Source organism: Nigerium sp. (assembly GCF_039811905.1).
GTDB lineage: Bacteria > Actinomycetota > Actinomycetes > Propionibacteriales > Propionibacteriaceae > Propioniciclava.
Window position 1 is genome coordinate 1 of sequence record NZ_JBDHZL010000007.1, and the last position, 57178, is coordinate 57178.

At 70.8% G+C, this 57178-nt stretch carries 50 protein-coding genes and 1 tRNA gene (1 of these 51 cut by a window edge); 18 read left to right on the forward strand and 33 right to left on the reverse strand.

The annotated features are described in order from the left end of the window. Together WMJ97_RS02940 and rarD are read right to left on the reverse strand one after the other, a co-directional pair. The coding region (locus tag WMJ97_RS02940; protein WP_347347467.1) for a YihY/virulence factor BrkB family protein at positions 1 to 1188 on the reverse strand (1188 nt) is incomplete at its 3' end. A gap of 36 nt (positions 1189 to 1224) precedes the next feature. Beyond that, positions 1225 to 2124 carry an EamA family transporter RarD gene (gene rarD, locus WMJ97_RS02945; RefSeq protein ID WP_347347468.1) on the reverse strand — a complete coding sequence of 300 codons (900 nt, stop codon included), beginning with the start codon at positions 2122 to 2124 and terminating at the stop codon, positions 1225 to 1227. A 93-nt stretch (positions 2125 to 2217) separates the two neighbouring features. Here rarD and dcd point away from each other — a divergent pair, with 93 nt between their 5' ends. Beyond that, positions 2218 to 2790, forward strand: coding sequence for a dCTP deaminase (gene dcd / locus WMJ97_RS02950; RefSeq protein WP_347347469.1), 573 nt, complete (start codon positions 2218 to 2220; stop codon positions 2788 to 2790). 7 nt (positions 2791 to 2797) lie between these two features. On the opposite strand, the gene WMJ97_RS02955 is transcribed toward dcd, so the two are convergent. Beyond that, complete coding sequence (locus WMJ97_RS02955) at positions 2798 to 3448, reverse strand: WHG domain-containing protein (RefSeq protein WP_347347470.1); 651 nt, start codon at positions 3446 to 3448, stop codon at positions 2798 to 2800. 115 nt (positions 3449 to 3563) lie between these two features. Between WMJ97_RS02955 and WMJ97_RS02960 the strand changes: the two genes are divergently transcribed. After that, positions 3564 to 4160, forward strand: coding sequence for a hypothetical protein (locus WMJ97_RS02960; protein ID WP_347347471.1), 597 nt, complete (start codon positions 3564 to 3566; stop codon positions 4158 to 4160). Between the two features lie 44 nt (positions 4161 to 4204). Here WMJ97_RS02960 and WMJ97_RS02965 read toward each other — a convergent pair whose 3' ends face one another. Next, entirely contained in the window at positions 4205 to 5122 is a 918-nt protein-coding gene (locus WMJ97_RS02965; protein ID WP_347347472.1) for an aminoglycoside phosphotransferase family protein, read from the reverse strand. Between the two features lie 118 nt (positions 5123 to 5240). Here WMJ97_RS02965 and WMJ97_RS02970 point away from each other — a divergent pair, with 118 nt between their 5' ends. The 5 genes from WMJ97_RS02970 (at position 5241) to WMJ97_RS02990 (ending at position 10235) form a co-directional block, all read left to right on the forward strand. After that, a complete protein-coding gene (locus tag WMJ97_RS02970) occupies positions 5241 to 6098 on the forward strand; it encodes a site-specific DNA-methyltransferase (protein ID WP_347347473.1) in 858 nt (285 codons plus the stop codon). Positions 6099 to 6106: 8 nt separating this feature from the next. Continuing rightward, positions 6107 to 6748: a hypothetical protein gene (locus WMJ97_RS02975; RefSeq protein ID WP_347347474.1), complete on the forward strand. Its 642-nt coding sequence runs from the start codon at positions 6107 to 6109 to the stop codon at positions 6746 to 6748. A gap of 75 nt (positions 6749 to 6823) precedes the next feature. Then, positions 6824 to 7699: a hypothetical protein gene (locus WMJ97_RS02980; RefSeq protein WP_347347475.1), complete on the forward strand. Its 876-nt coding sequence runs from the start codon at positions 6824 to 6826 to the stop codon at positions 7697 to 7699. Between the two features lie 153 nt (positions 7700 to 7852). Further along, complete coding sequence (gene pgi / locus WMJ97_RS02985) at positions 7853 to 9520, forward strand: glucose-6-phosphate isomerase (RefSeq protein ID WP_347347476.1); 1668 nt, start codon at positions 7853 to 7855, stop codon at positions 9518 to 9520. Positions 9521 to 9557: 37 nt separating this feature from the next. Further along, complete coding sequence (locus tag WMJ97_RS02990) at positions 9558 to 10235, forward strand: ElyC/SanA/YdcF family protein (RefSeq protein ID WP_347347477.1); 678 nt, start codon at positions 9558 to 9560, stop codon at positions 10233 to 10235. Positions 10236 to 10300: 65 nt separating this feature from the next. On the opposite strand, the gene WMJ97_RS02995 is transcribed toward WMJ97_RS02990, so the two are convergent. Continuing rightward, on the reverse strand, positions 10301 to 11122 hold the full coding sequence (locus tag WMJ97_RS02995) for an aldo/keto reductase (protein ID WP_347347478.1): 822 nt from the start codon (positions 11120 to 11122) through the stop codon (positions 10301 to 10303). 100 nt (positions 11123 to 11222) lie between these two features. Between WMJ97_RS02995 and argS the strand changes: the two genes are divergently transcribed. Both argS and galE read left to right on the forward strand, forming a co-directional pair. Further along, entirely contained in the window at positions 11223 to 12860 is a 1638-nt protein-coding gene (gene argS / locus WMJ97_RS03000) for an arginine--tRNA ligase (RefSeq protein WP_347347479.1), read from the forward strand. Positions 12861 to 12973: 113 nt separating this feature from the next. Next, positions 12974 to 13942, forward strand: a complete 969-nt coding sequence (gene galE / locus WMJ97_RS03005) for a UDP-glucose 4-epimerase GalE (protein WP_347347480.1) — start codon at positions 12974 to 12976, stop codon at positions 13940 to 13942. 139 nt (positions 13943 to 14081) lie between these two features. On the opposite strand, the gene WMJ97_RS03010 is transcribed toward galE, so the two are convergent. The 5 genes from WMJ97_RS03010 to WMJ97_RS03030 all read right to left on the reverse strand — a co-directional run bounded on the left by WMJ97_RS03010 (position 14082) and on the right by WMJ97_RS03030 (position 20514). Next, positions 14082 to 15854 (reverse strand): PH domain-containing protein, encoded by a 1773-nt coding sequence (locus WMJ97_RS03010; protein ID WP_347347481.1) that lies wholly within the window; start codon positions 15852 to 15854, stop codon positions 14082 to 14084. Then, complete coding sequence (locus WMJ97_RS03015; RefSeq protein ID WP_347347482.1) at positions 15851 to 16354, reverse strand: PH domain-containing protein; 504 nt, start codon at positions 16352 to 16354, stop codon at positions 15851 to 15853. The genes WMJ97_RS03010 and WMJ97_RS03015 overlap by 4 nt, the downstream gene beginning before the upstream one ends. Positions 16355 to 16476: 122 nt before the next feature. Further along, positions 16477 to 17142 carry a DUF1707 domain-containing protein gene (locus tag WMJ97_RS03020; RefSeq protein WP_347347483.1) on the reverse strand — a complete coding sequence of 222 codons (666 nt, stop codon included), beginning with the start codon at positions 17140 to 17142 and terminating at the stop codon, positions 16477 to 16479. Positions 17143 to 17166: 24 nt separating this feature from the next. Beyond that, on the reverse strand, positions 17167 to 18486 hold the full coding sequence (locus tag WMJ97_RS03025; protein ID WP_347347484.1) for a transaldolase: 1320 nt from the start codon (positions 18484 to 18486) through the stop codon (positions 17167 to 17169). A 183-nt stretch (positions 18487 to 18669) separates the two neighbouring features. Continuing rightward, the gene (locus tag WMJ97_RS03030; protein ID WP_347347485.1) at positions 18670 to 20514 is read right to left on the reverse strand and encodes a GAF domain-containing protein; all 1845 of its coding nucleotides are present in this window, start codon (positions 20512 to 20514) and stop codon (positions 18670 to 18672) included. Between the two features lie 272 nt (positions 20515 to 20786). Between WMJ97_RS03030 and WMJ97_RS03035 the strand changes: the two genes are divergently transcribed. Further along, positions 20787 to 20860 (forward strand) — tRNA-Gly (locus tag WMJ97_RS03035). A gap of 70 nt (positions 20861 to 20930) precedes the next feature. Here the strand turns inward: WMJ97_RS03035 and WMJ97_RS03040 are convergent. After that, positions 20931 to 21572 (reverse strand): hypothetical protein, encoded by a 642-nt coding sequence (locus WMJ97_RS03040; RefSeq protein WP_347347486.1) that lies wholly within the window; start codon positions 21570 to 21572, stop codon positions 20931 to 20933. A gap of 99 nt (positions 21573 to 21671) precedes the next feature. On the opposite strand from WMJ97_RS03040, the gene WMJ97_RS03045 reads away from it, so the two are divergent. After that, complete coding sequence (locus tag WMJ97_RS03045) at positions 21672 to 22322, forward strand: HAD-IA family hydrolase (RefSeq protein WP_347347487.1); 651 nt, start codon at positions 21672 to 21674, stop codon at positions 22320 to 22322. A 1-nt stretch (position 22323) separates the two neighbouring features. Here WMJ97_RS03045 and WMJ97_RS03050 read toward each other — a convergent pair whose 3' ends face one another. From WMJ97_RS03050 to rfbB, 5 genes are all read right to left on the reverse strand, one after another. Further along, complete coding sequence (locus WMJ97_RS03050; protein WP_347347488.1) at positions 22324 to 23829, reverse strand: acetyl-CoA hydrolase/transferase family protein; 1506 nt, start codon at positions 23827 to 23829, stop codon at positions 22324 to 22326. A gap of 144 nt (positions 23830 to 23973) precedes the next feature. Continuing rightward, positions 23974 to 24837: a D-hexose-6-phosphate mutarotase gene (locus WMJ97_RS03055; RefSeq protein ID WP_347347489.1), complete on the reverse strand. Its 864-nt coding sequence runs from the start codon at positions 24835 to 24837 to the stop codon at positions 23974 to 23976. Between the two features lie 123 nt (positions 24838 to 24960). Continuing rightward, entirely contained in the window at positions 24961 to 26157 is a 1197-nt protein-coding gene (locus WMJ97_RS03060; protein ID WP_347347490.1) for a DUF1015 domain-containing protein, read from the reverse strand. Positions 26158 to 26358: 201 nt separating this feature from the next. Further along, positions 26359 to 27780, reverse strand: coding sequence for a bifunctional dTDP-4-dehydrorhamnose 3,5-epimerase family protein/NAD(P)-dependent oxidoreductase (locus WMJ97_RS03065; RefSeq protein ID WP_347347491.1), 1422 nt, complete (start codon positions 27778 to 27780; stop codon positions 26359 to 26361). A gap of 19 nt (positions 27781 to 27799) precedes the next feature. Then, positions 27800 to 28798, reverse strand: a complete 999-nt coding sequence (rfbB, locus tag WMJ97_RS03070; RefSeq protein ID WP_347347492.1) for a dTDP-glucose 4,6-dehydratase — start codon at positions 28796 to 28798, stop codon at positions 27800 to 27802. Positions 28799 to 28899: 101 nt separating this feature from the next. Between rfbB and rfbA the strand changes: the two genes are divergently transcribed. Then, positions 28900 to 29769 carry a glucose-1-phosphate thymidylyltransferase RfbA gene (gene rfbA / locus WMJ97_RS03075; RefSeq protein ID WP_347347493.1) on the forward strand — a complete coding sequence of 290 codons (870 nt, stop codon included), beginning with the start codon at positions 28900 to 28902 and terminating at the stop codon, positions 29767 to 29769. A 117-nt stretch (positions 29770 to 29886) separates the two neighbouring features. Here the strand turns inward: rfbA and WMJ97_RS03080 are convergent, their stop codons facing one another. Next, complete coding sequence (locus WMJ97_RS03080) at positions 29887 to 31353, reverse strand: sugar transferase (RefSeq protein WP_347347494.1); 1467 nt, start codon at positions 31351 to 31353, stop codon at positions 29887 to 29889. A 599-nt stretch (positions 31354 to 31952) separates the two neighbouring features. Here WMJ97_RS03080 and WMJ97_RS03085 point away from each other — a divergent pair. Beyond that, a complete protein-coding gene (locus tag WMJ97_RS03085) occupies positions 31953 to 32618 on the forward strand; it encodes a class E sortase (protein WP_347347495.1) in 666 nt (221 codons plus the stop codon). A 2-nt stretch (positions 32619 to 32620) separates the two neighbouring features. On the opposite strand, the gene WMJ97_RS03090 is transcribed toward WMJ97_RS03085, so the two are convergent. From WMJ97_RS03090 to acpS, 6 genes are all read right to left on the reverse strand, one after another. Then, positions 32621 to 33931 carry a UDP-glucose/GDP-mannose dehydrogenase family protein gene (locus WMJ97_RS03090; RefSeq protein ID WP_347347496.1) on the reverse strand — a complete coding sequence of 437 codons (1311 nt, stop codon included), beginning with the start codon at positions 33929 to 33931 and terminating at the stop codon, positions 32621 to 32623. A 35-nt stretch (positions 33932 to 33966) separates the two neighbouring features. After that, positions 33967 to 35463: a glycoside-pentoside-hexuronide (GPH):cation symporter gene (locus WMJ97_RS03095; protein WP_347347497.1), complete on the reverse strand. Its 1497-nt coding sequence runs from the start codon at positions 35461 to 35463 to the stop codon at positions 33967 to 33969. Next, positions 35460 to 36740, reverse strand: coding sequence for a family 1 glycosylhydrolase (locus WMJ97_RS03100; protein ID WP_347347498.1), 1281 nt, complete (start codon positions 36738 to 36740; stop codon positions 35460 to 35462). The genes WMJ97_RS03095 and WMJ97_RS03100 overlap by 4 nt, the downstream gene beginning before the upstream one ends. Positions 36741 to 36852: 112 nt before the next feature. Then, entirely contained in the window at positions 36853 to 37755 is a 903-nt protein-coding gene (locus tag WMJ97_RS03105; protein ID WP_347347499.1) for a hypothetical protein, read from the reverse strand. Then, positions 37755 to 38000 (reverse strand): acyl carrier protein, encoded by a 246-nt coding sequence (locus WMJ97_RS03110; RefSeq protein ID WP_347347500.1) that lies wholly within the window; start codon positions 37998 to 38000, stop codon positions 37755 to 37757. The genes WMJ97_RS03105 and WMJ97_RS03110 overlap by 1 nt, the downstream gene beginning before the upstream one ends. Positions 38001 to 38064: 64 nt before the next feature. Next, the gene (gene acpS / locus WMJ97_RS03115) at positions 38065 to 38448 is read right to left on the reverse strand and encodes a holo-ACP synthase (protein ID WP_347347501.1); all 384 of its coding nucleotides are present in this window, start codon (positions 38446 to 38448) and stop codon (positions 38065 to 38067) included. A gap of 136 nt (positions 38449 to 38584) precedes the next feature. Between acpS and WMJ97_RS03120 the strand changes: the two genes are divergently transcribed. Beyond that, the gene (locus WMJ97_RS03120) at positions 38585 to 40249 is read left to right on the forward strand and encodes a hypothetical protein (RefSeq protein ID WP_347347502.1); all 1665 of its coding nucleotides are present in this window, start codon (positions 38585 to 38587) and stop codon (positions 40247 to 40249) included. Between the two features lie 25 nt (positions 40250 to 40274). Here WMJ97_RS03120 and WMJ97_RS03125 read toward each other — a convergent pair whose 3' ends face one another. The 6 genes from WMJ97_RS03125 to WMJ97_RS03150 all read right to left on the reverse strand — a co-directional run bounded on the left by WMJ97_RS03125 (position 40275) and on the right by WMJ97_RS03150 (position 47485). Next, the gene (locus WMJ97_RS03125; protein WP_347347503.1) at positions 40275 to 41327 is read right to left on the reverse strand and encodes a glycosyltransferase; all 1053 of its coding nucleotides are present in this window, start codon (positions 41325 to 41327) and stop codon (positions 40275 to 40277) included. Next, complete coding sequence (locus WMJ97_RS03130) at positions 41324 to 43150, reverse strand: PIG-L family deacetylase (protein WP_347347504.1); 1827 nt, start codon at positions 43148 to 43150, stop codon at positions 41324 to 41326. The genes WMJ97_RS03125 and WMJ97_RS03130 overlap by 4 nt, the downstream gene beginning before the upstream one ends. 21 nt (positions 43151 to 43171) lie before the next feature. Next, complete coding sequence (locus WMJ97_RS03135; protein WP_347347505.1) at positions 43172 to 43903, reverse strand: glycosyltransferase; 732 nt, start codon at positions 43901 to 43903, stop codon at positions 43172 to 43174. An 87-nt stretch (positions 43904 to 43990) separates the two neighbouring features. Then, entirely contained in the window at positions 43991 to 45469 is a 1479-nt protein-coding gene (locus WMJ97_RS03140) for an oligosaccharide flippase family protein (RefSeq protein ID WP_347347506.1), read from the reverse strand. After that, positions 45456 to 46811 (reverse strand): O-antigen ligase family protein, encoded by a 1356-nt coding sequence (locus tag WMJ97_RS03145; RefSeq protein WP_347347507.1) that lies wholly within the window; start codon positions 46809 to 46811, stop codon positions 45456 to 45458. Before WMJ97_RS03145 ends, WMJ97_RS03140 begins: the two co-directional genes overlap by 14 nt. Next, the gene (locus tag WMJ97_RS03150) at positions 46808 to 47485 is read right to left on the reverse strand and encodes a hypothetical protein (RefSeq protein ID WP_347347508.1); all 678 of its coding nucleotides are present in this window, start codon (positions 47483 to 47485) and stop codon (positions 46808 to 46810) included. Before WMJ97_RS03150 ends, WMJ97_RS03145 begins: the two co-directional genes overlap by 4 nt. 128 nt (positions 47486 to 47613) lie before the next feature. On the opposite strand from WMJ97_RS03150, the gene WMJ97_RS03155 reads away from it, so the two are divergent. Next, a complete protein-coding gene (locus WMJ97_RS03155) occupies positions 47614 to 48279 on the forward strand; it encodes a hypothetical protein (RefSeq protein ID WP_347347509.1) in 666 nt (221 codons plus the stop codon). Between the two features lie 9 nt (positions 48280 to 48288). Further along, on the forward strand, positions 48289 to 49179 hold the full coding sequence (locus WMJ97_RS03160) for a glycosyltransferase (RefSeq protein WP_347347510.1): 891 nt from the start codon (positions 48289 to 48291) through the stop codon (positions 49177 to 49179). Positions 49180 to 49239: 60 nt separating this feature from the next. Here the strand turns inward: WMJ97_RS03160 and WMJ97_RS03165 are convergent, their stop codons facing one another. Beyond that, positions 49240 to 50061: an SDR family oxidoreductase gene (locus tag WMJ97_RS03165; RefSeq protein ID WP_347347511.1), complete on the reverse strand. Its 822-nt coding sequence runs from the start codon at positions 50059 to 50061 to the stop codon at positions 49240 to 49242. A 92-nt stretch (positions 50062 to 50153) separates the two neighbouring features. Between WMJ97_RS03165 and WMJ97_RS03170 the strand changes: the two genes are divergently transcribed. Beyond that, positions 50154 to 50804: a TetR family transcriptional regulator gene (locus WMJ97_RS03170; protein ID WP_347347512.1), complete on the forward strand. Its 651-nt coding sequence runs from the start codon at positions 50154 to 50156 to the stop codon at positions 50802 to 50804. 112 nt (positions 50805 to 50916) lie between these two features. On the opposite strand, the gene WMJ97_RS03175 is transcribed toward WMJ97_RS03170, so the two are convergent. Further along, entirely contained in the window at positions 50917 to 52239 is a 1323-nt protein-coding gene (locus WMJ97_RS03175; RefSeq protein WP_347347513.1) for a hypothetical protein, read from the reverse strand. A gap of 68 nt (positions 52240 to 52307) precedes the next feature. Continuing rightward, positions 52308 to 54101 carry a glycosyltransferase family 2 protein gene (locus WMJ97_RS03180; RefSeq protein ID WP_347347514.1) on the reverse strand — a complete coding sequence of 598 codons (1794 nt, stop codon included), beginning with the start codon at positions 54099 to 54101 and terminating at the stop codon, positions 52308 to 52310. A gap of 184 nt (positions 54102 to 54285) precedes the next feature. Between WMJ97_RS03180 and ppdK the strand changes: the two genes are divergently transcribed. Further along, a complete protein-coding gene (gene ppdK / locus WMJ97_RS03185) occupies positions 54286 to 56943 on the forward strand; it encodes a pyruvate, phosphate dikinase (protein ID WP_347347515.1) in 2658 nt (885 codons plus the stop codon). A gap of 72 nt (positions 56944 to 57015) precedes the next feature. Here ppdK and WMJ97_RS03190 read toward each other — a convergent pair whose 3' ends face one another. Further along, a protein-coding gene (locus WMJ97_RS03190) for a sugar phosphate isomerase/epimerase (protein ID WP_347347516.1) crosses the window boundary here: on the reverse strand, positions 57016 to 57178 show its end. Its footprint extends 644 nt past the window's final position; 163 of the gene's 807 nt are visible here — the last part of the coding sequence; its start codon lies beyond the right edge, outside the window; it ends in the stop codon at positions 57016 to 57018.

The following is a 57178-nucleotide window of genomic DNA, read 5'->3' on the forward strand; positions in this document are numbered from 1 at the left end:
GCTAGTCGAGGTGTCCGGTGTGGGGCCGTTCCGGCGCGGCCCGCGGAACCGGATCCGGTCGGCCTTCTCGACGAAGCGCTGCTGCGTCCGCGCGGTCGCGAGGATCACGCGGTCGTCGCGGGGCGGCAGCAGGATGCGGTCGGCGGCGTCCAGGCCCGCCTGCAGCTCGCGGACGCGCTCGAGCTCGGCGTCCACCCGCGCGCCGAAGAGAAGAGCCAGGTTCACGATCCACACGCCGAGCAGCAGGACGATCACGGACCCGATGACGCCGTAGTACGCGTTGAAGCGCCCGAATCGGTTCACCCACTCGGAGAACGCGACGACGGCCCCCGCCATCACGGCGAGGGCGAGCACCGAGCCCACCGTGATCCAGCGGAAGTGCGGCTGCCGCACGTTCGGCGTCGCATAGTACATGAGCGACGTGAACACGATCGCCGCGATGCCCAGGATCGGCCACTTGATCCAGCGCCAGAGCTCCTGGGTCTCCGCGCCGAGGCCGACGGCGTCCCCGACTACGCGGGCGATGTCGCCCGAGAGCAGCACCGTGAGCATGGCCAGCGCCGCGAAGACGAGCGTGATGACCGTCAGCAGCAGGTTGTACGGGATGATCTTCCACAGCGGGCGTCCCTCGGCGACGCCGTAGATCTTGTTCATCGCCCGGCCGAACCCGGCCACGTACCCGCCCGCCGACCAGACCGCGATCGCCAGCGAGAACGCGAGCACCCAGCCGGCGCCCGCGGTCGTCGCCAGGTTGCGGATCGGGTCGCCGACGAGCTCGACGACGGACGCCGGGGCGTGCGCGCCGAGGAAGTTCACGATCCAGTTCGTGGCGGCCCGGCCTTGCCCGACGACGCCCAAGGCCGACACCATCGCGAGCAGCCCGGGGAACAACGACAGGATCGCCGAATAGGTGAGGGCGCCCGCGGCGTCGATGTCGACGTCGGTGAGCATCGACCACCAGGCCCGCCGGAACACGTAGCGCCACGACCGGCCTCGGATCTCGACGACCCGCTGCGGCTTGCGCGGATCGTCGGGCTCGGGGGCCTCGTCGGCGTTGGCGATGGTGGCCGCCTGCTCGTCGTCGACCGGGACGGTCTCGTCGCCGACCCAGACCGTGTGCTCGCCGCTCGGGGGCGCGTCGTTCTCCGGGATGTTCCCGGCCTGGCTAGGGCGCTCGTCCGCGCTCATCCGCACCTCCGCGGGTGGGTGGTCCTGAGGCGCATGCTACTTGCTTCGGCGCCCGGCGAGGGTGAATCGCAGGTACGCGGCCGACCCGAGCCAGACCAGCACGAGCCCCGCCCAGTACGACGGCGTCACGCGCTGCCCGAAGACCGTGATGCCCAGCAGGAACTGGCACGTCGGCGCGATGTACTGCAGCATGCCCACGATGCCGAGCGGCAGCCGCCGGGCGGCGACGGCGAACAGCCACAGCGGCGTCGCGGTGAGGACGCCGGAGAGCGCGAGCAGCCAGGGCGACGCGGGCGTCGCCGTGAAATGGGACGCCCCGGTGGCCGCCAGGACGCCGAGGTAGCCGGCCGCGGCCGGCGCGAGCACGAGCGACTCGGCGAAGAGGCCCTCCAGCGCCGGCAGCGTGAGCCGCTTCTTGACGGCCCCGTACAGGCCGAAGCTGAAGGCGAGCACCAGCGAGATCCACAGCGTCCGCCAGTTGCCGGCCGCGATGACGACGACGCCGGCCAGGGCGAGGAGCCCGCCGACGAGGGCGCCGCGTCCGACTCGTTCGCCGAACAGCAGGACGCCCAGCGCCACGTTCACCAGCGGGTTGATGAAGTACCCGAGGGACGCCTCCACCACGTAGCCGGATAGCACCGCGACGATGTAGGTCAGCCAGTTGATCGCGACGAAGACCGCGGCGGCGACCAGGGCGAGCCCGCGGCGTCCGGCGAAGGCGGCGCGCAGCCAGCCCCACGGGTGGCGTAGCGCCAGCAGCAGGACGGTGACGAACACCAGGCTCCACACGATGCGGTGGGCCAGGATCTCCAGCGGCAGCGCCGGGCGCAGCATCGCGAAGAACACCGGGAACACGCCCCACAGCAGGTACGCGACCGCCCCCGCGAGGAGCCCGGCGCCCTGCTCGGGATGGGCGGGCTCGGGCTGGGGCGGCATGGGGCCCACTCAATCACAACCGCGCGGGCCGTCCCGAACCGCCCGGACGGCCGCGAACCGCGTGGGCAGGCGTCCGGCCGCTAGGCTCGCGGTGTGCTGCTCAGTGACCGCGACATCCGCGCCGCCCTGGACGCCGGCCGCATCGCCCTCGACCCGTTCGACCCCGCGCTGGTGCAGCCGTCGAGCGTGGACGTCCGGCTGGACCGGTTCTTCCGGCTGTTCGACAACCACAAGTACCCCCACATCGACCCGGCGGAGGAGCAGCCGGAGCTCACGCGCCTCGTCGAGGTGGACGCCGACGACGCCTTCGTGCTGCACCCGGGCGAGTTCGTGCTCGCCAGCACCGTGGAGCAGGTGACGCTCGGCACCGACATCGCGGCGCGCGTCGAGGGCAAGTCGTCGCTGGGACGCCTCGGGCTGCTCACCCACGCCACCGCCGGCTTCGTCGACCCGGGGTTCACCGGGCACGTGACGTTGGAGCTCTCGAACGTCGCGACGCTGCCCATCAAGCTGTGGCCGGGCATGAAGATCGGGCAGCTCTGCTTCTTCCAGTTGTCCTCGCCGGCCGAGTTCCCCTACGGGTCGGGCGAGCGAGGCTCCCACTACCAGGGGCAGCGGGGGCCCACGGCGTCCCGGAGCTTCGAGAACTTCCGCCGCGGCGTGTGAGCCGCGCTCAGGCCGCCAGCGCGCGGGCGCCCGCGAGGCCGCGGAGGAACATCTCCTGGATGCGGCGGAACTGCTCGCCGGCGTCGGTCAGCAGGGGCGTGCCGGAGATCTCCAGGGTCACGAACCCGTGGACGGACGACCACAGGGCCAGGCACAGGTCGTCGAGATCGATGTCGGAGCGCAGGAGCCCGTCGCGCTGAAGCGCCTCGGCGACCGCGGCGAGCGAGCGCGGACGCCGCGTCGCGGCCGCGTCGGCGCCGCCCTCGTCGTCGCAGGCCTCGGGGGAGCCGCCCTCCGGAAGCACCTCGGACCGCGCGCCCGTCATCGCGGCGCCGAACATCACCTGATACAGCGCCGGGTGGGCGAGGGCCCAGTCGCGGTACGCCTCCCCGAGCACGAAGAGCGTCTCCATCGTGGGGTGGTCGGTGACCACCGCGTGCTGTGCCGCCTCGAAGCTCGCGTACGCCGACTCGATGACGGCGGCGATGAGCTGGGGCTTGCCCCCGAAGATGGAGTAGATCGCGTTGGTCGACGTGCCCTGGGACGCGGCGAGCTCGCGCAGCGACAACTCCTGTGGCCCCTGCGAGGCCAGCCGCACGGCGGCGGTGTCGACGAGGCGGTCGCGGAGGTCATCCGGATAGACTTTGGGTCTGGGCACGGGCGCGACTGTAGCCGACCTCCGCGACAGAGCGAACTTTGGGTGTCGCGGTTGCCTTCACATTCACTCGCCCCGCGGCGGCCGGTGAACAAGCGTGCAAGGAGAGGCTTTCGGGATGGTGGATTTTCGGCGCCGACGCGCGGGCGGAGGCGTCCTGCTCGGGGCGCTTCTCCTGGCGACCGGCTGCACCCCGGCGGCGCCGCTCACCCCGAGCGCGAGCCCGACGGCCTCGCCCACCGCGGCGTCGGCGACGCCGGCGGCTCCGCTGGACGTCCGGTCGGCGGAGGAGGCTGCCTTCTCGATTCCGTCCGGACGCATCTGGTGCGTCGTGACCGCCACGGACGCCTCCTGCCTCATCCCCCGCGGCTACACCGGGCCGGCGCCGAAGCTGTCCGAGCCGTGCCCATCGTGGGAGTCGGAGGGGGATCTTCGCCCCAACACCCTGACGCTGACCGCGTCGGCGAAGCCGGCGTGGGTCTGCATGGACGACCAGGTCGCCCGCCCCATGAAAGACGACCCCGCGAGCGGGTGGCAGCGCGGCTACGGCACGTGGGGGCGCGTCGACGGCCAACTCGTCGCCGTCCTCCCCTCGGGCAAGACCCTCAAACACGGGGCGTTCACCTGCACCAACGAGGGCCCGGCGGTCCGGTGCGCCCACGCGGATTCGGGCCACGCGTTCACGCTGTCCCCGGGCGCGGCGACCTTGACGTAGCCGCCCGGCGGGCGGCCCGAGAATCGCGGACGCCGGCGGCGTCCTCAGGCGGTCAGCAGCGCGGACGCGTGAACCGGCTCGGCGAGCGTCTCCCGGAGGGCGTGCTCCCCACAGCGGCGCAGGCCCGGCTCGTCGGACTCCAGGGCGAAGATCAGGCCGAGGTGGATGGCCCACGCGCGGGCGCGATCCCAGGTGGCGGTGTCGAAGCGGCCGTACAGGTTCGTCCGGTCGACGAACACCCGCCGGGCGGGCGCATCGAACGTCAGCCAGGCCGTGGCGAGGTCGCACGCCGGGTCACCGGCGGTCAGGTCGCCCCAGTCGATGACGCCCGCGAGACGTCCGTCGTCGTCGAGGATCATGTTGTACGGGTGCGGGTCACCGTGCAGCCAGACGTCGGGGGAGTCCCACTCGGGGGCGTGCCGCCAGGCGTCCCAGCGCTCGGTGAGCGCGGCACGCGGGCCGTCCTCGAGGCGCGTGAGGCGCTCGCGGACGCGCTGGTCGAGCTCGGGCCGGTCGATCGACATGCCCCGCACCGGGTTCTCGGGGGCGCCGAGCGGCGCGGGCGTGTGCAGCGAGGAGAAGAAGTCGGCGAGCGGTTCGGCGGCCTCGGCGCGCTGCTCGACGGGCAGTTCGCCCGCCGGCGTCCCCGGGACGAACGCCACGATCGCCCACGGCCACGGGTACCCCTGCCCGGGGGCGCCCTCGAAGGCCGGCACCGGCGTCGCGCCCCACAGGTGCGGCGCGATGGTCGGCAGCCAGCGAAGCTCGTTGCGGATCAGGTCGACGGCCAGGCGGCGCCGCGGCATCCGGATCAGCAGCGAATCCCCTAGCCGGAAGTGCACATTGTCCCACCCGCCGCGAAACGGCGTCAGGGGCAGGTCCGCCAGACCAGGCGACTGGGCGCGCAGCAGCGCGCGCACCAGGTCGAGGTCGATGGGGAGATCTGCAGGAGGCGTGGGCACCCATCTATTGCAACCCCGAGGTCACGATTCGGCCAAAAGCGTTGCCCCGGGTTGCCGGTGACACGCGTGTCGCGGTTGACTGCGCGCGATCAGCGGGGCGGTGGGCCAGAATGGCCGGGTGAGCGGCCCCGACGATCTCCCCCCGGACGCCGGCGAGGTCGTCCTGGGCGACAACCTCGACGTGCTGGCGGGCTTCCCGGACGGCTCGTTTCAGCTCGTCTACATCGACCCGCCGTTCAACACGGGGGCGCGCCGGACGCGCCGCGCGATGAGCGTCCGCGCCGACCCCGACGGCGACCGCACGGGCTTCGCCGGGCGCCGCTACCGCACCGAGCCCGGCGAGACCCGCGCCTACGCCGACACGTTCGCCGACTATCGCTCGTTCATCGAGCCCCGCCTGCGCGAGGCGCGCCGGCTGCTCACCGCGTCCGGGACGCTCTACGTCCACATCGACCAGCGCGAGTCGCACTACTGCAAGGTGCTGCTCGACGAGATCTTCGGCCGGGACGCCTTCCTCAACGAGATCATCTGGGCCTACGACTTCGGCGGACGCGCCCGCGACCGCTGGCCGGCCAAGCACGACACGATCCTGGTGTACGTCAGGACGCCCGGCGCCCACTTCTTCGACCAGGACGCGATCGACCGCATCCCGTACCTCGCGCCCGGCCTCGTCGGCCCCGAGAAGGCGGCCCGCGGCAAGCTGCCCACCGACGTCTGGTGGCAGACGATCGTCGGCACGAACAGCCGCGAGAAGACCGGCTACCCGACGCAGAAACCCGAGGCGATCCTGCGGCGGATCGTGCAGGCGTCCAGCCGGCCGGGGGACCGCGTCCTCGACTTCTTCGCCGGCTCCGGCACGACGGGCGCCGTCGCGCGGGCGCTCGGGCGCAGGTTCGTCCTCGTGGACGACAACCCGGACGCCGTCGCGGTCATCAGGCGACGCCTCGGCGAGGACGGCGTGGCCTACCTGCCATGATGGGCAGCATGGCGACACGCTCCGACGAACTCTCCGAGGCGCTCGGCGGGCAGAGGCTGTTCGTCGAGGTGCCCGACGCCCTGGCGGACTGGATCCCCGCGTGCGAGGTCGTCGTCCAGGAGCGCCTCGCCGCGTTCGCGCTCGGCGCCGCGCGCCTGGAGGATCTGCCCACCGCGCTGGCCTTCTTCGGACGCCGTGCCCGCGTCGGCGTCCACGGAGCGTCGACCCCCCAGCAGGTCGCGGACGCCTTCGGCGCCGGCGCCCACTTCGTCACGTCCCCGGTGTGCACGCCCGACCTGCTGGACGCCGCGGGCGGGCGTCCGCTCGTCGTGGGCGCCCTCACGCCCACCGAGGTGGCGATCGCGGCCGGACAGGGGGCGATGGCCGTGCAGATCATCCCAGCCGACGTGATGTCCACCGCCTACTCGCGCGCGCTGCTGCCCCTGTGCCCCGACGTCCCGATCGTCGCGACCGGGCGTCTCGAGCGCTTCCAGGCCGAGATGTGGCTGGACGCGGGGGCGGCCGCCGTCGGGCTCGTCGAGACCGCCGTCAAGGCTGAGACTTCTCAGGGGATTTTCCCAGATGTTCAGGATCTCGACGAGGCCAGGCGCCGCTGCCAAGCGTATGCAGATCTGGCGATGCTCAACTAATCAATTTGTTACCTGAGAGATTCTTAGTTAGATTGGTCCGCGGACCGCATCACCACACTCGCTGGAGAATCCCTCATGAACGACGCCCTCGACCCTCAGGCTGCCGAAAACGTGGCCCCCGACCACGAAGACGCGCAGGCCGCCGGGGTGGCCCCGAAGCGCTCGAAGCTCCGCTCCATCATCGCGCCGGTCGCGGTCGCGCTCGCCCTGACGGGCGGCGCGGGGGCGTTCCTCGTCGTGCCGCAGGGCACGCAGAACCTGGACGCCGTCGCCCCCGTCGAGCAGCGCGCGGCCAGCCTCTCCCGCGACGTCGAGCGGACGCCGCTGCCCGCCGCCTCGAAGCCCGCCACGTCCGTTAGCCCGGCCGTCGTCGCCGACTGGTCGAAGGCGTCCGTGAAGGTGTCGCCGAAGCCCAAGCCCACTGCGGAGGCCACCGCCGTCGCCAAGAAGTCCGCGCCGGCCAAGCAGGCGGCGTCCACGAAGAAGGCCACGGCCAAGAAGGCCACGGCGAAGAAGGCCGCCACGAAGACCTCCGCGAAGAAGGCCGCCACGACGAAGGCGGCCGTCTCGTACGCCGCGCCGAAGAAGTCCACGGTCGGCTCGTCGGCGGGCCGCGCGCTCGGGCTGACGCCGTTCGCGTCCACGGTGTACGCGGACGTGCGCTCGAACTTCTCCGGCATCAAGTCCGCGGGCGGGTACCGCTCGACGAGCCGGTCCGTGCACCAGTACGGCCGCGCGATGGACCTCATGCTCACTCCCGGCAAGCAGTCGGCGCTCGGCTGGGCGATCGCCCGCTACGCGGCCGCGAACGCCGGCCGGTTCAAGATCGACCACATCATCTTCGAGCAGAAGATCTGGACGCCGTACCGCCCGTACTGGCGCCCGATGGAGGACCGCGGCAGCATCACGCAGAACCACTACGACCACGTGCACATCGCGACGAAGGCCTGAGGGCCTCGCGGCGGGCGTCCCGCCCAGCCGCACCGCATCGCGCGCGACGGCCGCGTCCCGGTAGGGGCGCGGCCGCCGCGCGTCGGCGTCCGGGGGGATGAACGTTCAGCGACGGGCTCCCCGGGGCCGGACCGGCGCCGTTAGGCTGCCGGTATGACTCTTGATGTGACGACCACCCAGGCATGGGCGAAGCTCGGTGAGCTCGCCAAGACCTTCGAACCGGACTTGCGCGGCTGGTTCGCCGACGATCCCGACCGCGTCGCCTCGCTCACCCGCACGGCCGCGGATCTGCATGTCGACCTCAGCAAGAACCTCGTCGACGACGAGGTGCTGGCCGCCCTCATCGAGCTCGCCGACGAGGTCGGCCTCGCCGAGCGCCGGGAGGCGATGTTCTCCGGCGAGCGCATCAACGTCACCGAGAACCGGTCGGTGCTGCACACCGCGCTGCGGCGTCCCAAGACCGACACCCTCGTGGTCGACGGGCAAGACGTCATCGCCGACGTGCACGCGACGCTCGACAAGGTCTACGCGTTCGCCGACAAGGTGCGGTCGGGCGCGTGGACAGGCGTGACGGGCAAGCCCATCACCACCGTCATCAACATCGGCATCGGCGGCTCCGACCTGGGCCCGGTCATGGTCTACGAGGCGCTGAAGCCGTACGTGAAGCCGGGGCTGGAGTGCCGGTTCGTCTCCAATATCGACCCGACCGACGTCGTCGAGAAGACCGCCGGGGTCGACCCCGAGACCACGCTGTTCATCGTGGCGTCCAAGACGTTCACCACGCTCGAGACGCTCACGAACGCGCGCATGGCGCGCGCCTGGCTGCTGGACGCCCTCGAGCAGGCCGGCGCGATCGACGGGTCGGACGCGCAGAAGTCCGACGCGATCGCCAAGCACTTCGTTGCGGTGTCGACGGCGCTGGACAAGGTGGCCGACTTCGGCATCGACCCCGAGAACGCGTTCGGCTTCTGGGACTGGGTCGGCGGCCGCTACTCCGTCGACTCGGCGGTCGGCACGTCGGTGGCGGTCGCGATCGGCCCCGAGAGCTTCTCCGACTTCCTGGCGGGCTTCCACGCGATCGACCAGCACTTCGCCGAGGCCGAGTGGGCGCAGAACGTGCCCGCGCTGATGGGCCTGCTGAACGTGTGGTACCGCAACTTCCTGGGGGCGACCTCGCACGCCGTCCTGCCGTACGCGCAGTACCTGCACCGCTTCGCGGCGTACCTGCAGCAGCTCACGATGGAGAGCAACGGCAAGGGCGTGAAGGCCGACGGCAGCCCGGTCGACACCGACACGGGCGAGGTGTTCTGGGGCGAGCCGGGCACGAACGGCCAGCACGCGTTCTACCAGCTCATTCATCAGGGCACCCAGTTGATCCCGGCCGACTTCATCGCGGTGGCCACGCCGGCGCACCCGATCAAGGACGGTGGGCAGGACGTCCACGAGCTGTTCCTCGCGAACTTCTTCGCCCAGACGAAGGCGCTGGCCTTCGGCAAGACGGCCGACGAGGTGCGCGCCGAGGGCGTCGACGAGAAGCTGGTGAGCGCCAAGGTGTTCAAGGGCAACCGGCCGACGACGTCGATCATGGCCCCCGAGTTGTCGCCCAAGGTCGTGGGCGAGCTGATCGCGCTGTATGAGCACATCACGTTCACCCAGGGCGTCGTGTGGGGCATCGACAGCTTCGACCAGTGGGGCGTCGAGCTCGGGAAGGTGCTGGCGAAGCAGATCGTCCCGGCGATCGGCGGCGACCAGGCGGCCCTCGACGGGCAGGACGCCTCGACCAAGGCCCTCATCGAGTACTACCGGGCTCACCGCTCCTGACCGGGCGGGGGTCGTGGGCGTCCTCTAGGATGGGCGCGTGAACGAACCGAACGCGCGGCGCCGACCGGGGCACCGCGCGTTCGGCGTTGTCGTGGGCGTGTTGGTGGCCGGGGCCCTCGCGGTGGGCGCGCCGAGCGTGTTCGGCTGGTGGGCGTCCCGGGGTCGCGTGGTGCCGGTAGCGGACGCCCCGGCGCGCGACGTCGCCGTCATCCTGGGGGCCGAGGTGTACCCGTCGGGGACGCCGTCGCCCTACCTGCGCGCGCGGCTCGACCTGGGCGCGGAGCTGTTCCGCAGCGGGCGGGCGCGCGTCCTGATCGTCTCGGGCGACAATGCGCCCGACCATAACCGCGAGACCGCGTCGATGCGGGCCTACCTGGAGGCGGCGGGGGTGCCGGCGGCCAAGATCGTCGAAGACGAGGCGGGGCTGGATACGTACGACACGTGCGTCCGGGCGCGGGACGTCTTCGGCGTCCACGAGTTGCTGCTCGTCAGCCAGGAGTACCACCTGGCCAGGGCCGTCGCGACGTGCCGGGCCGTCGGGGTGGACGCCGTGGGCGTCTCCGACACGTCGGTGCAGGGCATCTCGAACTTCTGGGCCTACGGAACCGCGCGCGAGTACGCGGCGAACGTGAAGATGGCCTTCGACGTGGTGAGCCGGCGCGCGCCTCGGCAGGAGCCGCCGTCCGACGCCGTCCGCGAGGCGCTGCGCGCCTGAGCCAGGAAAGCGAGGACGCCGCGGGCACGAGCCCGCGGCGTCCTTCGTTGGTCGTCGAGCGCCGGTCAGGCGCCGAAGATGCGCGGATCGGGGCCGAGCCGGTTCTTGCGGTTCAGCTTGATCATCTGCTTCATCTGACCCTCGGTGAGCTCGAAGTCCCAGATGTCGAAGTTCTCCTCGATGCGGGCGGGCGTCACCGACTTCGGGAACACGATCACCCCGCGCTGGATGTGCCAGCGCAGGATCACCTGGGCCGGCGTCTTGCCGACCGACTCGGCGATCTCGAGGACGGTGTCGTTCTCGAGATCCTCACCGCGGCCGAGCGGCGACCACACCTCGGTCTGGATGCCGTGCGCCTGGTTGATCTGGCGCAGATCGAAGCGCTGGAAAGTCGGGTGCGACTCGATCTGGTTGACCGCCGGCACGACGCCGGTCTCCTCGATGACGCGGAGCAGGTGATCCTCGTTGAAGTTGGAGACCCCGATCGAGGTGGCCTTGCCCGCATCGCGCAGCTCGATGAGCGAGCGCCAGGCGTCGACGTAGGCGTCCTGGCTGGGCACCGGCCAGTGGATCAGGTACAAGTCGACGTGATCGACGCCGAGCCGGGCCAGCGACTCCTCCAGGGCGGCCGGCGCGTCGCGGTGACGGTCGTTCCACAGCTTCGTGGTGAGGAAGACCTCCTCCCGCGGCACCCCCGACTCGGCGATCGCCTGGCCCACCTGCTCTTCGTTGCCGTAGATGGCGGCCGTGTCGATGTGCCGGTAGCCGACCTTCAGGGCGTGGGCGACGGCGTCCACGCATTCCTCGGGCTTGGCCTGCCACACGCCCAGCCCGAATTGGGGGATCGTGTGGCCATCGTTCAGTGTGATCTCGGGGACATCGGTCATCGCAAGCCTCTTCGTTCTCCTCGTTGGGACGCACGGCGTCAGGTCATCACGGTCTCACCCTGAACCTTAGTGCCCGTGGCCTCGTGAAAGAATGCTGCCCATGTTGTCTCTGCTCTCGGTCCTGACCAACCGTGTCCAGGACGCCGCCGGCATCGATCCTGAGATGCGTCCGGCGACGAAGCCCCAGTTCGGCCACTTCCAATCCAACGTGGCCCTCCGGCTGGCCAAGAGCGAGGGACGCCCCCCGCGCGAAGTCGCGCAGGGGCTGGTCGAGCGCATCCAGGTGGACGATCTGTGCGAGCCCCTCGAGATCGCGGGGCCGGGGTTCATCAACTTCCGGATCCGGCCCGAGGTGCTGGGCAGCGTGGCCACCGAGCTGCTGGACGACCCGCGGACGGGCATCGAGGCGTCCGAGACGCCCGAGACCGTCGTGATCGACTACTCCGCGCCCAACGTGGCGAAGCCGATGCACGTCGGCAACCTGCGCTCCACGATCATCGGCGACTGCTTCAAGCGCATCCTGACGGCCCAGGGTCACACCGTGATCGCGCAGAACCACATCGGCGACTGGGGCACCCAGTTCGGCATGCTCGTGGAGCAGATCATCTTCGAGGACGCCGACACCTCCGCCATGACGCTCGACGATTCGGTGGCGCTGTACCGGCGCGCGCAGGCGCACTTCCGCGCCGACGAGCAGTTCGCGGACGCCTCCCGGCGCCGCGTCGTCGCGCTGCAGGCCGGCGACCCCGAGACGCTGCGCATCTGGCGCGACCTCATCGAGGTGAGCAAGAAGGGGTTCAACGAGGCGTACGCGCGGTTGGGCGTCCTGCTGACCGACGACGACCTGGCGGGGGAGTCGACGTACAACGACGCGCTGGCGGGCGTCGTGGCCGACCTCGAGTCGCGGGGCATCGCGGTCGTCGACAACGGGGCGCTGTGCGTGTTCACGCCGGGGTCGTCGACGCCGATGATCGTCCGGAAGTCCGACGGCGGCTACGGGTACGCGACGACCGACCTCGCGGCGATCCGGCACCGGGTCGACGACCTGCACGCCGGGCGGATCATCTACGTCGTCGGGTCGCCGCAGGCGTTCCACTTCGAGCAGGTGTTCGCGGTGGCGCGGATGGCGGGGTATCTGCCCGACGGCGTCCGGGCGGAGCATGTGGGGTTCGGGTCGGTCCTCGGCAAGGACGGCCACATGCTGCGCACCCGCGAGGGCGGCACCGTCACGCTGACGTCGCTGCTGGACGCCGCCGAGGAGGTGGCCGCGCGTCCGGTCGCGATGGCCGCGGTGAAGTACGCGGACCTGTCGAACTCCCTGCACAAGGACTACGTGTTCGACGTCGAGCGCATGACGGCGACGACCGGCAACACGGGCCCGTATCTGCAGTACGCGCATGCGCGCGCGAGCCGCATCCTGCGGAACGCGGACGACCAGGGCATCGCGTGGACGCCGCAGGTGAGCGTCCTGGATGAGCCGGCCGAGCAGGCGCTCGCGCTGCTGCTGTCGCGGTTCGGCGAGACGGTCGCCGAGGTGGGGGAGGTGCTGCAGCCCCACAAGCTGTGCGGCTACCTGCACGACCTGGCGACGGCGATGAGCGTGTTCTACGAGCAGTGCCCGGTGCTGAAGGCCGAGGGGGACGTCCGGTCGTCCCGGCTCGCGCTGTGCGCGACGACGAAGAAAGTGCTCGCCGCGGGGCTGTACCTGCTCGGCATCGAGGCGCCCGAGTCCATGTGAGCGGGCGGGGGTGTGGGCGTTTCTACCTGACGTTCTCCACCCTCTGAGGTGGAGAACGTCAGGTAGAAACGTCACACGGGCGCGGGGTGGCGTCCGCGCATTAGGATCGCCCCATGACGACGTGGCTGGTGACGGGCGGAGCGGGGTACATCGGGGCGCACGTGGTGCGGGCCTTTCAGGCGGAGGGCATCACGCCGGTGGTGATCGACGATCTGTCGTCCGGGCACCGGGAGTTCGTCCCCGAGGGCGTGGAGTTCGTCGAGGGCAGCATCCTCGACACCGATCTCGTCGCCGAGACGCTGACGCGCACCGGCTGCGCGGGCGTCATGCACATCGCCGGGTTCAAGTACGCGGGCGTGTCGGTGGAGCGTCCGCTGCACACGTACGCGCAGAACGTGACCGGCACGGTGTCGGTGTTGGACGCCATGGCCCGGGCCGGCGTGGACGCGTACGTGTTCAGCTCGTCGGCGTCCGTGTACGGGACGCCGGACGTCGACATCGTCACCGAGGATCAGCCGCTGCACCCCGAGTCGCCCTACGGCGAGACGAAGCTCATCGGCGAGTGGCTCGCCGCGGACGCCGTGCGCGCGCGTCCGGCGCTGCGGGCGGTGTGCCTGCGGTACTTCAACGTCGTCGGCTCGGGGACGGACGAGGTGTACGACTCGAGCCCGCACAACCTGTTCCCCCTGGTGATCGAGGCGTTGCTCGCGGGGAAGACCCCGCACATCAACGGCGACGATTATGCGACGCCCGACGGCACGTGCGTGCGCGACTACGTCCACGTCGCCGACCTGGCGATCTCGCACGTCGCCGCGGCGAAGGCGCTGGCGGACGGCCGGGAGCTGCTGTCCGCGTACAACCTCGGCTCGGGCGACGGGCTGTCGGTGGCGCAGATCATGGACGCCATGGCCCGGATGACCGGCCACGACTTCGTCCCGACGGTCGGGCCGCGGCGTCCGGGGGACCCGGCGCGGATCGTCGCCGACGGCACCGCGGCCGCCCGCGACCTCGACTGGACCATGCGGTGGACCGTCGACGAGATGGTGAAGTCCGCCTGGTCGGCGAGGGTCGCGCACTCCTAACCCTTGCCGCAGGCGGCCCACCGACGTTTCACCGGCGCTCATCCCACCTCGACGACGTTTCCCGACCTTGCGCGTGCAGCAGCACGCGCAAGGTCGGTTTTGGTCTGCGAGGTGAGGTTCATGGGGCGCCCCGATGCTGCTAGGGCTGCCCCGGCGCCCGACGCTCGTCGTCGGTGTCGACCGCCGGCAGCGGGGCCTCTGCAGGCTCGTGTGCCGGCGTGGGTCCGGCGGGTAGCTGGGCTGGGCCCGGCGCGGCGGCGTCAATCGAGGGTGAGCCCGATGCTGCACGGTCGGGGACGAACAACTCACTCGTCCGCGCGTGCTTGGCGCGCGCCATCTCGTCGAAGACGAGCGCGCGGGCGCGGTCGGCGTCCAGATGGCCGACGACGTTGCCGCCGAGCAGCTCGGTCGTGTCGAACGTGACTGACGCCAGCCCCCAGCGCCGGTCCAGCGGCCCCTGGTGCAGGTGCGCAGACTGGAGCCGCGCGTGCGGGACAATCGTCTCCCGACGCGAGAACCAGCCGCCGCGCGTCACGACGACCTCGTCGTTCTGCGCGTAGCCCATCCAGCGGTACGTCAGCGGATCGAGCCAGCGTGCGCGCGGGGCGGGGCCGGAGAAGCGCAGCCCGCGCAGATCGAGCCCCGGCCAGACGGAGTGCACGGCGATGTCGACCTGCCGGGCGTCCCCGATCGGCAGCAGCAGCGTGCTCGTGTTGCCTTCGCCGTCGATCGCGAGACCGAGGACGGCCACGTCCACCTTGTACCGCTTCAGCCATCGCCACAGGATCGGCTGGCTGATCTTGATCGACTGCACTCGGTGCACCGGGATCGTCTGGCTGCGCAGCGACGTCAGCCCCCGGGTGATCCGCAGGCCGGAATGCGTGTCGGCCAGCGTGTAGTTGAACTGGTTCACGACCCGCGACATCAGGAACCCGCCGATGGCCAGCAGCATCGGGATGAACCCGCCCCCGACCAGCACCGGCTCATCGATCCACACGCCGATCACCACGGGCACGACGAGCGCGAGCACGAGCAGCCACAGCTCCACCGACAGCAGGGCCCCGACGAGCAGTTCGCCGGGGTTCAGCCTGATCAGGACGCGGTCCTCCGCGCTCAGATCGCTCCAGCGGGACGCCGCGGCGCGCCCGGGCGCACCGGCGGCAGTCGGCGGGTGAGGGCTCGCCGCAGGAGCGCCCGGGTGGATCGGGACCGCGGAGAGATCGGGGCCCGGGACGCTGTGTCCCCCCGGCTGACCGGGCGTGCCCTGCGGCTCCGGCTGGGCCAGGACGCCGGACGCCTCCTGCGTGCCCGGCCCTTCCTGCGTGCCCGGCGCCGGAGTGCCCGGCCCCCCGGACGCCCGCGACGCTCGCGCCCTCTCCAGGAGGAACCCACGGATCTCGTCGGCCCGCCTCCGCGTCAGGAACGACAGCTTCGTGCTCGCGTCCGCCCCGACGTCCACGGTCAGCTCGGCCAGCCCGAGCAGCCGGGCCGCGAACGGCTGAGTGAGGTCGACGGACTGGATGCGGCTGAACGCGATCCGCTTGCTCTCGGTGAACGCCCCCGTGTTCTCGATGCGCAGTTCGCGGTCGTCGATGACGAACTTGGTTGTCCACCAGCGCCAGTAGCCGGCCAACAGGCCGAGCCCCACGCCGGCGAACACGATGAGCCAGCCGAACGGGATCTGCCCGAGGTGGCTGAGATCGCGGAGGCGTCCGCTGTTGCCGGGCAGCAGCTCCTGCACCACGAACCAGGCGATCGCGACCACGCCGATCCACAGGTGCACCAACGGGCTGGCGGGATGCGCGCGCTCGGACACCACGACCCGCGCGGGCGGGCCCGACGTGGGCCCACCGGACGCCGGCCGCTCATCAGGCCGCTCAGCCGGACGCTCGGGCTGGGAATGCTCGCTCACAGGCCCGACCCCGGGGCGTCCGAGAGGTCGATGAGGCGGTCGCGAAGCGCGACCGCGGCGTCCGACGGAAGGCCGGGAATCTTCGCGTCCGACTGCGGGCTCGCGGTGACCAACTCGACCGTGGCGAGGCCGAACGCCTTCAGCAGCGGCCCGGACGACACCTTCACCATCTGCAACCGCCCGATCGGCACGACGATCAACTCGCGCCACAGCAAACCCTTACGGACGCACAGGTCGGACTCCCGCTCCGCGTACCCCCACGACTCGACCCACCGCCGCGCCCGGCTCAGCCGCCACCCCAGCCAGATCAGGCCGACCCCCGCGAACGCCGCGGTGAGCCAGACGAGGTGGAAGATCAGCCACGACCCGACCGCCAGCACCCCGAAGAAGAGCACGCTGGACACGAGCGAGCCGAGCCGCACCACGGCGATGTAGCGAGGCGACAGGCGTTGCCAGGCGGACGAGGGAGGCGCGAACGGAGCGTCGGTCGACAGGGCCATGGGCCCACCCTAGGCGACGCCTCTGACACTGAGGGACCACCCCAAGTCCAGACCCCCGGCTATCCTTCGTCGACCGAACCGCCCGATCGTCCACTCCCGACCCAACCGCCCGGACGCCGCCGTCAGTCGTCGGCGCTCGCGGCCGGCCTGCCGCCCTTGACGGTGAGGCCGCCGAACGCGACGAACCCCCGGACGACCACCGTCGGCGCCCCCGGATCGGGGGGCGGCAGCCGCTTGGTGTCCGAGCCGCCGAAGACGGCGATCGTCTGGTTGTCGACGTCGACGCCCTCCGGAACCTTCACGTCGATGCCCCCGAACATGCAGAAGACGTCGATCTCGCAGACGTTCGACTCGAAGACGGCCTCGCGCAGGTCGATGGTGTTGCCGCCGAACATGACGAAGTCGGAGATCCGGCGCCGGGCCCGGCGCAGGCGCCGGTCGCCCCCGCCGAAGACGGCGAAGAGGGTCTCGCTGCTGCTGTTCGCGCCGCGGGTGTCGATCGTCCACGCCCGCCCCGGACGCCGCTCCGCCGCCCGGGGCGCCTGCGGCCGTTCGGGCAGCGGGCCGAGGTCGGCGGTCAGCGGCTCGAGCTCGCCGAGCGTGCGGGCACGCATGGCCTCGTCGAGCCGGGTGTCGTGTTCGTCGCGCGTGAGGCGTCCCTCGGAGAACGCGGCGCCGAGCGCATCCGCGACGCGCTCGCGATCGGCGTCCGAGGCGCGGATCAGCCCGCGAGGCGTCCCCTCGCGCCGGGCCGGGTACGGCTCGAAGGGCTGCTGGTCGTTGGTCATGGCACTACGGTACGGCCTCGCGCGTCACCCCTGGCCCCGGGCGGCCCCCAGCAGGCGGCGCTGGTGGCTCACCACGTGGCTCGAGGACGCGAACTGCGCCAGGGACGCCGGCTCGGCCGTCACCACGACCCGGCCCACCAGGTCGGCGAACTCGGGCTCGGCCAGCATGAGGTCAAGGTCGGGGTAGAGGGCGTCGCCGTCGAGCGAGCCGACGATCAGGCGGGTCTCCGGCAGGTTCGCCTGCCGCAACGCGCGCAGGTTGTGCCGGACGCCGTCCAGCCCGCGATCGCCCTCGGAGTGGAACCTCCGGTAGCGCACGAGGCGCTCCGCGGTCGCGCGGACGTCCGCGAGGTCGCAGCCGGCGTCCCCGGACGCCAGGTGGTCGTGGGCGAGCAGGTACGCGCGCAGCTCGACCAGCGGCTCCTCCTGGCGCGTCGCCTCGTACCGGGCCAGCAGCTGGGCCAGCCGCGTCGTCTGGGCGAACCGCCCGCCGACAAGGCAGGTGACGAAGGACGGACGCGCCTGCAGGGCCAGCTGCGCCTGGTGCGGCTCGAACATGAGCGTGAAGTTCACCCGGAACCCCTGCTCGCGCAGCTTCAGCGCGAGGTGGTGGCCGGCGAAGGCGTCCTCGGGGGACGCCTCGGACCAGCGCCGGTCGAGGCGTCCGTCGCCGGAGAGCAACTGGGTCGCGTTCGACGCGTTCACCGGGCCGGTGGGCGGGACCGTGATGACGACCCGCCAGCGGGAGAGGATCTCCCGGTACTTCTCGGCCTCGTCGAGGATCCTCGCGAAGTCGGGATCGAACGGATTCTCCAGCGCGACGCAGACGTCGGCCCCCGGGCCGAGGACGCGGCCGATCTCGGACAGGACCTCGTCTCGGGTGCGGAACTCGCCCCCGCCGTTCGCCGCCGCGTCGTTCAGGAATCCGTCGACGAGGCCCAGGTCGCACGTGAGATTCGCCAGCAGCGGCGCGACGGGCTTCAGGGCGCGGGGGTTCGCGGTGTCCGCCGAGAACAGCAGCTTCGTGGGCCGCGGCTCGCTGTCGGCGCCGAAAGCGATGTCGCGCACCAAGTCGGCCAGCACGACCTCGTCCCCGGTGCGGCGCAATTCCACCCGGAACCCCGGCGGCGTGTGACCCGGCTGGGTGGGGAAGTAGGTGACGACGTCGACGAACTCGCGCGTCACGCCGAGTCGCGTGGCGGTCGCCAGGTCCTCCTGGGCCGCGCGGCCGACCCTCAGGCCGGCGATGCGCTGCACGTGTTCCTCCTCGCCGCGGACGGGTGGGAGCCCCAGGCTCTGCACGGTGGTGAGCGGGCTGCCCAGCTCGAAGGCGGGCGAGGACATGATGGACGCTCCTTGGTGAGGGTGCCGGTGTTCGGCCAGGGTGCGGCCGACCCTGACGAGCCTAGGAATCGGCGAACGCCCCCACCATGGGGAAAAACCCGCCCCCTGGTCTGGGGGGCGGGTGGGGGGAGGGGAAGCGCTCCTGCCTGCGGGTTGAGTCCGGCGGGGACGCGTAGCTCCTGGTCAGCCCGGCGGTGCGGGGCTGCGCCGGGCGACGAGCTCGGTGCGGCTGCGGGCGTTGTCCTTGCGGAGCACCGCGCTGACATGCTTTTCCACGGTCTTGACCGAGATGCCCAGCCGGCGGGCGATCTGCTTGTCGGCCAGGCCTTCTTCCACGAGCCCGCGCACCTGCGCCTCGCGGGGGGTGAGGCGCAGGTGCAGCTCGTCCTCGGCGAAACCCCCGAGGGATTCCAGCACCGATCCGCCCATGACGGCCTCGCCCTGGGCGGCAGCGACGACCGCGCGCCCGAGGGAGCGCGCGTCGGCGTCCTTCTCGAGCAGCCCCCGGACGCCGTCGGCCGCCCATGCGCGCAGCTCGGCGTCCGTGGTGGACCCGTCGAGCATCCCGACGACGGCGACGGAGGCGTCGGCGTCCTTCACCGTCGCGACCAGGCTCTTCGCGCCCAGCCCCGGCAGCCGGACGCTCGCGACCACGCCGTGCGGGCGCAGCAGCCGCACGGCGTCGACGAGGGCCGCGGCGTCCGTGACCTCGGCCACGGCCTGCGCCCCCGGCTCGCCGACGTCGAGCATCCGGACGAGGCCGGCGAGCATGGCCGGCTGGTCGTGCGCGACGACGACGCGCCAGCGTGGGCTGTCGCCCAGGTCCTCGGGCCCGAGCAGGTACGGCAGCCGCGCCTGCACGCGGGTGCCCCAGCCGAGCGTGGAGTCGATGCGCAGGCTGCCCCCCAGATGGGACGCCCGCGCGACCAGTCCTGCGAGGCCCCGGCCGCCCGGGGGGCGTCCGTCGACGATATCGAAGCCGCACCCGTCGTCCTCGACGATGATGTCGAGGTAGGCGTCCGCGTAGACGAGGCCCACCCGGACGCTCGCCGCCTGCGCGTACCGGACGACGTTCGCCAGCGCCTCCTGGACGACGCGCAGCGCATACAGGCCCACCTCGGGCGCCATGTCGCGGCGCTCGCCGAAGACGCGGAACGGGCAGGCGATGCCCGAGGTGGCCCGCAGCCACTCGACCTCGCAGCGGACCGTCTCCTCCAGCGGGCGGTTGTCGGGGGCGCGGGGGGCGAGGCCGAACACGGCGCGGCGGCCCGCGTCCAAGGCCTGGTGTGCGGCGACCTGGGCCTCGCGGATCGCCGCGCGGGCCTCCGGCAGCAGGCCCGGCAGCGTGTGCGCGCGCTCCAGCTTGAGCAGCGCGGACGCGAGCCCGCGGCCGACCGTGTCGTGGATGCGCATCATCGAGCGCTCCCGCTCGGCGGCGACGGCGGCGCGCGCGGCCCGGTTGGCCGCGTCGGTGTGCAGACGGGCATTCGCGATCGCGATGGACGCGTGGGTCGCGAAGAGCTGCAGCAGTTGGGCGTCGTCGCGCGTGAAGCGGCGGGTCGAGTCGGCGGCGAAGACGATGCACGCGCCCAACAGGTTCGCCTTGAGGCGGATGGGCGCGGCGATCACCGCCCGGTCGAAGCGCTCCTCGTCGGGCGTCAGGTGGCCGCGCGGGACGCTGGCGTAGCTGTCGAACATGATCGTCCGGCCGGCGCGAGCGACCGCGCCGGTGATGCCCTCGTCGAGGGGGTACACCTGGCCGGTCGTGTGGGCCTCGTCGAGGTCGATCTCCGTGGTGTGGGTGCCCGCGGCCTGATCGATCAGGCAGATGGACCCGCTGCGGCACTGCAGCAGCTCGGCCGCGCTCTGCAGGACGCGCCGCAGCAGCGGGCGCAGGCTGAACTGGCCGGCGAGTTCGTCGGCGAGGGCCGCGAGCGTGTCGAGCGGCGTGCGCTCGGGAAGCACCGGGTTCGACAAGCCGAGCCAGCGGGTCTGGATGGGCTCGTGGCGCGGGGGCGCGTCGACCACGGTGACACCTCCTCCCCGACACTCCGGTCGGATACTGACAGTTAATCAGGAGTGCATGCTTCGGCGCTGTCCCCACTTTTGCCGGTTTCCGTCTAGGGCCATCCCGACATGTCCAGGGACGTCCAAGATCCCCTTGGATGCTGGACATTGCATAAGTGGACGTGGGCGGCGTGGAGGGCGATCGCCGCGCCGCGCGGCGGCCTCGGCCGGGCTCGGCGTGCATCGCCGACGGCGGGCGGCTATGCTATCGGGGTGCTCGGGGAGACCCCGACGCGGGCGTAGTTCAATGGCAGAACAGCAGCTTCCCAAGCTGCTAGTGCGGGTTCGATTCCCGTCGCCCGCTCCATGTGCGCAGGTCGATTCCAGTCGCCGACACCTGCGGGCGAAAAAACGCTCCCCCCGCCGATGGGCCTGCCTCAGCGATACCGCGGCAGCGGGCCGTAGAACACCGGGCCCGGATCGTCCGGACGCGGCACGTACCGCCCATGCTCGGCCCACCGGGCCGAGAACCGCCGCAGCGGCGGCGTCCACAGGGCCAGCGCACCCAGGCCGATCGCCGCGATGGACGCCGTCGCCAGCGGGTTGATCATCAGCATGGTCGCCGACGCCGCGAGCGCGATCAGCGCCCACCAGCGCGGCCAGCGGAACCCGCGCCACGCGTAGTGCCCGACGATCACCGCGAGCGTCGCCACGGTCATCGCCAGCGCGAACTGGGCGATCACCAGCACGATCCGCACCGAGTCGCCCGGCTGGTTCGGCACCGCGCCGTTCAGCCACGACGAGGTCGGGAAGTTGTTCCGCATCTGCCGGGCCTCGGGCGGCCCCACCGGACGGTCGATGCACGTCCACATCATCTGCAGCAGCCCCGACACGGCGAGCACGGCGCCGACGAAGAACAGCGCCGCCACCGCCCACACGTACCACGGACGCCGCGGCTCACCCGTGCGCGGCGACAACCCGGCGTCGGACGCCTCGACCACCGCGTGCGCACCGCCGGCGGCCTCGGGCGCCCGCGCCCTCTCGGACGCGCGTGCGGCGTCCGTCGTTGCCTCGCTCATCGCCCTCCTCGCGCCCGGCAGCCATCGATCTGGCGCCCAGTCTAGGGCGGCCGGCCAGAGGCGTCCGGACGCCACGTTCCCCACCACTAGGGTGGGCGGGTGAGTTCACCGCGCTGGCCCGTCGTCCTGTTCGACATGGACGGCACCGTCATCGACACCATCCGCCTCATCATCGACTCCTACGTCCACGCGCTCGGCACGATCGGCGAGCGCGCCGAGGAGCCGCTCATCCGCACCTGGATCGGCCGGACGCTCGCCGACGTCTTCGTCGAGCGCTACCCCGACCACGCGGACGCCCTCGAGGCGACCTACCTGGAGTGGAACCTCGGCAACATGGGACGCCTCGTCCGGACGTACCCGGGCGTCCCCGAGTTCTTCGACGCCTTGGACGCCGCCGGCGTCCGCTTCGGCATCGCGACGGCCAAGCGCCGCACCTCGGCGCAGGCGACGCTGGACGCCGTCGGCCTCGACGGCCGCGTCGACCTGCTGGCCACGATGGGGGACACGGCCGAGCACAAGCCGTCCCCGCAGCCGCTCCTCTTCGCGGCGTCCAAGCTCGGCATCGACCCGGGCGACGCGGTCTACGTGGGCGACGCGATCTACGACGTGCGCGCCGCGAAGGCGGCGGGCATGGCGTCCATCGCGGTCAGTTGGGGCGCCGGCGTGCGCGACGACCTCAGCAACGAGGGCCCGACAGCCATCGTCGACACCGTCGACGCGCTGCGGGCCCTCGTGCTGGGCGCGGACTAGATCACGGCTTCATCGTGCCCGTCTCGATCATGCGGACGTGCCAGCTCAGCGCCTCCTTCAGGATGTGCGGCGTGTGCTTGCCCTTCGCGACTGACAGAGCCCGGTCGTAGTAGTCCTGCAGCATCGGCTTGTAGTCGGGATGCGCGCAGTTCTCGATGATCTTCTGGGCCCGCTGCTTCGGCGACAGGCCGCGCAGGTCGGCCAGACCCTGCTCGGTGATGATGACCTGCACGTCGTGCTCGGTGTGGTCGATGTGGGACGCCCACGGCACGATGCACGAGATCGCGCCGCCCTTGGCCGTCGACGGCGTCACGAACGAGCTGATGAACGCGTTGCGCGTGAAGTCGCCCGAGCCGCCGATGCCGTTCTGCATGCGCGTGCCCATGATGTGGGTCGAGTTCACGTTGCCGTAGATGTCGGCCTCGATGAGGCCGTTGCAGGAGACGACGCCCAGCCGCCGGATCAGGCCCGGGTTGTTCGAGATCTCCTGCGGCCGGAGCACGATCTTGTCGCGGTAGTAGGCCGCCTTCTCGTTCATCTTGTGGGCGGCCTCGGGCGACAGGGAGAAGGCGGTCGCCGAGGCGACCGTCAGCTTGCCGGAGTCGATCAGGTCGATCATGCCGTCCTGGATCACCTCGGTGTAGGAGGTGAGCTTCTCGAACGGGGAGTCGAGCAGGCCCGCCAGCACGGCGTTCGCGATGTTGCCGACGCCCGACTGCAGCGGCAGCAGGTTCTTCGTCATGCGGCCCGCGGAGACCTCCCCCTCGAGGAAGTCGAGCAGGTTGCCGGCGATCTTCTTGCTGTCCTCGTCCAGCGCCTTGAACGGGCTGTTGCGGTCGGGATCGCTGGTCTCCACGACGGCGACGACCTTGTCGGGATCGATCGAGTACGTGGTCTCGCCGATGCGGTCGCCGGCGCCCAGCAGGGGGATCGGGTTGTTCTGGCCCGGCAGCTTCATCGAGTAGAGGTCGTGCATGCCCTCGAGTTCTTCGGACTGCCACGAGTTCACCTCGAGGATGATCTTCTCGGCCTTCTCCAGGTACACGTTGTTGTTGCCGACCGACGAGCTCGGGACGACCGAGCCATCCTCCTTGATGGCGGTGACCTCGATGATCGTCACGTCCAGCGGGCCCCAGAACCCGGCGCGGACCTGCGGCCCGGAGTGCGAGAGGTGCACGTCGTAGTACTCGCTGACGGCCGCGTTGATCGCGTTACGCATGTGCGGGTCGGACTGGTACGGCATCCGCATGCTGATGCCGCCGGTGTCGGCCAAGGCGCCGTCGAGCTCAGGAGCCGTGGAGGCGCCGGTGAAGACGCCGATGCGGAACTCTTCGCCCTTGTCGTGCGCCTCGCGAATGCGGGCGGCCAGCGCGACCGGCACCTCTTTGGGGTAGCCGGAGCCGGTGAACCCGCTGAAACCGACGTTGTCGCCGTTCTTGACGAGCTTGGCGGCCTCATCGGCGCTCATGATCTTGTTACGGAACTTCTCGCTGCGGATGCGCGACATCAACTTCCTCCCTGAACCGATGCTGATACTGCGTAGGGTAGCGGGCCGCGGTGACGCTCGTGGGGGCTACGGCATGACCACACGGCCGCGGACGCCCAGCAGGGGGCCGCCCGAACGGACGACCCCCTGCCGAAGAGCACCTTGTCAGCCGAGAGCGATGCGCTGGCGCATGGCGTGCGTCTCGCCGGGACGCAGCGTCACCGCGTCGCCCAGCACGTTCGCCGTCTCGATGCAGATCATCCCGGTCCACTCGTCGTCGCCGAAGTCGGCCATCGCGGCGGACTTCTCGACCCACGGGTTCCACACGACCGTGTTCGCGGAGCCGGTCTTGCTGATCGTCAGCGTCCGGTCCAGCACCGGGTCATGCAGCGTCACGGCGTCGGCGTGCTGGTAGACGCGGTCGGTCTCGCCCGTGATCGTGAGCGGGCCCGTCTGGGTCGCGTCGAGCGAGCTGGCCCCGCCGGTCTTGTCGAGGTACGCGCAGCCGTCGAGGCCGTCGATGCTGATCTGCCGGACGTCGCCGACGCTCAGGTAGGTGTGGAACGCGCTCTCGAAGGTGAACGGCGCATCATCGTCGTTCGTCACCATCATCGAGATCTGGAGGTACTCGGGGGTGAACTTGGCCCGGAGGTAGGCGGTGTATTGGTGATCGAAGCCCTCGCCGCGCGTCATCGCGTCGTCGAGTTCGTACTCGATGAGGAGCCGACCGTCCTGGTCGATCGTGTCCTTCACGTTGCTGCGGTGCCACGTGTCGGTGCGACCGAAGCCGTGTGGGGGCTGCTGGGTGCCATCGGGCCCGCTGGCGAACCACGGGAACACGATGGGGACGCCGCCACGGATCGGCTTGCCCTCGGCGAACTGCGACTGGGCGCTCATCCACAGGATCGGCTTCGCGCCGTCCGGCTGGTAGGCCCAGATGTGGGCGCCGTGATCGAAGATGCCGTAGTGGCCCGACCCGGGACGGGCCTCCACACCGCGAAGTGGGTTGCCGCTCTCCTCGTAAGACATGAGTACCCCTCCTTGGGTTTCGCTCTTGTCGGGTCAGCCTAATCCGCCCCGAGGGCCGGTGCGAACGAAACGGCGACGCGCCGCGAACGCACCCTTTCTCGCCGGGCGAGGACGGCGTCCGCCTCAGTCGCGGGCGGGGAGCGGCTCGGTCGGCCGGGCGACCAGTCCGGTGCGCAGCTTCGGCGTGAAGAACGTCGATTTGGGCGGCATCAGCAGCCCGAAGCGGGCGGTCTTCTCGATCTCGGCGAGCGACGTCGGCCGGATCAGGACGGCCGCGGACGCCTCCCCGCTGCGCAGCAGGCCGAGCACCTGGTCGAGCCCGTGCTGGTACGCCACGGACGCCTGAGTGCCCGCCAGCGCGTGCTCCAGGTAGGCGCCGTCGAGCTCGCGGATGCCGCCGAAGGCATCCTTCTTCGGGGTGAGCCACGCGGCCTCGTCGCGGGTGAGGAAGAGGAGGCGTCCGTGCTCGACGAGCTGGGCCAGCGTCCCGGGCGTCGGGTGCGGCGCCTCCTCGATCTCGAAGGACGCCGCGAGCGCCTCGCGGACGGCCGCGGCGTCCACGCCCGAGTAGGCGCGGTGGATCGCCTCGATGGAGAGCTGGTCGTCGACCAGCTCGTTCACGAACGCCAGCGTCTGCTCGGCGGGGGTGTCGGTGCGTCCGGTCGCCCCCCGGACCTCGTCGCGGTAGGTGCGCGAGATCGCGTAGCGGTGATGGCCGTCGGCGATCAGGACGTCGTCGGTGGCGACCAGCTCGGTGATCGCCGCGAGCCGCTCGGGGTCGGTGACCCGCTCGACGACGTGGGTGACCCCGTCGACCTCGAGGCGTCCGACCTCCTCGCCCGGCTCGGTCAGCAGCGTGGTCAGGCCCGTCGCCAGCGAGAGGCCCCACACGGGGGAGAGGTTGGTCGCGGTGGCGATCGTGAGGTCGAGCCGGTCGGTCTTCGCCTTGGGCGTCGTGCGCTCGTGCGGCAGGACGCCGCCGGCCCCCTCGTCGACGACCTCCAAGCCGCCCAGGACGCCGACGATCGTGCGCGGGGCGCCCGTGGCGTCGGTGAACGACATGCGATAGATCGTGAAGCTCGGCTCGTCGTCGACCGTCAGGACGCCCTCGTCGAGCCACGCCTGCCAGGCCTGGGCGGCGCGCTCGTAGCGGTCCTCGCCGCCCCGGGGCACGTCGACATGCACGATGTTGTGGGGGTCGCGCGCGGCCAACGCGTCGACGTCGGCGTCCGAGAGCACGTCGTACGGCGGGGCGATCACCGCGTCCAGGTCGACGCCGGGGGCGTAGCGGACAGCGGGGAACGGCAGGAAACGCGGCATGGCCGACAGGCTACCGCCGCGCGCAGGGGGCCCGGCGCGAGGCGGCCGGACGCCCAAACGGCGAGAAACGGCGCGAACGAATCGGGAGTCAGAGCCCCGGGGTAGCGAGAAGCCCGGAGCGGGGGGCTGCTCCGGGCTTCTCGGCTAATACTACGTAATCGAGGGTCACGATGTCACCCGCGCGGGGGACAGATGGACCCATTAATTCTCCGCGGACGCCGTCGGTTCACCCTCCAACAATGCCGAAACATACTCGCGCAGGCGGGCGTCCCCCTCCGGCGGGGTGAAGCCGACCGCCTTGATCTTGTCGAGCAAGAGGGCGCTGTGCACCGGTCGCGCGGCGAGCGTCTTCCCTTGCCCGTAGGCCTGAGTGGTCGTCGGCGTCACGTCGGACGCCTCGTGCCCCGTCAGCTCGAACACCCGCTTCGCGACGTCGCACCAGGTCACGATCGGGCCGTCGCACGTGAGGTTGTACGTGCCGAAAGCAGCATTCGTGTGGAGCAAATGGAGGATTCCCGCGGCCAGGTCGTCGGCGAATGTGAGGCGTCCGTATTGATCGTCGACGACGGCCGGTTTCACGCCGCGGGACGCCAGGTCCGCCATCGTGCGGACGAAATTCTTTCCGTCCCCGATCACCCACGACGTCCGGATCAGATAATGCCGGGGCAGCGTCGCGAGCAGCGCGTCGGCCGCGGCCTTCGTCTGGCCGTAGACGCCGAGGGGGCTGACCGGCTCGTCCTCACCGTGGTCGGTGCTCGTGCCGTCGAACACGTAGTCGGTGGAGACCCCGACCAGCGTGATGCGCCGGGACCGTGCCACCTCGACGAGGTTCGCGACGCCGCCCACGTTGAGCCGCCAGGCGGCGATGCGGCCGGTCTCGGACTCGGCGGCGTCGACCGCTGTGTGCGCGGCCGCGTTGATGATCGTGGTCACGCCCTGCCACGGGTACGCGGCGACGGCCGCGGCGTCCGTGATGTCGAGATCCGCGTGGGTGAGCGCGACGGCGTCGGGGAGGGCCTTCGCCAGCGCCCGGCCGAGCTGGCCGCCGGCGCCGACGATGACCGTCTTCGCGGGCGGGAACGGGGTCACGTCGGCGAGCATCGGGTGCTCGCGGTCGGCGTCCGAGATCGTCGCCTCCGTCAGCGGGATCGGCCACGCGATCCCGAGTGCCGGGTCGGCCAGGTTCACGAACGTGTAGGACGCCTTCGCCTCGAGGCTCCAGTGGTCGTTCACCAGGTACGAGTACGCCGTGCGCGGCTCGAGGGCCTGGTAGCCGTTCGCCACGCCGCGGGGGATGTAGACGGCCTGATCGGGGCCGAGTTCGAGCGTGAAGGTCTCGCCGAAGCTCGGGCCCTCGCGCAGGTCGACCCACGCGCCGAGGATGCGGCCGGTCGCGAGGGAGATCAGCTTGTCCCACGGCTCGGCGTGCAGGCCGCGGGTGACCCCGGCCTCCTCGTTGTAGCTCATGTTGTTCTGCACCGGCTCGAAGTCGGGCAGGCCGAGCGCGACCATCTTGGCGCGCTGCCAGTTCTCCTTGAACCAGCCCCGGGAATCCCCGTGCAGGGGCAGGTCGATGACCAGGACCCCGGGAATGTTCGTGGTCCGGACAGACAGCTCTCTCACATCGTCTCCTCGGCGCCGGTCACTGACCGGTCCGCGCGTACTTGGCCTCGGTGGCTTCCTTCATCGGACGCCACCATGCCTCATTCGCGCGGTACCAGTCGATGGTCGCGGCGAGCCCCGCCTCGAAGTCGCGGAAACGGGGCTGCCAGCCCAGCTCGGTGCGCAGCTTGGTCGAGTCGATCGCGTAGCGCATGTCGTGGCCGGGGCGGTCGTTGACGTGGTCGTAGGCGTCCGCCGGCTGGCCCATCAGCTGCAGGATCAGCTCGATGACGTCCTTGTTGTTCTTCTCGCCGTCGGCGCCGATGAGGTAGGTCTCGCCGAGGCGTCCGGATTCGATGATGCGCAGGACGGCCGCGTTGTGGTCGTCGACGTGGATCCAGTCGCGGACGTTCTGCCCGGCGCCGTACAGCTTCGGCCGGACGCCGTCGATCAGGTTGGTCACCTGCCGCGGGATGAACTTCTCCACGTGCTGGAACGGGCCGTAGTTGTTCGAGCAGTTGCTGATCGTGGCCCGGACGCCGAAGCTGCGCACCCAGGCGCGCACCAGCAGGTCGGAGCCGGCCTTCGAGGAGGAGTAGGGGCTGGACGGGTTGTAGGGCGTCGTCTCGTGGAAGCGCTCGGGGTCGTCGAGTTCGAGGTCGCCGTAGACCTCGTCGGTCGAGATGTGGTGGTAGCGCTTGTCGTGCTTCCGGACGGCCTGCAGCAGCGTGAACGTGCCGACCAGGTTGGTCTGGATGAAGGGGGAGGGGTCGTTCAACGAGTTGTCGTTGTGGGATTCGGCGGCGAAGTGCACGACGACGTCGGAGTCGGCGACGAGCCGGTCGACGAGGTCGGCGTCACACACGTTGCCGACCACGAGCGAGACACGGTCGGCCGGCAACCCCTCGAGCGACGCCTTGTTTCCCGCGTAGGTGAGGGCGTCGAGAACGATGACCCGATGCTCCGTGTGATCGAGAAGGTGCCGAACGAAGTTAGTGCCGATGAATCCGGCGCCGCCGGTCACGAGATAGGTCCCCATGCCGAGCATCATAAACCGAGGGGAGGTTGAGCCCCCAAGCGAGTGCTGCAACTCAACAACGATGCGTGACGCGGCCACCGGTGTACGGCAAACTGAGGGCCATGCGCGGAATCATTCTCGCGGGTGGCTCAGGCACCCGCCTGCACCCCATCACCCAGGCGACCTCGAAGCAACTCGTCCCGGTCTACGACAAGCCGATGATCTATTATCCCTTGTCAACGCTGATGTTCGCCGGCATCCGCGACGTGCTGGTGATCACGACGCCGCACGAGCAGGACGCCTTCCAGCGCCTGCTGCGCGACGGCTCGCAGTTCGGCATCAACCTCTCCTACGCCGTGCAGCCCGAGCCGAAGGGGCTCGCGCAGGCGTTCACGATCGGCGCCGATTTCGTGCGCGGCGAAAAGGCCGCGTTGGTGCTGGGCGACAATATCTTCTACGGCCCCGGCTTGGGGCGTCAGTTGAACCGTTTCGCGAATATCGACGGTGCGGCTGTATTCGCCTATTGGGTGAACAATCCGCGGGCGTACGGCGTCGTGGAGTTCGACGCCGACGGCAAGGCGCTGTCGATCGAGGAGAAGCCGGAACGCCCGAAGTCGAACTACGCGGTGCCGGGCCTGTACTTCTACGACTCCGACGTGGCCGACATCGCGGCGTCGTTGAAGCCGTCGCCGCGGGGCGAGTACGAGATCACCGACGTCAACCGGGTGTACCTCAGGCGCGGCGCGCTGAACGTGGGCGTCCTGCCGCGCGGCACGGCGTGGCTCGACACGGGCACGTTCGACTCGCTGAACGACGCCAGCAACTTCGTCCGGACGATCCAGGCCCGCCAGGGGCTGCAGGTCGGCTGCCCCGAGGAGGTCGCCTGGCGGATGGGCTTCCTCGACGACGACGAGTTGCGTGAGCGGGCGGAGCGGCTCACGAAGTCCGGCTACGGCGATTACCTCCTGGAGCTGATGGCTCACCCGCGCTGACGGGCGCGCTCGACCGGACGCCCCGGCGAGCCCACGGCATACAGAAAGGCCCCCGCGGATGCGGGGGCCTTTCTGTGACCGGTCTCGGGACGGGAGGAACCCGAGCTTGAGGGGGTCTTAGCTGGCGCCTCGGGATTCGACGACCGCCCCGAAGGTGCGGAAGAGAATCGCGAGATCCTGCAGCATCGACCAGTTGTCGACGTAGTAGAGGTCGAGACGGACCGTGTCGTCCCACGACAGGTTCGAACGGCCGGAAACCTGCCACAGCCCGGTCATGCCCGGACGGACGTCGAGACGGCGGCGCACATGCTTCTCGTACCGCTCGACCTCGCTCGGGAGAGCGGGGCGCGGGCCGACGAGGCTCATGTCGCCCTTGAGCACGTTGAAGAGCTGAGGCAGCTCGTCAAGGCTGAGCTTGCGGATGATGCGACCCACCGGGGTGATGCGGGGGTCGTGCTTCATCTTGAACAGGACGCCGGCGCCCTCGTTCTGCGCCATGAGATCCTTCAGCTTCGCCTCCGCGTCCAGGCACATCGAGCGGAACTTCAGGCAGTGGAACGGGCGCCCCTTGATGCCGACGCGCACCTGCCGGAACATGACCGGGCCGCGGTCGCCGATCTTGATCGCGAGGGCCACCGCCGCCATGATCGGCGAGGTCGCGAGGATGAGCAGAGATGAGCCGACGATGTCGAAGGCCCGCTTGAACCAACGGCCGGCGCGCTCGGCGCGGGGCCGCTCGATGTCCACCAGCGGCAGGCCGGCGACCGGCCGCACGTTCACCCGCTCCGCCGAGATGTCGGTGAGGGCCGGGACCACGATCATGCGCGCGCGCTGATCCTCCAGCGCGCGGGCCATGCGGTTGAAGGCCGTCGCCCGCGGGAACGAGCCCTCGGCGAAGATGACCGCGCTCGCACCGGTCTCGCGCAGGGCGAGCACGGCGTCGTCGGGACTGCCGACGATCGGCACGCCGGACGCCGTCTCGTCTTCGTACGAGTCGCTCGGCAGCGCCCCGACGACCTCGTAGCCGAGCCAGCGCTCGCGCTGGAGCACCCGCAGCACGTCTTCGATGTGGTCGAGGCTGCCGGCCACCAGCGTCGGCGTCATGAGACGGCCGGCGCGGCGCGCCCGGTGCAGGAAGCGGCGGATCGCGAAGCGCCCCACGAGCAGCAGCGGGATGCCGATCAGGAAGAGCAGCACGAAGAAGCCGCGCGACAGGTCCCACTGCAGCAGGTAGGCGAGGATGCCGACCGCCCCCGCGGTGACCAGCGACGCGTTGAGCACGGAGACGTACTCGCCGGTGCCGGCGCCGGTGCGCTTCGGCTTGTAGGCGCCGAAAGAGGCGAGGACGCCGAGCCACACCACGGCGATGACCGTGCCGACGGGCGTCAGGTACTCGGCGACGTACGGCTGCTGAAAGATGCCGACCGCGTCACGGAAACGCGTGGCGACCACGGTCGAGAGGGCGACGGCCACGAGGTCGAAGGCCAGGAGAATGAGGCTCTCACGGGCCAGACCTTCATGGGGGCGGCGCCACTTGGAGCGCAGCTCTTGGGAGCGTGCGCTCGAGCGAAAATCTAACGTCATCGGTTGTTCCCCCCGGAAACCAAATGCCAGTCTTGGCGAGCCTCCACGGGGTCAACGTGGAGTTTCCTGCGCCAAGCGATTGCGCGTTCATTATGCCCACACGCGTGGGTCAGTGCAATCTTGCATGTGTCCTCGTTGCCATCTGGACGGGTGTCGTGACCCACCCGGATGTCCCCAACATGACGGGGCGGCCGCTGCGTCATCGGTGAGGGGTGGAGCCGCCACAAATGGGCGATGACAAGGGTGTTGTCCTCGTGGGGCGACGCCGTCCGGGGCCGCCCGGACGCTCCCATCGTCGCCGGCGCATCCGATGTGTCAGCTATGTGGCGGGGCGTGGTGAGGTTCACTTATTCACTGATGTCACCCGCGAGGGGGACAGAAAATTTGCCGGCCTTAATGTGTCAAAGTTTGTTGTGCCCCCCGGGTGGGGGACTTAATGTCACCCGTGCGGGTGACGCATTTCGAAACGGCGGAAATAAAGCGTCGTAATCGAGAATTCCCGGCGCCGGGATGCCCGCGCGCACCGGGTGGGGCGCCTCTGCGAAGGCGCCGTATCATCATAGCGATGCGACACAGTGTCGCATCAGGAAGGGGTGGCGATGACGACGACCACCGCGGGGCCGCGCGTGCGCGGCCGGCGTCCGTTTCCCCTGTGGCGAGGGGTTTTGGGCACCCTGCTGATCGTGGTCGGCCTCAGCGGAGTGGGCTACGTGGTGTGGGACATGTTCTTCAACACCCACGTCGACCCCGCGGCTTCCCAGGAAAAGGAAGCGGGCCTCCGGGATGCCTGGGCCCACGGACGGACGCCGTCGGCGTCCATTCCGGGCAATGCCATCGCCCTCATGCGTATTCCTGCATTCGGGAGCGACTTCGAGGAGCCCGTGCTCGTCGGGGTGGATGAGAAAAGGTCCCTGGCCAAGGGTCTGGGCTGGTACGAGACGACCGCGCCGCCCGGCCAGATCGGCAACTTCGCGGTCGCCGGGCATCGCGGAGCGCTCGGTCCGTTCGCCCCGATGCTCACGCTGAAGGCCGGCGACGAGGTGGTCGTGGAGACGCGCGAGGCGATCTACACGTACGCGCTGACGAACAATCCGCGGGACCTGACCGTCAAGAACGTCGACACCTGGGTGCTCGACCCGGTGCCGGGCCACCCCGAGCGTCAGCCCACGGAGGCGTTGCTCACGCTCACGACGTGTCACGACCTCTTCCACTCCGACAACCGCGCGATCGCCTTCGGACGCCTCGTGCAGACCCAGCGGAAGTAGGCTCACCCCTCCAGGGCCGGACGCCCGGGCTGGATGACCGACCAGCCGGCCGACCGCCACTTGGCCGCGTCGAGCTTGAGGCGTCCGTCGATGAGGACCGGACGCCGCACCAGCTCGATCAGGGCCGCCGGGTCGAGCTGCCGGAACAGGGGCCACTCGGTCAGGTGCAGGACCACGTCGGCGTCGCTCAGGCACTCCTCGACGCTCGCGGACGCCGTCACGCCCGGCACCGACTCGACGCTGGCCTCCGGGTCGAAGACCGTGACGTGGGCCCCGCGGGCGGCGAGCAGTTCGGCGACGGTGAGCGCGGGGGAGTTGCGGGTGTCGTCGGTCCCCGGCTTGAAGGCCGCGCCGAGCACCGCGACCCGCTGCCCGCGGGCGTCGCCGCCCAGGCTCGCCTCCGCGAGATCGGCGATCTCGCGGCGCTGGTCGTCGTTGATGCTCTGGACGGCCCCGATGAAGTCCGCGAGCACGTGGACGCCGAGTTCGGTAGCCCGCGCCGACAGGGCCGCGATGTCCTTCGGCAGGCAGCCGCCGCCGAAGCCGAGCCCGGCGTTGAGGAACTCGCGCCCGATGCGCCGGTCGTAGCCGATGGCGTCCGCGAGCAGCGTCACGTCGCCGCCGGCCGCCTGGCACATCTGGGCCATCGCGTTGATGAAGGAGATCTTCGTCGCGAGGAACGCGTTCGCCGCCACCTTGATGAGCTCGGCCGTCGCGATGTCGCACTCGACGACCGGCACGCCCTCGCTCAGGGGGAGGGCGTAGACGTCGCGCATGGTGGCGAGGGCGGCGGGCGTCCGGGCGCCCAGGACGATCCGGTCGGGGCGCAGCGTGTCGGTGACGGCGTGGGCCTCCCGCAGGAACTCGGGGTTCCACACCACCTCGACGCCGGCGCCGGGCGCGAGCTCGTCGAACCGGGCCTGGAGGGCGGGGGCGGTGCCGACCGGGACGGTCGACTTGCCGGCGACCACCGTCGGCCGCGTGAGCAGGGGCCCGAGGGTGTCGACGACCGCGCGCACCTGGGACAGGTCGGCCGCCCCCGAGTCGGACTGCGGCGTCCCGACGCACACGAAGTGGACGTCAGCCCAGTCGGCGATCTCGGCATAGTCGGTGGTGAACCGCAGCCGTCCGGACGCCGTGTGCTTGGTGAGCAGCGGCTCCAGCCCCTCCTCGAAGATGGTGGAGCGGCCCGCGTTCAGCAGCTCGACGCGGCGGGGATCGATCTCGACGCCGATGACCTCGTGCCCGAAGTCGGCCATGCCGGCCGCGTGCGCGGCCCCCAGGTAGTTCGTGCCGATCACCGCGACCTTCATCGGTCCCCCTCACTGGTTGGTTTCTCAGGCGGATGCTACCGGTCGGGAGGAACGGGTGGTGACGCCCGCGACACGCGTCGATGACGAGCCGGTGACTCGGCGGGTGGGTCGTCGGAATCCGTGAGTTCGCCCCGGTCGCGCAGGTCGCCGACGATGCGCGCGTAGAAGCTCTCGTCGATGGCGTACCGGCGCCGGTGGATCAGGTAGCTCGCGACGACGAGCGCCACCGGCAGCAGCATCATGATCGCTTTGAGGCCGGCGACGCCGTCGGGGGAGACGTCGGCGGGGCCCTCCGCCCGGTTGATGCCGGTCACGATGAGCGTCGCGGAGACGATCGCCGTGGCCAGCGCGCCGCCGAGCTTGTTGATGAACGGCTGCAGGGCGAACGTGACCGAGCCGTTGCGGCGTCCGAGCTTCCAGTGGCCGTACTCGATGCAGTCGGTGATGAAGACGAGCATCAAGACGACCACGAGGGCCTCGCCGAAGAAGGCCAACAGCCCGGCCACGCCGATCGGGATCATCGCCATCGGCGCGAACCAGAACAAGACGTAGCCGGCGACGCACAGGGCGGTCGCGAGGGAGTACAGGCCCCGGCGCGACAGCCGCCGGCGCAGCAGCGGGAAGGCCGCGAACCCGGCGAGCTGGGCGACGCCGAGCACGGCCGCGAAGGGCGCGTACATGCCCTCGTCGCGGTAGGCGTACTTGAAGAAGTAGACCCCGAGGCTCGTCGTGATCGAGTAGCCCGTCATGAACAGGACCATGGCGACGGCCGTCCAGAGCAGTTGGTCGTTGCCCGTGAGGACGCCCCACACCTCGCGGACCGAGGTCGACCGCCGCCGCCGGACCAGGCGCGGCTCCCGGACGCAGGCCAGCGTGAGCGCCTGCCCCGCCAGCATCACGATCACGACGCCGGCGGCGAAGATCGTCCAGGCGCGGACGCCGCCGCCGAGGGCGTCCGTGATCGGGATGATGCCGACGACCACCGCGAACAGGCCGATCGTCGCGAAGACCTTCGACAGCGAGCCGATGCGCTCCCGCTCGGCCTGCACCAGCGACAGCGCCGGCATCATCGACCAGAACGGGATGTCGTTCGCCGTCCAGGCGAACCCCCACAGCAGGTACACGATGGCGAAGGCGGCGACGTAGCCCGGCCCGCGCACCCCCGGGTCGGCGAACAGCGCGACGGTCACGATCGCGGACGCCACCGCGCCGACGGCCATCCACGGCTTGTACTGCCCCCACCGCGTCCGGGTGTTGTCGACGATCGCGCCCATCGCGATGTCGGTCACGGCGTCCACGAGGCGGGCGACCAGCAGGACGCCCGTGATCCACCACATCGACTCGTCGGTCAGGTCGAGCACCTCGGTGAGGAACACGATCAGGTACATGTTGACGAGCGTGTACAGCATGTCGCGGCCCAGCGTGCCGACCGAGAACGCCCAGCGGTTGACGGCCGCCGAGACCGGCCGCGCGCGGGACACGGGCTGGGAGGCGTCCGGGGGGCCGGGCGGCGCCGGGGCCGCGCCGGTCATCGGGAGCCCTGCGGGTAGCGCTGGGGGGCGACGAACTCGTCGTAGGCGTCCTGGGTGACGCCGCAGTTCGCGGCGATCGAGGCGAAGAACCGCCCGGACGCCCGCATCCGCCGTTGCTGCGTCGCCGGGTCGAGCTCGACCAGGCCGAAGCGGGCCGTCTGGCCCTCGGCCCACTCCCAGTTGTCGGTGAGCGTCCAGTGGTAGTAGCGCTGGACGGGCAGCCGCTCGGACGCCGCGATGCGGGCGAGGTGGTCGTAGAGGAAGCGGGCGCGGAAGGAGTCCGCGGCGTCGGCCACGCCGTTCTCCGTGACGTAGATCGGACCCGGGAAGCGGCGATGCAACCATTCGAGCACGCGGACCAGACCGTCGGGGTAGATCTCCCAGCCCAGATCGCTCACCGGGGCGCCGCGGGCGGTGAGGTTCTGCGGCCCGGAGATCAGCGTGCGGGAGTAGTAGTTGACGCCCAGGAAGTCGTAGTACCGCCCCGGACGCACGCCGCGCGGCTGTACCAGCGGCGCCACGAAGCGGCCGCGGGCCATCGCCTGCGTCAGGGCGCCCTGGAAGACCCAGGCGGTGCCGGACGCGCTGGCCCGGTCGAACGGGTTCGCCGCGTGCAGCGGGTCGAACACGCGCAGGTGCTGCGCGAAACTGACCCGCGCCGACGGCCGCAGGCGGTGGATCGCGCGGTAGGCGTCCAGGTGGGCGCGGGCGAGGCGCGCCGCGACGCCGAGGTAGCCCCGCAGCGTCCGCTCGCCGGGCGGCCACGACCCCTGATAGTAGCCCTGGTAGGCGTAGACGTTGGGCTCGTTGATCGTGATCCACTCGTCGGCGAGGTCGCCCAGGTCCAGCACGACCCGTTCGACGTAGCGCGCGAACGCCGCCAGGGCGGCGTCCGTGCCGAAGCCGCCGCGCTCGGAGAGCCAGCCCGGCTCGCTGAAGTGGTGGAGGGTGACGAGCGGCGCGATGCCGGCGGCGCGCAGGCCCGCGAGCTCGTCGCGGTAGTGCGCGATCGCGGCGGTGTCGAACTCGCCGGGCTCCGGCTCGATGCGCGCCCACTCCAGGCCCATCCGGTAGTGCCGGACGCCGAGCTCGCGCAGCAGGTCCAGATCGTCCGCGACGCGGTTCCAATGGTCGGCGGCGACGGTGGGCCCGCTGCCGTCGCGGGCGCGGCCGCGCGCCGCCCAGCGGTGCCAGTTCGTGTCGGCGTAGCCGCCCTCGATCTGCGTCGCGGACGTGGCGACGCCCAGCTCGCATCGCCGGAGCGCGAAGCTCTCCACCGCGCCTCCTCTCGCCGCCTCGAGATCACCCTAGCGATCCGGGTGTCAGTTCAACCGCGGGCCGGGAAGGAGGGCGTCCGGTACCGTCCGGGGCGACGGGCGGCGCGGGGGCTCAGAGCCCCAAAGCCCCCCGGACGCCCGCCGGCCACGCGGCGGTGCTCATGCCGTGCACGACGAGCAGCGCGATGGCGACGCGCTCGACGCCGAAGCCGACGCACGAGGTGTGCGCGAGCGAGCCGTCGGGGCGCGTGATGCCGAAGTTCTCGGCGAAGTGGGTCTGGTGCAGGTTGCCGGACGCGATCGCGGTCTGCCGGTCCTCGAACAACTGGACGCGGACCTCGTGCTTCAGGCCCTCCTGCAGTTGGCCGTTGGCCAGGATGCGGCCGGCGCGTCCGAAGAACGGGTCGCTCGCCCGGCCGGAGTCGATCGGCAACTGGAAGTCGTCGAACATCGCCAGCGCGTTGGCGAACCATTCGTCGCGGTGGGCGATCGCCCCCTGCTCGGTGCCGAGGTACACCTGCTCGCTGATCCGGAAGCAGACCATCCGCAGCGGGTCGTCCGACGGCTCGAAGCGCAGGCACCAGCTGGACGCCTCGACGCGGTGCTCGCCCTCCAGGACGCCCGCGTACAGCGGGTAGACGTTCTCGCACGTCGCGGGCACCTGCATGAGCCCCGACGGGGTGAAGTGGTGATGCCAGTCCTCGCCGTCCTCGACCTCGCGGATGAGCTGGCGATGCTCCTTGTCCTGGCCCTCGAACACGTTCACCTGGGCGGTGAGCTGCGGGAAGTTGGTCAAGTAGTCGGTCTTGAGGAAGCTCGCGGCCGGGATCAGCGGCGGGAACGTCATCCGCCGGATCTCCTTGGCCGGGTCCTCGGCCGCGAAGTAGCGGCGGCGGATGCCGTCGATGATCGACTCGAACTCGGGCCCGCGACCGACGAGGCCGGCGAAACCGAGCGGGATCTGGTGGCCGTGCTCGACGAGCGCGGCGGTCAGGGCTTCGGGCGTCGTCGTCATCAGGCGTCCTCGGTGAGGGAGCCGACCGTCTCGACGATGCTCGCCACGCTGGCGAACACCTCGCGACGCATCTGCTCGTCGGGGAACTCGATGTCGAAGGCGTCCTCGAGCCCCAGGATGACGTTCACCGTGGCGTGCGAGGACAGCCCGAGGTCGTACAGGTCGGCGTCCGCGGGGGCCGTCGCCGCCTCGGGGACGCGGCCGACCGTGCTCAGGATCTCGCGGACGCGCGGTTCGATTTCCATCAGATGGTCCTTTCTGGGTGGGTACGTGGTGAAGGGGGGCGGGCGAACGAGAGGCGCGTCGCGCCTAGGGCCGCACGGAGGCGATTCCCAGCGCGGTGCCACGGTCGTGCGTGATCGAGACGTCCACGTCGCCGATCCCGCGTTCGGACGCCCACGCCGCGACCTCGCCGGCCAGGCGCGCCCCCGGGCGCCTCTGCTCGTCGGCGACGATCTCGATGCTGCGCCACGGCAGCGCGACGGACGACGGGCAGCGCAGCGCCTTGAAGACGGCCTCCTTCGCCGCGAAACGGCCCGCGAGGTACTGCCGCAGCCGCTCGGGCGACATGCCCGCGGTCGGCGACAGTTCGGCGTCGGTGTAGACGCGCCGGAGATAGCGATCGCCGAAGGCGTCCACGGACGCCCCGACGTCGTCGGTGCTGACCGAGTCGATGCCGATGGACAAACGCAATCACCCCTTCGGCCGGTCATCCTACCGAGCGGGCGGGCCACCGGCCCGACGTTGGCGACCACCGTCCCTTATATGGGGAGCCCTGTCTCGCCGGGTGGTAACCTCGGCCGGGCCGAGGTGTGGGAGGTAGCGGACGGTGGGTGTTCCGACCGGTGAGCCGACGTGGCTCGGGCGTGCCGACCGGCCGCTCGCGGCCTGGGTGCACACCCCCGACAGCGGGGACGCCGCCGGCGTCGTCGTGCTCGTGCCCAGCTTCGGCCGCGAGCAGGAGCTCGCTCACCGCAGCTTCCGGCGCCTCGCGCGCGACCTCGCGCTCGCCGGCTTCGCGGCCGTCCGGTTCGCGTGGACCGGCAGCTCCGACTCCGGCGACCTCGCCGACGACGATGCCGCGGCCGACGTGTGGGTCGACGACCTGAACGCCGTGCTCGACGAGGTCTCCACCTGGACGGACGCCCCGGTGCAGGTGGTCGGCCTCCGCGTCGGGGCCCTCGTCGCCGGCCGCGCGCTCAGCCGCGCGCCGCGCCCGCGCGTCGTCTCGCTGCTGCAGTGGGACCCGCCGGCGGGCGGCCGCATCTTCCTGCGCCAGGAGCGGGCGCTGCTGATGTCCCTCGAGACCCGATCGACGCTGCCGGAGGGCCAGCACGGGGGCATGGGCATCATCTACACGGCCGCGCACGCGGAGTCGCTGCGCGGGCTCACGTTCGAGGTGCCGGCCGCGGACGGCCTGGACGTCGCGGTCGTCGGCCGCGACGGCATCGGGCTGCCGCGGTCGGTGCAAAAGTCCGTGGACGCCGCCGGCGTCCGGACGTGGGATGTCGCCGGTCAGGACGCGATGCTCGAGGCGATCGTCACCGAATCCGCCGTGCCGCTCGGCGCCCTGGCCACCGTCGTGGACTGGGCCGGGGAGCATCGGGCGCCGGAGGCGTCCGTCTCCTGGGAGCGCAGGCCCGCGGTCACGCGGGCCGTGCCGGGCGGCCGCGTCGTCGAGGAGTTCGTCACGGTCGGCCCCGACGCCCTGCCGGGCATCGTCGCGCGCCCCGAGGACGCCCCCCGCTCCGCCCTCCTCCTGCTCGCCGGCAGCTCCGAACCCATGGACGGGCCGAGCGGCATGTGGTCGTGGGCGTCCCGGCGGCTGGCGGTCGAGGAGGGCACGTTCTCGCTGCGCTTCGACCGCAGCGGGGTGGGGGACGCCGCCGACTTCGACGAGCTCACCCAGCCTTTCTCGTTCAGCCGCGCGATGTTGCAAGACGTGGCGGACGCCGTCGGCTACCTCACCCGCGCGAGCGGCCGGACGCCGGTCGCGGCCGGCCTCTGCTCGGGCGGCTACTTCCTGCTGATGACGATCGTCGCGCAGCAGCTCGCCCGGGTGTGCGCGCTGAACGTCCTGTCGTGGGCGCCGGAGATCGAGGACGTCCCGCCGTTCGCGAACGAGATCACCTCGCCGGAAGACCTGGAGGTCGTCGAGGAGCGCAACGAGCACAGCCTGAAGCGCCGACTGCGGACGTGGGCGAAGACGCACATGCCGTACGTCGTGTGGGAACAGCTCGGGTCGGTGTTCCACTTCAACGTTCCGGGGCCGCTGCTGACGCGCGCGTCCCGGCAGACCGAGGTCGTCCTCGCGTTCTCGCGCCTCGACTGGGAGGCGTTCCGGCTGCAGCGCGGCGAGGAGGCGGTGCGGAGGGCGCAGGCGGCCGGGGGACGCCTCACGACGACGCTGGAGTTCCGCATGGACCACTCCCTGCTCGACCCGCTCGCGCGGGCGGCGGTGCTGCCGATCCTGCGGGACCTGGTGCGCGACTGAGCGGTCGGCGGGCGTCCGGGGGGGGTCAGCTCAGGACGAGGTCGCTGTAGGCGGCCACCACGTCGCGCCGCTCGGCCTCACGCGTATAGGTGGACGCGATGAACTCCCGGGCGCCGAGCGCCGGCCCACGCAGCGCGTCGGGGTCGGCCGCGTCGGCGGCGGTCAGCTCACTGACGGCGTCCACGAGCCCGAGGACGTCGCCGTGGGCGACCGCGCGGGCGTGACCGCCGTCGAAGAGCTCCTGCCCGCCGAAGCCGTGCGACCCGACCACGAACACCCCGGAGGCCATCGCCTCGGCGACCGGGTAGCCGAAGCCCTCCTGGAACGTGGTCGACAGGAACAACCGGCTGTTGCGCAGTTCGGCCGCGACCTGGGTCTGCGTGAGGCCGTCCAACGGTCGAACCTCCCAGCCGTCGAGCGCGCCCGTGTTCTTCAGCAGCCGCAGCGCCATCTGCGCCTCGCGCAGGCCGCGGCGCGGCATGTAGACCAGCCGGCGGGCGGGCAGGCCGTCCAGCGGGTGGAACAGGTCGGTGTCCACGAACAGGTGGACGCGGCGGACGTCCTGATCGGGGAACGCCAGCGAGACCAGCCGCCGCGACTGCTCGGAGACGACGATCGTGGCCAGCGGCGCCTGCGGCGACGCGTAGTGGGCGTCCACGGCATCCGGGTGGGTGTCCCAGGTGAGGTGGCCGCTCTGGTTCAGCACGACGTGCCGGACGTTGATGCCGCGCCGCGGCAGCAGGTCGGTCTGCAGCTCGCCGATGACCAGCAGATCCCGCGGACCGACGCTGGCCGCCGTCACGTCGGTCACATCGGTGTCGTTGTCGAACCACGTGCACCGGAAGCCGGGCCGCTGGTGCAGGATCGTCGCGGGGATGCCCGCCGAGTTCAGGATGTCGACATGCCGGTACATCACCCGGATGCCGCCGGCCGGCACGTTGGTGTCCGGCGTCAGGAACAGCGCGCGCGGAGGCCCGACCTGCTCGGCGCTCACCGGAATGCGGGCGGCGTCGTGCTCGCGATCACGCTGCCACTGCCGGATCTGGCGCGCGGCGTCCTTCACCGTGGATGCGATCATCGGGCGTTCACCTTCGCAGGGTCGTCGATCACGAAATACAACTCGTCCCGCTGGGCGCGCGACACGACGTCCGGCGGCAGTGCCAGGGTGTCGCCGGCGGCGCCCATCTGCGTGGCGTGGGCGTCCAGCGCGGCGCTCTTGACGCGCGCGACGCCGTTCACCGGGACGCTCAGCATCCTGCTGCGCGCCAGCGACACCGCACCCTTGCTGAGGCTCGTCGCGCTGGAGAACGGCCAGGACGCCCACAGCCACACGGGGTACTCGAGATGGAGCGGCCGCTGGGGCGTCCGGCGAAGGGCGGCCCGCAACGCCTGCGCCGCGGCCGCGTGGTCGGGGTGGGGCTCCTCGAGCGCGGTCACCGCGACGATGGTCGGCCGGAACCGATCGATCTCCTCGGCGATCACGTCGGTGAGCTCGGCGAGCGACCCGCCGAGGGCGCCGTCCGGCAGGTCGAGCTGCCGGACGTCCTCCCGGGCCAGGCCCAGCGCCTCGGCCGCCTCGAGCAACTCGCCGGCCCGGGCCTGGGCGAGCTGCACATCCTGGACGCCGGCCGCGTGCGCCCCGCGCGTCGCGGCGACGATGCGCACCTGGGCGCCGACCTGGGCGGCGTGCGCCATGAGGGCGCCCGCGCCGAGCGTCTCGTCGTCGGGGTGCGGTGTCACGACGAGGATGCGGTCGCCCCCGACGATCTGCAGGGGCGTGGCCCGCCGGCGCAGCAGCCTCTCGGACGCCAGCCGTGCCTGCAGCCCGGTCGCGGACACGGCGCGCTTCAGCGCCGCGAGGCGTCCGGTCTTCGGCTGGGTGCGCGGGCTGCCGATGGCCTCCAACTCGGTCTCGGCGTGCTCGTCGGAGAGCAGCACGAACGGGGACGGCCGGTCGTTGGGGCTGATCACCGTCGCCATCGCCCGGGTGACGTCGGCGGCGGTGAAGGCGTCGGGATCGGACTGGATCGCCAGCCCGCGTCCGGAGAGCTCGTCGGCGATGAGCTGCTGATGATCGTCCACGTGTTCGCCGTACTGGTGCTTGCGCGGCAGCAGGATCGGGCATTTGCCGTGATCGAGCGCCATGAGCGCCGAGCCGACGCCGGCGTGGGCGATGACGAGGTCGGCGTCCTCCATCGCGTCGGCCAGCACCGACGGGTCGACGAAGTCGTGGCCTTCGATGGGGAATCCGCTGACGTCGGTGCAGCCGGTCTGCCACAGCACCTCCACGTCGCGTGTCGCGATCTGCGGCAGCAGGCGCAACACGGCGGCGACGGCGCGGCCGTAATCGTAGGCGCGCATCGTGCCAAGGGTCACGACGATCCGCCGCGCACGGCGCGGCCCGGGGGACGCATGCTCGCTCACCTGATAGCCGTCGAAGACCGAGCCGCGGTAATGCCAGGCGTGGCGCGCCGCGGTGCGGTACTGCGTGTACAGCCGGACGCCGGGCAGGCGCGACACCGTGCTGCCGGTCAGGCTCGGCGTCGCCACGCGTGCCGCGCTCTCGACGTAGTGGCACTCGATCCCGAGCGCGCGACCGACGACGAAGAACGGCACGGCGAGCCCCGCCCCGGTCGAGACGATGCGCCGGACGCGGTGGCGGCGGATGCGCATGAGCGCGCGCGGGATCGTCCGGAGGGCGGCCAGCACGTCCCGCTGCGGGACGTCGGGGGTCGGGTCGACCGATTCTCCGGCGAGCAGGTCGCGCGCCTGAGGGGAGTCGGGGACGGCCCACACCATGGGCCCCTGCGGCACGAGGCGCGGGGCGAGCGCGATGAGCTCGGCCAGGTGGCCGCCGGCCGATGCGACCAGCAGGGTGGTCGCGTCATTCTCGGTCGGCACGGGAGTTTCCTTTCACGTCGGCTAATCGAAATTGCCGTGGGCCCGGACGCGCCGTTCGAGGCTGGCGAGTCGAGCCCTGAGCTTGTTTTTCAGATTTTCTGTCCGTGTGTACGGTCTCACCCGGTGGGGCCACTTCCGAAGTAATGCGCGCTCCGCTCGATCGAACGCCGACCGGTCACCGAAACCTCCCTTGGTGTGGTGAATCACCCCGAGTTGGCGGGTGACGACGCGCAATCCAGCCTCCCGCGCCTGCAGGCAGACGTCGACGTCGTATCCATGAAACTCTGGGAAAGAACCTTCATCGAAGCGCACGGTTTCCAAGGCGCGCGGGCTGAGGACGAGCAGCATTCCGTCCACGGCGTCCACGTCCGCCTCGGCGGGCCTGAAACTCACCAATCCGCGCGATTCCTGGACGCGCCCACGTAGGCGGCGGGCGTCCCACCATGCCAGCGAGGAGAGCCCGGCGCCCCCGACCGTTCCGGCGATCCCGACGTCCGGTTCCCGGACGGCCTTCAGGACGCGGGCGCGGAAGTCGCGGGACGTGATCTCGACGTCGTCGTGCAGGAGGACGAGGGCCTCCGCATCGGCGGAACGAGCCCGGTCGATGAACCCGTTGTAGACGCGGCAGATTCCCTCGGTGCCCGGGAGCGCCCAGGCCTGGTCGCCGTCGCGCAGCCTGGGCTCGATGGTCGGTTCGGAGATCGTGTTGTACTTCTCGCCGGTACCCCCCACGCAGGTGCCGTAGACGATCATGATCCTCCTGATCCGGGTGCGCGCCAGGCCCCAGTATTGACGCCGGGCACGGGTTGCGCAACGCGAGGGTGCAACCGTTTGCACTTGTCAGGACTCGGTCGTTGCCGGCCGGTGCGCCGTGTAGACATCCCGCAGTTCGAGGATGTGGCGTTTCAGCCACAACCCGGTGGTCACCAGGTAGACGATCACCCCGGCGATGCCGCCGGCCGCGAGCGCACCGAGAGGGACGCCGATCAGGGTCGCGGTGTAGTGCGCCGCCAGCCCGGCGAGCGCCGAGCCGATGACCGGGCGGATCAGCTCCGGCTTGATCCACGACAACCCGACGCCGGCCCCCCGGGCCGCGACGACGAGGAAGGCCGGGATCACGATGAGCGCGCCGACGGCGACGTGCGCCAGGGCGGCCCCCACGTAGCCCCACTGGTTCACGAAGAGCAGCATGACGGGCACGAGCACGATGAACCACGCGATCTCGATGCGCAGGAGCCAGCGCGTCATGCCGAGCGCCGTGAAGAAGTCGGTCAGCAGGGCCTGCACCAGCCGGACGACGGTGAGGAACCCGAGCACGATGAGGGGCGCGGCGGCGGGGGCCCAGTTCATGCCGTAGACGGCCGTGATCAGGGGCGTCGCCAGCCCGATGATGAGCGCGGCTCCGGGCAGCGCGATCGCCCAGAGCGCGGTCAGGAGCGATCTCAGATGGAATCTCAGCATCGTGATATCGCCCTGCGAGCGCGCGAACGTCGTGGTGGTGATGTTCAGCATGATCTGGCTGAGGATGCCGATCGGCCACGCTGCGATCGTGAAGGCGAGGTTGTAGTAGCCGAGGTCCGTGGCGCCGCGGAGGCGTCCGACCGCGAAGGTGTCGACGTTCGTGATCAGCACGTTCACCGACATCGCGAGGGCCAGGGGCAGGCTGAAGCGCAGCAGGGCCCCGGCCTCCTTGGTGTTCCACCCGAACCCGTAGCGCTCGCCGACCACCGCGTTCAGGACGACGGCCGAGACCGCCTGCCCGATGAATCGCGACCAGGCGAGGGCCATGACGCCCCAGCCGGCGAGAGCCAGGATGACCAGGAGGGCGGAGGAGACGACGAAGTTCGAGGCGTCCGAGTAGAAGCGCTGCTGTTGCCGGTAGTCGCGCGCGAGCACCATCGCGGGCACCGAGCCGAGGCCGCCCAGCACCATGGTGGCGGCGAGCACCTGGACGGCGGTGGTGGCCTCGCCGGTGCCGAACGCCTCCGACAGGGGGCGGGCGAAGCCGGCCATCAGGCCGGCGAGCACCAGCGTCGCGCCCATGTTGAGCGTCATGACGGTGGGCCCGATCTCCTTGGTGCGATGCACCTCGCGCAGGATCGCCTGGGTGACGCCCATGTCCGACAGCGTCGCCACGACCCCGTAGATGGTCGTCGCCACGGCGAACGCGCCGAACTCGCTCGGCGCGATCAGGCGGGCGGCCACGATGCCCATCAGGAACTGGGCGATGCGGATGAGCATCGCGCCCGTGGCGCTCCAGCGAAGGCCGCGGCCGACGCCGGAGAAGTCGGCGGTCGAGTCGGGTTCAGCGGTCGACATCGGGGAGCACCATCGCGTCATGGGCCACATCGGCCCGGGCTAAGCGACACGCAGCACCGCATAAACCCACCATGACGCAGAAGATGCCCGCTGACTGCGGGAAAGAGAAGGCGTCGAAGAAGAGGAGGGAGACGGCGCCGGCAGCAGCGCCGCCGAGGAGCGCCGCGGCGCAATCCCGGTCGACGCTACGGACGAAGAGGCGGCGGGCCTTCCATGCGCAGAGGAGGGCGGCACCGATGAGGAGCAGCAGCGCGGCGAGGCCGAGCAGACCTGTTTCGAGGGTGAACTGCAGGTACAGGTTGTCGAGAATCCAGTACTTCGGCAGGAACGTGCCGAAGCCGCGACCCAGGATCGGGTTCTCGCTGAAGAACGCCGACGCGATCGCGTAACTGTTGACGCGGGAGGCCACCGACGGATCGTCGGCCGCTCCGGTGAACATGCCGCGCAGCGTACCGGCCAAGCCCGGCATTGCGAAGCTGACCGCCAGGAGACCGACGACGCCCACGGCGATCAGCCAGCGGCGCAGCCTGGCGGGGAAATTGAACAGCAGCGGGATGATGCCGACGGCGGCGCAGATGAGCGCGGTGCGGGAGATCGAGAGCAGGGACGCCAGCCCCATGAGTCCGACGCCGATCCAGCTCCACACGCGCGTGGACGTCCGCTCGGCGCGGAACGCCAAGGTGACGGTCAGCGGCAGCAGCATCGCGAGGACCGAACCCAGCTCGATGGGGTTCGTCGCCGTCGCGACCGGCCGGACGCGTCCGGAACGGACCTGGAAGTCGACCGGCGACGTCTCGTTCGGCGCGAGGCCGGGCAGGCTGAACGCGTCGACGATGAGCTGCCGGGAGAGCGCCTGAGCGATAGCCAGGACGCCGATGAGCGCCCCGGCGATCGTGAGCCGTCGCAAGAGGACGCGCCAGCGCTCGGTGGAGGTCAGCCCGTCGTTGAGCGCGAGGATGACGCCGCACATGCCGATGGCGCGGAGCAGCCCCGAATCGGCGACGCTGCGCTCGTCGTCGGGCAGCGGCAGGAGGGCCGAATGCGCGTAGACGATGAGCAGCACGACGAGGAACACGATCGCGGCCCGGCGCACCGGCGACACGCCTCCGGGCATCGCCTCCCACCGGTTCACCTGCTCCCAGGCCCACCAGGCGAACGCGGCGATGCCGATGAGCATGCCGGGCACGCCGAGGCTGCCCATCGCGGTGATGGTCTGGTTGGACGGGATCAGCAGGAGCGCGAACAGGTAGACCGTGAACACGGTCGTCCCGTCGAGCCCCGTCGGCCCTGCCGGACGCCGCGCCCGGCCGGTGGACGCGACGGCGGCGTCCGTGCGGGTCATTCGATCCCCGCGGCGCGGGCGCTCACCGTCGTGCGCGCCTGCCGCTTGGCGGTGCGGCGCGAGGTCGCGAGGCCGTCCACCAGGCCCAACCCGAGCAGGAGCACGGCGATCGTGCCGACGCCGGCGAGGCCGGCGGCCTGAATCTGCTTCGTCTGGACGACGGCCGGGTCGGCCGTGGCCGTGACCTGCATCGCGGTGATGCGGTTCTGCGGCTGGATGCCGAGTTCGGTCTGGATGCGGGTGAGCGTCTGCGGCACCTGCGCGTTGACGAGCTGGATGCCGCGCTGGGCGTCCTCCGCGCTGCCGGCGACGGACTCGACGACGATGAGAGGCGACTGAGACGTGTCGTCGGACTTCGAGGTGATCGTGGCCGACGGAACCTGCTGGGCGATCCGCCGCGTCACCCCGTCGGAGGCGAGGTCGCGCACGACGATGTCGCGCGCGTCGGTGAGCCCGTTGAGGTAGAGCAGCTGGTTCTGCGTCGAGGGCCGGGACTGGTCGGCTGCCGCCGTCATCACCGTGCGCGGCGGGATCAACACCGTGGTGCTCTGCGCCCGGTAGCTCGGCCCGACCTGCGTGTAGACGAGGAGAGCGACCCCCGCCGCCAGTAGCAGCGCCACGACCGTGAGGTACCAGCGCCGCTTGAGAGCGCCCATCACGTGGCTGAGATTCATCCAATGCCCCTTGCTGAAACGATGTTTGGCTACGTCCGAAAACCGTAACCGTCGGCCGACATGCTATCGAGGACCCAGGTCGTTGCTAAAGTTGCGCCCGGCTTACGGAAAAAAGAGGAGCAATACCCGTGACAATGCGACAAACGCTGCAGGCTTGTGCGAGGCGGTGGCCCGTCCTGCTGCTCGGGTTGCTGCTCACTGCCGGTGCGATTGGTCTGTTCGGGGCCGGCCACGAGATCTACCGGGTGCGCACCGAGGCGGTTCTCAACGAGCCGCTGGAGGCTGCACCGCGGCGCATCCTCACCAATAATTCGAACAGCGCGGTCCCGACCGTGCATCTGCTGGCGGCCCTCGCGAACAACGGGCTGCCCTCCTACCACTTCTCGGGGTCGGATGCCCCGCTCTACGGTCTCGGCATCACGCCGCGCTCCAGCGTTCGGGTGAACAACGTCGGCGGCCAGTGGGCTAGTCAGGTGAGCGAACCCAGCGTCATCGTCGAGTCGATCGACTCGACGGAAGAGGGTGCGCGGCGTCGGTTCGACGCGACGCTCAACAACCTGCAAACCCGGCTGACCATGCTGCAGGAAGACATGCAGGTGCCCGCGCGGGCCCGCATGACGCTCCAAGGGTCGCCGGGCGACCCGCCGATCGAACACATCACGCCTAGTCAGCCCAGGGCCTACGCCGCGATCGCCGTCGCCGGCCTCTTCATCTCGGTGGGCGCCGCCCAGTTCGCGGACCGCAGGCTCCCGCGGCGTCCTTCTCGAAAGAATGCAACTGTCGCCATGAATTGAGCTCAGAAATTGTCCATCCCTCACGTATTTCTCACGCGCTTCAATCTGCCCAGCGAGGGCGTGGAGAGCATGATTCGGGCCAAGGAAGGCTGGCTTCGCGACCGAATTGTGCTGTTCGACCGCTACTCGGTCCCGTCCGTGCGCGGGCAGGACACCGGCGACGTTTTCTGGATCGTTTACCTCGATCCCGAGAGTCCCGCATGGTTGAAGCAACGAATGTCTCAACTCGAGAGCGAGGGGCTCTTGGCCCCGATCTACCGCGAGACGGTGAGCGACGACGATCTCGCGGAAGACATTCGCCGCGTCGTCGGCCATGATCGCGGGCCGGTCATCACCTCGAATCTCGACAACGACGACGGCCTCGCGACGGATTTCGTCCGGCGGCTGCGCCAGGCCAGGATCACCGCGCCGCGCACGGCGCTGTATGTCGTCTTCGGGCTCATCAAACACGGCGAGCAATTGTTCCTGCGGCACGACCGCGACAACGCGTTCTGCGCGGTCCGCGAAGATCTGACCGAGCTGCGCACCTGCTGGGCGGACTGGCACAACCGGCTGAGCCGCCACATGCCCGTGGTGGAGGTCGACGGCCCTCCGGGGTGGCTGCAGGTGGTGCACGGCAACAACGTGAGCAACCGCGTGCGCGGACGCCTCGTCGGCCCGGACGCCTACCGCGCCGCCTTCCCGGGGCTGCTCGACGACGTGACCGAGCCGAGCCGGACGGCGAAGCTGCGGTCGGGCGTCGTGGACTCCCCGGTGCGGTTCCTGCGCGACCGCGGACGCCAGGCGATCCGCGTCGGGCTGGTGCGCATCATCGGGCGCGAGGGCTTCGATCGCCTCAAGTACCGCGGGGCCGGCGTGCTCGCGGGCGTCCGCAGGCGAGTCGGGGGCGTTTCTAGCTGACGTTCTCCACACCCTGGTGTGGAGAACGTCACACGGCCCCGGCGTCACTCCTTCGTGGCCTCACATGCCGGGCAGCGTGTAGCGGCCCACGGCCATGGCGGCGATGACCCCGCCGTCCGCGAGGAGGTCGGAGCCCGTGATGAACCGTTGCCCCATCAGGAAGGCGCAGATCTCCCCGATTTCGTCGGGCGTCCCTGCGCGACCGGCAGCGGACGCCGCGAGCATCTGCCGATAGCCCTCGGCGCCCGGGCCCGCCATCTCCTCGCGCGCCAGGGGGGTGATGATGACGCCGGGGCTGATGGAGTTCAGCGTCGCCCCGCGGTCGCCCCATACCGGCGCCTGGTACTGCACGCGCGCCGCGTTGGCCTGCTTCGCGACGCCGTAGGCCGCTCCCGAGTTCGGCAGCTCCTTCAGCCAGGGGAGAGCGGCGAGTTCGCCGGCCGGCGTCTGCCCGAGCGCCGCACGTTGCTCAGGCGAGAGGGGCGGCATCATGTGCCCGGCCTGGCTCGCCACCACGATGCCCGACCCGCCCGGCGCGACGATCGCACCGAAGGCGTCCAAGACGAGCGCGGTGCCGACGAGGTCGACCGCCACGACCTGCTCCGCCGTCGCCTGGACCTGCGACACCCCGGCCGCGTGGATCACGTGGGTCACGTCGCCCAACGCGGACGCCCGCGCCGCCAGCGCGGCGACGGACTCGGCGTCCGCCACGTCCACGCCCGCGACTTCGGTGACGAACCCGGCGTCGGCCAGCGTCTCGGCGGCGGCGCGCGCCCCGGCCGGGTGCAGATCGGCGATCAGGACGGTGCGACCCGCGCCGACCCGGCGGGCGATCGCCTGGCCGATGGATCCGGCCCCGATGAGAACGACGACGTCTGTCATGACGACCCCTTAAAGACTGATGGTCTTTTGGATGTGCGGTAACGTAACAGACCGATGGTCTGACGCGCAAGATCGAAGAGGGCAGGGCAACGATGGACACCGACTTCCGGAGGGCCCGCACCGACGAGCAACGGGCGGTGCGACGTGGCGACATCCTGACGCTCACGCGGCGGCTCTTGGCCGAACACCGGGTCGCCGATGTGAGCCTGAACGAGATCGCCCGGCGGGTGGGCCTGGCCAAGTCGAACGTGCTGCGCTACTTCGGCTCGCGCGAGGCGATCCTGCTGGTGCTGCTCTCCACCGACTACGAGGAGTGGGTCTCACACGTCCTGGCCGCGCTGCCCTCCACGCCCGCCACCGATGACGCGCTCGCCGGGGCGCTGGCGTCCACCCTCGCGGACCAACCGCTGCTGTGTGAGTTGCTGACCGCGGCTCCCACCGTGCTGGAGCACAACGTCACTCCCGACGAGGTGAGGGGCTTCAAGCTGTCGATCCAAGGTTCGATGGAGCGTCTGGTCGACGGCATCGAGGGCCGCCTCGGCGACTGGAACGAACGCCAGCGCGGCCAGTTCCTCGGCGGACTGCACGCCTTCATCACGCATACGTGGGGGCTCGCGAACCCTTCCCCCGCGCTGGTGGCCGCCATGGCCGTCGAGCCTCGGATCGTGGGCCTTCCCGGCGGCTTCGGCCAGGTGCTTCAGGACGCCCTGGCGACGCTGCTGGCGGGCGTCCGGGCCGCGTAGGGTGCGCGGGATGGGGTCGGGACGCCACCCCGACACGCACGCCCGCGGCGTCCGGGTGTGCGACGTTCTCCACAATCCAGTGTGGAGAACGTCAGGTAGAAACGCCCGCGGGCTAGTGGATGCGGTAGATGTGGTAACTCGACTCCTGGGCGAAGTTGTCGGTGAACGTGCCGTCGCCGTTCATGGGGATGGTGCGGTTCTCGTCGACGACCTCCACCGTGCGGCCCTTGAGCTCGTCCGGCACCTGGAACGTCCGCTGCCCCGGGTCGGAGGCGTTGTCGACCATCGCGAACACGTACGCCGAGCCGTCGTGGACCTTCAACATGGTGTCCAGCCCGTCGCCGAACTTGTACTTGTAGCTTTGGGTGTTGATGACCGGCGCGAGCCGGTGGACCTGGTTGTTCAACGCCCCCACCGCGTTCACGTTGGCCGCGGCGCAGTGGTTCGGGTTCATCTGGACCTCGCGCACCAGGCTCGTGCCCTTGCACTGCCCGGTGAACGACTGGTTGAACCACGCGAGGCCGCGCGCCTCGTGGATGATCGAGCTCATCGCCGCGCCGGTGGCCTGCTCCGGGGTCACCTTGAGGTCGTCGTTGCCGCTGCCCATGCCGTTGTAGATCTCGACGAAGTTCCACAGGGGCAACAGCTTGCCGTCGGCGGCGTCGCGCAGGCGCAGGGCGTCGACGGTGCGGCCGTAGCTGGACGCCGTCCGGCAGTACTTCTGCCCGGTGTTGGCCGGGTACTGGGCCGGGTTGTAGCCGGCCTGCGAGCAGTAGGGGACCGTGTAGAAGTACATGTCCATGCTCACGACATCGCTGTAGTTGTTGACGTAATCTTCGGCGACGCCGGTCGGGAAGTCGCGGTTCATGATGAGCTGGGTGAAGTTGGAGTACCGGAACCGGCCCTCCTTGCCCGTCTCCGCCTTACGCTTCGCCATCTGCGCCAGCCCCGGCTTGGGCTCGAAGCGGCCGTCCGCCTCGTCCTCCAGGAAGTCGCCCACCCAGTTGGTCGACTGGGCGTTGAACGAGTCGTTCAGCTTCTCACCGATCCAGAAGAGCCCGTTGCGCTGGAAGAGCCCGTAGTCGGTGCCCTTGTCCATCCCGACGTAGGTGTTGAACCCCATCTTCTTGTCGTACTGGGCCTCGGCGTCGGAGCTGATGCCGTTGTACCAGATCAGCACCGGGAAGAACGACGGGTCGCTCCAGCCGGCGGCGTCCGCCTTGGCGAACTTCTTGTAGTACGCGGGGCCGCCCTCCCACGGGATGCGTTCCAGCGAGAGCGAGGTGATCGGCTGGCCCGGTGCGGCGGCGGTGGGCGCTGCGCTCGGTCCGGACGCCGGCGGCGTCTGGGTGGGCGCCGTCGTGCAACCGGCCGCGAGCACGAGCGCGGCGATCGTGGACGCCGCGGCGAGCAGGCGTGGGCGGGTGGTCGTCATCTGCGGTTCAACTCCAGAAGGTGGGGTGCAGTGGTCCAGACGGTCAGCGACGGTACCGCGTTGCTGGGTCAGCGCGACGTGTCGTCGCGTTCCCAGCGGGCGGTGCTGCCGGCGCGATCGTCGAGGCGGCGCGCAACCCGCGCCGCGATGACGATCGCGATGTAGGCGAGCGCGTCCGCGATCGCGAACGGCGAGGGGGCGTTGCTCCGGAGCAACTCGACGAGCGTCGATCCGGACGCCGACCGCTCGCCGGGCCGCGGGGTCGCGTCCGCGTCCTCCCGGCGGTAGACGCGTTTGAGGGTCCGGACGAGCGCCCGCGTGGTGCGCGGCACGTGCACCCGGACGGGGTCCGCCGCGACGATCGCCTTCTCGTGGCCGGCGAACATCGTCTCGACGAACAGGTCGTCGGCCTCGTCGGTGGGGAACCGGTCCCAGCGGGCGCGGCCCGCCTCCGACACCGCGAAGAAGCCGGCGCCCCACAGCGCGGAGACGAGCGACGGCGTCCGCGAACGCGCCCGATAGAAGGCCCTGACCAGCCCGGACGCCTCGGCCGTCGCGTACTCAAGCGGCGGCCGGGCGGCCAGGACGCGTCCGGACTCGAGCGCCCGGACGACCGCCCGGACGGCCGCCGGCGAGACCTCGACGTCGGCGTCCAGGTAGAGACGCGGGAACGCCAGCCCCTGCTCCTCGGCCGCGTTCATCGCGGCCTGCTTGGAGGCGACGGGCAGATCGAGCACCCGGACGTCGAGCCCGGGGCGATGCCGGGCCGCGACCTCCTCGGTGCCGTCGGTGCAGCCGTTGCAGGCGACGACGACGTCCATGCCCGGCAGGCCGCCGTCGGCGGCGAGGCCGTCGAGGAGGCGTCCGATGACGCCCGCCTCGTTGTGCGCAGGGATGATGATCGCGCCCGTCAGCGGCGAGTCGTCGATGGGTGCGGGGCGGGTGGCGTGGGGGAGCGAGCCCCACGACGACCGGTCGAGCAGCGCCCGCAGCGCCGCCCGGGAGCCGGGCTTGAACGCGCGAGCCGTGTGCTGGGCGATGAGGATGCCCCGGAAGGCCAGCGCGCCTCCGGGGGTGTGGTGCGTCTCGAAGTCCCGGACGCGATTGACCGCCTCCAGCGCGACCTGCGCCGGCGAACTGCCGGACGCCCCACCCACGTGGACGACCTCCGCCGCCGGCACGAAGCGGACGCGGAACCCGGCCTGGCGCACGCGGCGCGCGTACTCCGTCTCCTCCGAGTACAGGAAATACGACTCGTCCCAACGGCCGACCCGCTCCCAACACTCCCGGGAGACCGCGAGGGCGGCCCCGCTCACCCAGTCGACGTCGCGCGGCGTCTCGTAGTCGGACGCCGCCCGCAGCGTGTCCCCCCAGGCCACGGGCCGGGACGCCCACTTGCCGCCGAAAAGCGCCTCGCCGAGCGTGCCGAGCAGGTCGGCGTCCTTGCGGAGGCTGTGGAACAGGTGCCCGTCGGGCCCGACGATGCGCGGCGCGGCGAGGCCCACGCCATCGACGAGGGCGTCGGCCAGAGCGCGCAGCGAACCGGGCCGGGCGACCAGGTCGGGGTTCAGGATCGCGATCGCGGACGCGGTGGGATCGACGTGGGTGAGCCCCACGTTGACGCCGCCCGCGTAGCCGAGGTTGCCCCCGGAATCAAGGAACGTGAGCCGGTCCAGCCCCGGCGTCCCGTGCAGCGCGGCGACCGCAGCGCGCGTGTCGTCGGTCGAACCGTTGTCGACGATGAGCACCTGAAGAGGCAGCCCGAACGCGGCGTCCGGGAGAGAGCGAAGCAGCCCCCCGATCTCGCCGGCGCTGTTGTAGGTGACGGTGATCACGCAGAGAAGAGGCCCCTCGGCACTCATGTGCGTCCTCCTGACGAGTATTCCCGCGACCACCCTAGGGGAGCAGGGCGTCAACCCTGGAACGTGTGGATCATGCGTCGCGACAGGATAGGCTGCAGGCCGAACGCGAACGATAACGTTCGGTGCCTTCAGGCATCGAGGCCCATGTGCGGCTGTGGCTGCGCACGAAGGAGACAACACCAGCATGACCGAGACGAAGTACGTCTACGACCTCAATGAGGGCGATATTTCGATGAAGCCGCTCCTGGGCGGCAAGGGCGCCGGCATCGCCGAGATGAAGCGCATCGGCGTCCCGGTTCCGGACGCCTTCACCGTGACCACGCAGGCGTGCGTCGCGGCCATGAACAACGAGGGCGATTGGCCCGACGGACTGAAGGATCAGATCGACGGCGGCCTCGCCCGCCTCGAGGAGCGCACGGGCAAGAAGCTCGGTGACGCCACCAACCCGCTGCTGGTCTCGGTCCGCTCGGGTGCCGTCCAGTCGATGCCCGGCATGATGGACACGATCCTGAACCTCGGCATCTCCGACGAGACGGTTCCGGCCGTCGCCGCGCTGGCCGACAGCGAGCGCTTCGCCTACGACTGCTACCGCCGCTTCATCCAGATGTACGGCGAGGTCGTCGAGGGCATCGACCAGCACGTGTTCGAGGACGCGCTGACCGCCATGAAGGAGGCGAAGGGCGTCCAGCAGGACACGGATCTCACGGCCGAGGATCTGAAGGAGCTCACCCAGACGTTCAAGGACCTCGCGAACGAGGCCCTCGGCGGCCACTGGACCACCGACCCGGTCGAGCAGCTGCACCGCGCCGTCAACGCCGTCTTCAAGAGCTGGCTGAACCCGCGCGCCGAGGTCTACCGCCGCGCGAACGGCATCTCTCGCGACCTCGGCACGGCCGTCAACGTGCAGCAGATGGTGTTCGGCAACCGCGGCGAGACGTCCGCGACCGGCGTCTGCTTCTCCCGGAACCCCGCCACCGGCGCGAAGGAGCTCTACGGCGAGTTCCTGACCAACGCCCAGGGCGAGGACGTGGTGGCCGGCATCCGGACGCCGCGGCCGCTCGGCGAGATGGAGGGCGTGCTGCCCGAGGCCTTCCATGAGCTGCTCGACACGATGGCGAAGCTCGAGCTGCACAACAAGGACATGCAGGACATGGAGTTCACCATCGAGGATGAGAAGCTCTACATGCTGCAGACCCGCAACGGCAAGCGCACCGCCGCCGCCGCGGTGAAGACGGCCGTCGACATGGTCGAAGAGGGCCTCATCACCACCGACGAGGCGCTGCTACGCATCGAGCCGGCTCAGCTGGACGCCCTCCTGCACCCCGGCATCGACCCCGACAACGCCGAGTCCCCGATCGTCACCGGTCTGCCGGCGTCCCCCGGCGCGGCCGTGGGCGCGCTCTCGTTCAACGCCGACGACGCCGCCGAGCGCGGCAACGCGGGCGAGCAGGTCATCCTGGTCCGCTACGAGACGACGCCCGACGACATCCACGGCGTGATGGTGAGCCAGGGCGTCCTGACGGCCCACGGCGGCATGACGTCGCACGCGGCCGTCGTCGCGCGCGGCATGGGCATCACCTGTGTGGCGGGCGCCCCCGGCATCAAGATCGACCCGCTGGCGGAGACCGTCACGATCGACGGCACGACCTACGGCAAGGGCGACACGCTCACCCTCAACGGCACCACCGGCGACGTGTTCGCCGGGGCGCTGAAGCTCGTCCCGCCGTCCATCAACGAGGACTTCCAGAAGGTCGGCGAGTGGGCGGACGCGGCCCGCCGGCTCGGCGTCCGCGCGAACGCCGAGAACTTCGAGGACGCCTCGAAGGCCCGCGAGCTGGGCGCCGAGGGCATCGGCCTGGCCCGCACCGAGCACATGTTCATGGTCGCCGACCGCCTGCCGGCCGTCCGCGAGATGATCCTGGCCGAGAACGAGGAGCAGCGCGCCGCCGCCCTCGCGAAGATCCTGCCGATGCAGCAGAAGGACTTCGAGGCGATCTTCACGGCGATGAAGGGCCTGCCGGTCACCGTCCGGCTGCTCGACCCGCCGCTGCACGAGTTCCTGCCGAACCTTGTCGAGCAGTCCCTGCTGGTGCAGAAGCTCGAGATCGAGGGCGCCCCCGAGGCCGAGCTGGCCGCCGAGCGCGAGACGCTGGCGCAGGTCAAGAAGCTGCACGAGCAGAACCCGATGCTCGGCACCCGCGGCTGCCGCCTGGCGATGCTGTACCCCTCGATCCCCGAGATGCAGGCCCGCGCGATCATCAAGGCCGCGCTCGCCGTGCAGGAGCGCGAGGGCGAGACCGTGGGCGTCGAGATCATGATCCCGCTGGTCGCGTTCGAGTCCGAGTTGAAGACCCAGCGCGAGATCGTGACCAAGGCTGTCGAGGACGAGTTCGAGCAGGCCGGCAAGCGGCTCGACTACACGATCGGCACGATGATCGAGATCCCGCGCGCCGCCCTCGTGGCGAACGAGATCGCGAACCAGGCCGACTTCTTCAGCTTCGGCACGAACGACCTCACCCAGACCGGCATCGGCATCAGCCGTGACGACGCCGAGGCGGGCTTCCTCGGGTCGTACGTGAACGACGAGGTCATCGCGTCCAACCCGTTCAGCTCCCTCGACCAGTCCGGCGTGGGCCAGTTGGTGCAGATCGGCGTCGAGAAGGGCCGCTCCACCAAGCCCAACCTGAAGACCGGCGTGTGCGGCGAGCACGGTGGCGACCCGGCGTCCATCGAGTTCTTCCACAAGGCGGGGCTGAACTACGTGTCCTGCTCGCCGTTCCGTGTGCCGATCGCCCGCCTCGCGGCGGCGCGCGCGGCGCTGCTGGAGAAGCAGGGCCAGTGAGGCTCCACTAGGGCGAACGAAAGGCCTCGACCCCCGCGAGGGGGTCGGGGCCTTTCGTGTGGGTGGGCCCGTTCAGGCCTGATTCAGCGTCCGCCGCAGGGACGCGAGCGCCGCGGAGCAGCGTTCGGCCAAGGGCAGGTCGCGGACAGGCGCCTCGACGGACAGGGCGGTGCCGGCGGGCAGCGCCCGGACGAAGTCCACCAGCGGCAGGTCCCCGTCACCCGGGAAGCGGCGC

Coding starts and splice junctions, on each gene's coding strand:
- rarD (WP_347347468.1), bottom strand. CDS start 2,124: ATGCCGCCCCAGCCCGAGCCCGCCCATCCCGAGCAGGGCGCCGGGCTC.
- WMJ97_RS02960 (WP_347347471.1), top strand. CDS start 3,564: ATGGTGGATTTTCGGCGCCGACGCGCGGGCGGAGGCGTCCTGCTCGGG.
- WMJ97_RS02975 (WP_347347474.1), top strand. CDS start 6,107: ATGGCGACACGCTCCGACGAACTCTCCGAGGCGCTCGGCGGGCAGAGG.
- WMJ97_RS02980 (WP_347347475.1), top strand. CDS start 6,824: ATGAACGACGCCCTCGACCCTCAGGCTGCCGAAAACGTGGCCCCCGAC.
- pgi (WP_347347476.1), top strand. CDS start 7,853: ATGACTCTTGATGTGACGACCACCCAGGCATGGGCGAAGCTCGGTGAG.
- WMJ97_RS02995 (WP_347347478.1), bottom strand. CDS start 11,122: ATGACCGATGTCCCCGAGATCACACTGAACGATGGCCACACGATCCCC.
- argS (WP_347347479.1), top strand. CDS start 11,223: ATGTTGTCTCTGCTCTCGGTCCTGACCAACCGTGTCCAGGACGCCGCC.
- galE (WP_347347480.1), top strand. CDS start 12,974: ATGACGACGTGGCTGGTGACGGGCGGAGCGGGGTACATCGGGGCGCAC.
- WMJ97_RS03015 (WP_347347482.1), bottom strand. CDS start 16,354: ATGGCCCTGTCGACCGACGCTCCGTTCGCGCCTCCCTCGTCCGCCTGG.
- WMJ97_RS03020 (WP_347347483.1), bottom strand. CDS start 17,142: ATGACCAACGACCAGCAGCCCTTCGAGCCGTACCCGGCCCGGCGCGAG.
- WMJ97_RS03025 (WP_347347484.1), bottom strand. CDS start 18,486: ATGTCCTCGCCCGCCTTCGAGCTGGGCAGCCCGCTCACCACCGTGCAG.
- WMJ97_RS03040 (WP_347347486.1), bottom strand. CDS start 21,572: ATGAGCGAGGCAACGACGGACGCCGCACGCGCGTCCGAGAGGGCGCGG.
- WMJ97_RS03050 (WP_347347488.1), bottom strand. CDS start 23,829: ATGTCGCGCATCCGCAGCGAGAAGTTCCGTAACAAGATCATGAGCGCC.
- WMJ97_RS03055 (WP_347347489.1), bottom strand. CDS start 24,837: ATGTCTTACGAGGAGAGCGGCAACCCACTTCGCGGTGTGGAGGCCCGT.
- WMJ97_RS03060 (WP_347347490.1), bottom strand. CDS start 26,157: ATGCCGCGTTTCCTGCCGTTCCCCGCTGTCCGCTACGCCCCCGGCGTC.
- rfbB (WP_347347492.1), bottom strand. CDS start 28,798: ATGGGGACCTATCTCGTGACCGGCGGCGCCGGATTCATCGGCACTAAC.
- rfbA (WP_347347493.1), top strand. CDS start 28,900: ATGCGCGGAATCATTCTCGCGGGTGGCTCAGGCACCCGCCTGCACCCC.
- WMJ97_RS03080 (WP_347347494.1), bottom strand. CDS start 31,353: ATGACGTTAGATTTTCGCTCGAGCGCACGCTCCCAAGAGCTGCGCTCC.
- WMJ97_RS03085 (WP_347347495.1), top strand. CDS start 31,953: ATGACGACGACCACCGCGGGGCCGCGCGTGCGCGGCCGGCGTCCGTTT.
- WMJ97_RS03090 (WP_347347496.1), bottom strand. CDS start 33,931: ATGAAGGTCGCGGTGATCGGCACGAACTACCTGGGGGCCGCGCACGCG.
- WMJ97_RS03095 (WP_347347497.1), bottom strand. CDS start 35,463: ATGACCGGCGCGGCCCCGGCGCCGCCCGGCCCCCCGGACGCCTCCCAG.
- WMJ97_RS03105 (WP_347347499.1), bottom strand. CDS start 37,755: ATGACGACGACGCCCGAAGCCCTGACCGCCGCGCTCGTCGAGCACGGC.
- WMJ97_RS03110 (WP_347347500.1), bottom strand. CDS start 38,000: ATGGAAATCGAACCGCGCGTCCGCGAGATCCTGAGCACGGTCGGCCGC.
- WMJ97_RS03125 (WP_347347503.1), bottom strand. CDS start 41,327: ATGATCGCATCCACGGTGAAGGACGCCGCGCGCCAGATCCGGCAGTGG.
- WMJ97_RS03135 (WP_347347505.1), bottom strand. CDS start 43,903: ATGATCGTCTACGGCACCTGCGTGGGGGGTACCGGCGAGAAGTACAAC.
- WMJ97_RS03140 (WP_347347506.1), bottom strand. CDS start 45,469: ATGTCGACCGCTGAACCCGACTCGACCGCCGACTTCTCCGGCGTCGGC.
- WMJ97_RS03145 (WP_347347507.1), bottom strand. CDS start 46,811: ATGACCCGCACGGACGCCGCCGTCGCGTCCACCGGCCGGGCGCGGCGT.
- WMJ97_RS03150 (WP_347347508.1), bottom strand. CDS start 47,485: ATGAATCTCAGCCACGTGATGGGCGCTCTCAAGCGGCGCTGGTACCTC.
- WMJ97_RS03165 (WP_347347511.1), bottom strand. CDS start 50,061: ATGACAGACGTCGTCGTTCTCATCGGGGCCGGATCCATCGGCCAGGCG.
- WMJ97_RS03170 (WP_347347512.1), top strand. CDS start 50,154: ATGGACACCGACTTCCGGAGGGCCCGCACCGACGAGCAACGGGCGGTG.
- WMJ97_RS03175 (WP_347347513.1), bottom strand. CDS start 52,239: ATGACGACCACCCGCCCACGCCTGCTCGCCGCGGCGTCCACGATCGCC.
- WMJ97_RS03180 (WP_347347514.1), bottom strand. CDS start 54,101: ATGAGTGCCGAGGGGCCTCTTCTCTGCGTGATCACCGTCACCTACAAC.
- ppdK (WP_347347515.1), top strand. CDS start 54,286: ATGACCGAGACGAAGTACGTCTACGACCTCAATGAGGGCGATATTTCG.